Source organism: Chryseobacterium sp. 2P (genome assembly GCF_059579425.1).
Genome location: NZ_CM184194.1, coordinates 807,399 through 865,069 on the forward strand (window position 1 = coordinate 807,399; position 57,671 = coordinate 865,069).

Sequence of the window (57,671 nt, forward strand, 5' to 3'; positions counted from 1 at the left end):
CAGACCTTTAATTGTTGCAGATCCGATGTTGGCAACCGGAGCTTCTCTTATCGAAGCCATCAAAGATTTATTAACGCACGGAAAACCTACAGAACTGCATATTGTTGCAGCAATTGCTTCAAGACAGGGAGTTGAAACCATAGAAAAAGCGTATCCCGATGCTAAAATCTGGGTAGGAGCTATTGATGAAAACCTTACCTCAAAAGGCTACATCACTCCCGGATTGGGAGATGCAGGAGATTTAAGCTACGGCGAAAAACTACAGCGATAAAATTTCTCAGAGCAATTTTTTTCGGAATCATTTTTACATCTGAATTTCTTTTATTTTTACAGAAACTAAAAAAGCCGAAGGAAAAAATATTTTTTTTCGTCTAATAAAAAAAGTGACCGTAATGAAAACCGGAATATGAATTTCGAGTTTATCTTCCGTCAGCATCAGAAGATGGTGTATAATCTTGCTTTGCAGTATACCCAGAATACCGAAGATGCAGAAGAAATAACTCAGGATGTTTTTGTAAAAATATCACAAAAAATGGATGGCTTTAAAAACGAGTCATCCTTAAAAACATGGATTTACCGCATTGCGATTAACACCTCTTTAGATTTTCTTAAACATAAAAATTCCAGGAAAAGATTCTTTTTCGGTCTTTTCAGAGATTCGGATGCTGAAAACAGACAGAATGAACCGGTAGATTTCAATCATCCCGGTGTGGTTCTTGAGCAGAAAGAAGAAGTGATGAAAATTTTCAGCTTTATCAATATGCTTCCGAATGATCAGAAAACGGTGGTTATTTTAATGAAAATTGAAGGCAATTCTCAGCAGGAAACCGCTGAAATTATGGATCTCAGTCAGAAAGCAGTAGAGTCTCTTTTTCAACGTGCCAAAAAAAATCTTATCCAAAAACTAAATCAACAGAAGGAATATGAAAAATAAATCGTCTAAGTATGTAATGGAAGATCAGTTGCAGATATTAGAAAAAATTCAGAGCGTGGAGGCTCCTTCGGAATTGTACGGAAAGATTCTCAGTAAAATTGAGAATCAGAAGAAAGATATTGTTTCCCCAAAATGGATTTTCGCAGCGGCTGCAGTTATAATTATTCTGATCAGTTTTAACGTAAAAGTTATTCAAAACACTAAAGATAATTCAAAATCAGATTTTGATACCTTATTTATGATGAAATCACAAAATACTTTTTCGTATGACTAAAAACAGATTTTACATTTTTATCATCATCGGTCTGCTGATTTCCAATCTTTTATTGGTGATCTTCATGCTCACGCGAAAACCTCCGCATCATTCAGGTCCGCGAGATCTTATTATAGAAAGGCTGCATTTTGATGAAAAACAGATACAGCAATATGACGGGTTGATTCAGCAGCACAGAATGCAGATTAGAGAAAAAGAACACGAAATGATGGATGCGAAAACGCAATATTATTCATTATTAAAAAATAAAGATCAGAAAAACGGAGATTCTTTGGTACAGCAGATCGGGAAGATAAGCATGGAAACCGAGAAAATTAATTTTAAACATTTTCAGGACATCAGAAAAATATGCCGTCCCAACCAGTTGCAGGATTTTGATCATCTTATTGATGAATTTGAATCTCTTTTTGCTCCGGGACCGAAACCTCCACACGAGCGATGAAAAAAAATTATTTCGTTTTTATTTTCCTGACTTCGGTGAATTTTCTCTTTTCGCAGAACACCTTTACCGGAATACAGTTCAGTCCGGTTTGGGCTTCTGAAAAGCTGGAAATAGAAAAAAAATATACATTAAAAGATGATGTTGTTTCCATATCTAAATTAAAATTTTACGTTTCGGATGTCTGTCTTAAAAAATCAGGAAAAATCGTTTACAAAACACCGGAAAAATCTTATTTAATTGATTCTGAAAACAGATTGAAAATAGATTTTGATAAAAATATCACAGATGATTTTGATGAAATTCAATTCAGTATCGGAATAGACAGTCTTACCAATGTTTCCGGAGCAATGGGAGGCGACCTTGATCCCGTAAACGGAATGTACTGGTCTTGGCAAAGCGGATACATCAATTTTAAAGTAGAAGGAAATTCAGAAAAATCCGGCGCTGTTCATAAAGATTTTCAGTTTCATGTCGGAGGATATTTAAAACCTTTTGAAACATTGCAGACAGTTATTTTGCCCTTGAAAAGAAACCAAAATATAATTTTTGTAGATGTTTCACGGTTTTTATCGGAAATTGATCTTAAAAAAATACATTCTGTAATGTCACCCGGAGAAAAAGCAACGGCTCTTGCCCGTGTATTTCAGAAAATATTTTACACAGAATCTAAATAATTTTTCAGATAAAAGCATGATCATGAAAGATAAAGGTGAATCTCATCCGGTCATAAAAGGAATGCTGAAATACATTCCTGTTTTTTTATTTCTGGTTCCCTTATTGGCTTTTACCTTTAATGATCTTTATCCTCTTTACATCCCCGAATATTTTCCGAAACCCGTTTACGATTTTAAAAAAGAACCGTTAACCAGAGAAAAAGTGGAATTGGGAAGAGTTTTGTTTTATGACCCTGTTTTATCAAAAGACGGGACGGTTTCCTGTGCTTCCTGCCACACTTCATACAATGCTTTCGCACATACAGATCACGCTTTAAGTCACGGAATCGGAGATTCTATAGGAAAAAGAAATGCTCCGGCGCTGTTTAATCTGGCGTGGCAGAAAAATTTTATGTGGGATGGAGCAGTTAATCATATTGAAGTTCAGGCTTTAGCTCCGATAAGCGACAAAAAAGAAATGGGAGAATCGATAGAAAATGTCGTTAAAAAACTTCAGGCTAAAAAACTGTACAGAACCCTCTTTTATAAAGCTTTTTCAGACAGTACCATTACAGGACAGCATTTGCTGAAGGCTCTTGCTCAGTTTCAGCTTACCTTAATTTCTTCAGGCTCGAAATACGATCAGGTAAAAAAAGGGAAAGATAGTTTCACAGAGCAGGAACAGAAGGGCTATGAGGTTTTTAAAAGGAACTGCAATTCCTGTCATCAGGAGCCACTTTTTTCATCCTACAAATTTGCCGCTAACGGATTGCCGATGGATTCATACCTGAAAGATCAGGGACGATTTGGGATCACCAAACAGCCCAAAGACAGTCAGATGTTTAAAATTCCCTCATTAAGAAATCTGAGCTATTCCTATCCATATATGCATGATGGAAGATTCACAAGATTGAGTCAGGTAATTAACCATTACACCAACGGAATACAGCAGAATTCAAAAGTTTCAAAAGAGCTCAGAAATAAAATCATCCTTTCAGATAATGAAAAAGTTGATCTCATCGCATTTTTGCTTACACTTAACGATAGAGAATTTGTAAAGAATCAGGATTTTCAGTTTCCGAAAGAAATTTTACTGCCATCCGAAGGAAAGTAAAATAAATGTCGTCTAAGAAATTAATGAGACTTTAATATTTTAAAGTGAAAACCTCAAAATATCGGCATGAGAAAAAAAATTACATACTTATTTTTATCTTTATTGGGAGCTTTGGCTGATGCTCAGGGTCCCGCAGTAACTTCGTGGCTGCAGAATACAACGGCAACAGGAACTTACTATCCGAACGGAAACTCTACTCCGCAGGGGAACAGCATTCTGGTAAATTGTCAGGCGGTACAATATTCAGCAAGCAATGTTTACATTTCCACGAAAGGAATTCCGGCTTATCCTACAGGTCCTTTTCAGGATGGAAATCCCAATCAGGCGGGAAATCAGAATGCCATATTTAAATTTCCTTTGGCTCCGGTTCAGAATACAGGAACTCCAACGGCGACCGCACTTGGAAATATTGCTGTTTTTATCAATGGGGTCGCAGGTTTCGATCCTAAAGACGGGGTTTCATGGAAATCTTCCACAAACGCTTGGGCAGGAGGTCCAATCGGGGGAACCGGCGATGGAGTCTGGCAGCGCGATGCAATTGTTTATGAAAAGCTTGGCTTCGATTGTTCCAAAGGTCATCCTGCCGGTACAAATTATCATCATCATCAGAATCCTTCAGCTTTTAAATATGATCTGAATGTGATTTCTACGGTATGTAATCCTTACGATGCAAACGGATTGTATACCATTAACACTTCACAGCATTCTCCACTTATAGGTTTCGCCTACGACGGATATCCGATCTACGGAGCTTATGCCTACAAAAATGCAGACGGAACAGGAGGAATTACCCGAATGAAATCCGGTTATCAACTGAGAAATATTACAACTAGAAATACGATTAACGGAGTTTCTGTTACAGCGGGACCTCCCGTAAACTCAACATATCCTTTAGGGTCATGCATTCAGGATTATGAGTGGATTGCTCATACAGGGCAGGACGATTATCTCGATGAACACAACGGAAGATTCTGTAAAACTCCAGAATATCCCAACGGAACGTATTGCTATTTTGCAACGGTGGATGCCAATCACAATTCAGCTTATCCTTATTTGATAGGACCAACTTATTATGGTGTTTATGCAAACCGAAAAGTAACTTCAATAACGGAAACAACAACAACTTATACTTCAAATCTTGCCGTATCCGAAGCTGAATTTAAAAATATCAGTACAGTTTTGTATCCCAATCCGGTTAGCGATTTACTGCTTGTTCAGGTGGATCATTTACTGAAATATGATTTAGATATAGAGATGTATGATATGTCTGGAAAGTTACTCATGAAAACCCAGATGATCAAAGGAAGTACAATTGCTTATTTCGATACGCAGACTTTATACAACGGAACCTATATGGTTAAAATTTCCAACGGTAAAAATACAATCTCAAAGAAAGTAATTGTAAAGCATTAAAATAAAAATAAATCTTCACAAAAACTCACAGATATTTCTTAATCCGGAATTATCCTGTAAAAACTTTTAAACGAACTATTCTAAAAACCTCTTATGAAAAAAGTTAAATTACTGCTTATTCCCGCTTTCTTCGCAGCATTAGCTGTATACTCCTGTTCAGGCGGCGATGTTTATGAAGCCACTCCTGTTACACAAGACAGCTATCCCGGAATTTTGGCTGCTTTTGGTTCCAATATCAATTTGAGTAACCTCGAAAATTATGCAAATCAGTCCAAACCGGCTTATATTACAAGAGATAATACCGCCGGAAATCCTATTACAGATAAAGGGGCAACATTGGGAAGAATGTTGTTTTACGACAAAAATCTTTCAAAAAACAATACCATTTCATGTGCAAGCTGTCACAAACAGGAACTTGCTTTTGGAGATAATGCTGTTGCGAGTACCGGAGTAAACGGAACTACAGGAAGGCATGCCATGAGACTGGTGAATGCGAGATTCGGAAATGAAATGAAGTTTTTCTGGGACGAAAGAGCCGCTAATCTGGAAGCACAGACCACATTCCCGATTCAGGACCATAATGAAATGGGCTTTAGCGGAACAAATGGCGACGGCACACTTCAGGATTTGATTGCTAAACTTCAGAACATTAAATACTATCAGGAAATGTTCACTTTTGTTTATGGAGACGCTACGGTTACACAAACAAGAATTCAGAATGCACTGGCGCAGTTTATCAGAAGTATTCAGTCTTTTGATTCTAAATATGATGCAGGACGAGCCGCAAGTGCAAATGATCAGCAGCCGTTTGCAAATTTTACAGCACAGGAAAATCAGGGGAAAAATCTATTTCTGGCTCCTCCTGTTTTTGATGCAACAGGAAACCGTACCGGTGGCGGATTAGGTTGTGCAGCCTGTCACGCCGCTCCTGAATTTGATATTGATCCGAATTCCAAAAACAACGGAATTATCGGTAAGATCAGCGGAACCGGAATCGACATTACAAATACCAAAGCTCCAAGTTTAAGAAACATTACCAACAGCAGCGGAATAGAAAACGGACAGTTTATGCACAACGGAAATTTCACAACGCTTCAGCAGGTGATTGGTCATTACGGAAATATCAATATTGCACCGGGAAATACCAATCTCGATCCTCGTTTAGCGCCTAACGGAAACGGACAAAAGCTAAACCTTACATCAACCGAAGTAAATGCAGTAATCGCATTTCTGAAAACACTTTCCGGAACCGATGTGTATACCAATAAAAAATGGAGTAATCCTTTTAAATAATTACAATTTCTTAAAGCTGTTCTTTGTAGAGCAGCTTTTTTTATTCATCAATCGCCATAACGAGAACACTCACTTTATTATCTCCTGATTTCAGAATTTCCCACGCAATTGAAGCCAGCGTATTTCCCGTTGTAAAAACATCATCAATTAATAAAATATGTTTGCCTGAAATACCTTTAGTCATCGAAAATACATTTTCAGTTTTCAGCCGGTTCACTTTATCCTTTAAAGCCTGAGCTTTGGAATAATGATTTCTTTTCATCACTTCATGATCAAACGGAATAGCATAAAATTCTGAAAGCGTTTCTGCAAACAAATGCAATTGGTTATACCCTCTTTCTCTTAATTTTTTCGGATGAAGTGGAACCGTCACCAAAAGATCAGGCTTCTGATTTTTAAAATCAAGTCTTTCCGTCGTCCATTCAGCTAAAGTTTTTCCGATTTTCTCCCGACTCCGATACTTCAGTTCGTGAATTAATTTCCGGCTCACATTCTCTTTTTCAAACTGCATTAATGCAAAAGCATTTTCGATGGGAAAGAGCAGTCTGCATTTTTCTTTAACGAAATTATCTTCAGAATAATTGTTGTGGGTAAAGTGGATCTGATCAAAACAAAGATTACAGACCGGAAAATCAGCATCAATAATCCGGCTGCATCGAATACAGCGATTCGGAAATAAAATATCGAGCATCATTTGCGCATGAATAACTTAAGATGATTATTAATTTTTTATAGCAGGAATAGACAGACTTCTTATTTGATTGAAGTAAATATCTTCAAATAATTAATTTGTTTTTTTATATCCCTAACTGGAGTAAAAATAATCATTTCATCCGAAAATGAAGTGAATAATTAAAAAAATAGAAAAAATTATGATTGTCCGTAATTTGTCATAATTAGAAAACCTTTGAGTTCTCCGCTTTATGCTGAGCTTGTCGAAGCACCTTTGCGAACTTAAAAACAGTTGGTATATAAAAGAATCTTAGCGATTCTTTGCGTGAAAATTAAGCATTATGATCAATAACGGATAATCATAAAAAAATTACAAAATATCCTTCCTGATCTTTTCAATTGCGTTTTTCATACCGGAATTAAAATACTCCTTTTCCAGACGGATAGGCGGCGACTGCCTTACTTCACAGTCGGCAATGCTGCACGATTCGCAGGTTACTCCTACATTGATGGTTTTTAAAGTCGGAGATTTAATAAAATTGATTTTTTTGATTGTCTGTGAGTTCAGTAAAATTCCCAAACAGTAACTTCTGTTGCTGCCATCAGAGAAAGGATTTTTCTGTGAAGTGGAAATCACCAGATAACTGATTCCCTGATCTTTGTAATGTGAAATCTGGGCGTCCGTTAAGGTTTCGTTTTCTTTTAAATGATGAAGGTTTTTCACGGCAATCCATCTTCTGCAATAATGCTCGTTGGTTGCATTCGCATGAGGAGCCTGCTGATGATTGAGGTGTAGCTCTTTTAAGATCTGTATTTTATCTGAATTTTTCTTTTTGACTAAACATAAGTAAAACAAATCTTTTATTCCCAGTTCAGAAGAAAGAATATTGGTCAGTCGATAATAAAATGTTTCCGGAGAATTGGTGAAGTTTTCAATTAAATTTTCAAAATTCTGAGGATTCCATTCGTTTTGCAGGAAAAAATCTGAAGTTTTTTCAATCGTTTTCTGTTTTGAAATCAACAAAGCTCCCGCAAAATACGAAGCATAAAAATTATTTAAAATTTCTTCAAAACTTCCAAAATCCAGCCACGAATATGTATTCGGACGGTTTTTTAATTCCAGAACACAGAATCCTATTTCTTTGGCGAGAATAAAGGTTTTCTGATCTTTTTCTAATTTCCGGTTTAAAAGCAACAGCTTTTTTTCAGGGACAAACAATGAGCGTAAATTATCCAAAGTCCCGTACTTCTCAAAATCTTCCGACTGAATCTGATAATTAAATTTTTCATTCAGAATAGTCTCCAGAACATCAGACTGTAAATTTTTGTCGATCTGCAGTCCGTTTTCTTCAGCAAAGAGCTGGACTTTTTCTTCAATTTCAGGAAAATAATTATCATAAAGTTCCTGAAAAGAACGCAAAACCGCAAAGTAAAATCTTTCCTTTCCTAAATTATAGTTTTGTGAAATTTCAATCAGAGCATTGATAAAAGCAGTTACTTTTTTCGGAGCATCACTTATAATGCTGATCAGATTATTTTTATTGATCCCAAAAAGCTCCAGAGGAATTTCTTTAAAAAAATCAGACTGAAGAATCTCATTAAAAGGCGTAAGACTTTTGTCCAGCTTCGTGGAAACCAGATCGTCAAAAGTACAGTTCAGCGCTTCCGAAAGCTGAATGATCTTATCGTGTTTCGGATATTTTTTTCCGTTTTCAATTTCATTAAGGTAAGATTTGGATAAACCTGTTTTTACCGCAAGATCCTGCAAAGACCAGTTTTTCTTCTGTCTCTGCTGTTTCAGTTTCAGCCCGAAAACCGTTTTAATAAAGTCGCTGTCCGAATTCATAATTCAAAGATAATATTTAGAAGCGATTATTCGCATAATAATTTTTAAAATAATTTAGCGAACGTTCGCTATTTGTGAAAATTTTTGTTTATGTTTGCAATGTTGAATTACAAATTTAAAACGATATGGAAACTAAAATTCAATTGAGAATCAGCGGTGAACAAAACTTTCAGGAAGTTTTCACTACAGATTTAATCGATTTTTTGGTTGAACTTCATCAGAATTTTAATCCGAAAAGAATAAAACTTTTAGAAGACAGAAAAATCAGACAAAAAGAATTTGATGAGGGAATTCTTCCGAAATTTTTAGATGAGACAGAAGAAATAAGAAACGGAAAATGGATCTGCGCTCCGCTTCCGGAAGATTTACTGGATCGGAGAGTGGAAATTACAGGACCTGTAGACCGGAAAATGATTATTAACGCGCTAAATTCCGGAGCTTCCACTTTTATGGCTGATTTTGAGGACAGCAATTCTCCGACATGGAAAAACTGCATAGAAGGTCAGCTGAATCTTTCTGATGCTGTAAATCGAAGAATTGATTTTACGGCTGCGCAGGGAAAATCTTATCAGCTAAATGAAAAAACGGCTGTTTTATTGGTTCGTCCGCGAGGTTTGCATTTAAATGAAAAACATATTGAGATTAATGAGGAACAGGCTTCGGCGTCATTAATCGATTTCGGAATTTATTTTTTCAGAAATGCTAAACAATTACTGGAAAACGGCAGCGGTCCGTATTTTTATCTCCCGAAATTAGAGCATTATCAGGAAGCAAGATGGTGGAACGAAGTGTTTGTTTTTGCACAGAATTACTTAGAAATTCCGCAGGGAACCATTAAAGCAACAGTTTTAATAGAAACAATTACGGCTTCTTTTCAGATTGATGAAATTTTATTTGAATTAAAAGATCACAGCTCCGGACTCAACTGTGGAAGATGGGACTATATTTTTTCTTTCATTAAAAAATTCAGAAATCTTCCCCGGTTTATTGTTCCCGACAGAGATCAGGTAACCATGGCTTCTCCTTTTATGAGTGCCTATTCAAAACGCGTTATTGAAATCTGTCACAAAAGAAATGTTCACGCGATTGGAGGAATGGCAGCACAGATTCCGGTTAAAAACGATTATGAAGCGAACAGCATTGCTTTCGGAAAAGTAAGAAGTGATAAAGAACGTGAAGTAAAAAACGGACACGACGGAACCTGGGTAGCGCATCCTGCTTTAGTTTCTGTAGCAAAAGATGTTTTTGATAAATATATGCCTGCTAAAAATCAGATCGATAAAAAATTTGAATACCATATCACCGAAAAAGACCTGCTTGAAGTTCCGAAAGGTGAAATCACCGAAAAAGGTGTCCGAAAGAACATCAACGTCGGAATTCTTTACATAGAATCCTGGTTAATGGGAACGGGAGCAGCAGCCATTTATAATTTAATGGAAGATGCGGCAACCGCAGAAATCTCCAGAACCCAGATCTGGCAATGGCTGAAAAATGATGCGGTTTTAAATGACGACCGCACTTTAACCAGAGAAATGATCCTTCAGTGGGAATTTGAAGAACTGGAAAGAATTGAAAAGTATGTGGGTGAAGAACGTTTCCGTAAAGGGAAATTCAATCTTGCTAAAGAACTTTTTAATGAATTGATTTTCAGTGAGAAATTTGATGAATTTTTAACTCTGAAAGCGTATCCTTTTATTTAAGTAGAGAGCAATGAGAGTGAGAGAGTTTTAGGGTTTGAGCTTTTAATGTGATTGTAATTATCAATTATCAATTATCAGCTATTAATCATCAATTATCTATCAACCGTCAACAAACAACAATTAACTAAACAAAAAAATAGTATGAAAACAAAACAAGAACAAATTCAGGAGATCGAAAAAGACTGGCTGGAAAACCCACGCTGGAAAGGAGTAAAACGTCCTTACACAGCGGAAGATGTTTTAAAACTTCGCGGTTCTTACAAACTGGATTATACCATTGCAACGGAAATGTCTAAAAAATTCTGGAATTTACTCAACACTCAGGATTTCGTTGCAGGTCTTGGCGCGTTAACCGGAAATCAGGCGGTTCAGGAAGTGGATGCAGGCTTGCAGGCAATTTATCTTTCCGGATGGCAGGTAGCAGCAGATGCCAATTTATCAGGAGAAATGTATCCCGATCAGTCATTATACCCCGCCAATTCAGTTCCTTCTGTAGTAAAGAAAATTAACAATGCTTTATTGAGAGCAGATCAGATCCAGTCTGTGAACGGAGGCGGCGAAAAGGAATATCTTGTTCCGATTATTGCCGATGCAGAAGCAGGTTTTGGTGGAAATTTAAACGCGTATGAACTGATGAAACAAATGATTGAAGCCGGAGCTGCGGCAGTGCATTTTGAAGACCAGCTTTCTTCTGCTAAAAAATGCGGTCATTTGGGCGGAAAAGTTCTGGTTCCTACGCAGGAAGCCATCAATAAATTAATTTCTGCACGTCTGGCGGCGGATGTTTTGGGAGTTCCAAGTTTAATTATTGCAAGAACAGATGCAGATGCAGCAGATTTGCTGACTTCTGATATTGACGACAGAGATAAAAAATTTGTAACAGGTGAAAGAACTTCCGAAGGTTTTTATGTTGTAAAAAACGGAGTGGAGCAGGGAATCGACAGAGGTTTATCTTATGCGCCGTACGCTGATCTTATCTGGATGGAAACCTCTAATCCTGATCTGGAACAGGCAAGAAAATTTGCAGAAGGTATTCATGCGAAATTTCCGGATAAAATGTTGGCGTACAACTGTTCTCCATCCTTCAACTGGGCAGCAAGACTTTCTGTTGAAGAAATGCAGAATTTCCGTGAAGAACTGGCAAAATTAGGGTATAAATTCCAGTTTATTACTTTGGCAGGTTTCCACGCATTAAATACTGCGATGTTCGAGCTGGCTTTAGCTTATAAAGAAAAAGGAATGGCAGGATATTCTGAATTGCAGGAGCGTGAGTTTGCGTTGCAGCAAAAAGGTTTCAGAGCAGTAAAACATCAGTCGTTTGTAGGAACTGGCTATTTTGATGAGGTACAGAATATTGTTACCAACGGCTCTTCTGCAACAGTTGCTATGAAAGATTCTACCGAGACCGCACAATTTCACTAAAAAGTTTCGTTTTAATTAAATTTAATTGTTAGAACCTTCTCGATTTTGGGAAGGTTTTGTTTTTTATGTGTTAATTTTGAATTTATATTTGAAGGAGATGAGTTTGATTTTTGAAAAACAGATACAGGTTACAGAGCAGCATATTGATGGAAATAATCATGTAAATAACGTTCAGTATGTGCATTGGGTGGAAGAAATTGCAGCAGCGCACTGGGATTTTGTAAAACATAAAACAGAATATCCGAAAGATATCTGGATGCTTCTGGATCATCATATTCAATACAAAAAGCAGGTCTATCTTAATGATGTGATTACTGTTAGAACGTATCCAAAAGCTCCTGAAGGAATTCGTCAGCCTCGAAAAGTGGAGTTTTACTGTAACGATCAGTTGGTGGTGGATTCTGCCACATTGTGGGTTTTGGTAGATGTCGAAACGCAGAAAATCAAAAGGCTGGAAAATGACTGGCTGGAAAAGCTAAAATGATTCCTTTACAATTTTTTGCAGGATGTCAAATTTTGTTTCCTCGATAGTTCCTGTGATTTCCTGAATATTTCCGTTTTTGTCAACAATAAAAGTCATTGGATTTCTCAGGATTGTAAAATAGGATTTCAGCTCTTGTCCGGAATCCGTGATGTGTTGAAAATTGAATGATTTTTTGGTTAAAAATTGATCAACTTTTTCTTTGCTGTCATAGGTAATAGCTATAAAATTGACTTTTTCTCCTGAAAGTTCTTTCAGTTTATTAAGATAGGGAAGTTCTTCAAGACAGGGTTCACAGTGAGTTGACCAGAAATTGATAAAAGAGATTTTTCCCTTTAAATCATTGGAATTGAAATTTTTTCCTTCAGAATTTTTATAGTTTTCAATCGGGAAATGGGTTCCTATTTTATTTTCCAGATCGGGGTAGGCCCAAAACTGTCTCTTTTGAGCATTAAAGGTCATACTGAAAAAGATTAATAATAAGGTTATTGTTTTCATGATGAATTAACGGTTCGTCTTCAATATTATTTTTATGAAGATCATTTTCTTGTATTCAAAGAACATGAACGGAACAAACCAAATTCCTTATCTTTGCATTATGATACGTATTACAAAAATTTTTACATTCGAAACCGCTCACGTTTTATACAATTATGACGGGAAATGTAAAAATATGCACGGACATTCCTATAAGCTGTTTGTAACAGTGAAAGGAAAGCCTGTTAATGATTTGGAAAACCCTAAGAATGGGATGGTGGTGGATTTTGGTGATATTAAAAGTATCGTTAAGTCTGAAATTGTAGATGTTTGGGATCATGCCGTTCTCATCAACGGACTTTCGCCGCACAGAGAACTCGGGGAAGATCTTGAGGAAAAAGGGCATAAAGTAATCTACTGTACATTTCAGCCGACCTGCGAGAATATGTTATATGCCATCGCAGCAAAAATAAAATCGAAGCTTCCTGAAGGAATTTCTTTGGCTTATCTTAAACTTCATGAAACCGAAAACTCTTACGGAGAATGGTTTGCGGAAGATAATCAGTAATTTTTTTATTCAGAAAAACTCAGAACGGTGTTAAAAACAACCATTAATTTAGAACCCGGAAAAAAAGTATATTTCGCTTCAGACCAGCATTTCGGTGCGCCGAATCCAAAACAAAGTAAACTGCGCGAAGAGCGGTTTATCCGTTGGATGGACGAAATAAAACATGATGCACAGGTTCTTTTTTTAATGGGAGATCTGTTTGATTTCTGGCACGAGTGGAAGCACGTAATTCCAAAGGGATATGTTCGGGTTTTGGGAAAAATTGCCGAACTGAAAGACCGTGGAATCCACATTTACTTCTTTGTGGGAAACCATGACCTTTGGATGAAAGATTATCTTGAAGAAGAAATCGGATGCACGGTTTTCTATAAAAAGCAGTATTTTGAGATGGGCGGAAAGCAGTTTTTACTGGCTCATGGTGATGGATTAGGACCGGGAGATAAAGGATATAAAAGAATGAAAAAAGTCTTTACCAATCCTGTCGCGCAATGGTTCTTCAAATGGCTGCATCCCGATATTGCGATGAAGATTGCATTGTATATGTCCCAGAAAAATAAAATGATTTCGGGAGATGAGGATAAAGAATTTCTGGGAGAGGATAAAGAATTTCTGATCATTTATTCAAAAGAAAAGCTTAAAACTCAGCCAATCGATTATTTTATTTATGGACACCGTCATCTTCCGATGATTCTGGATCTTGAAGGAAAAGCAAAATACATCAATCTGGGAGACTGGATTTCTTATTTTACCTATGGTGTTTTTGAGCATGATTTTGAGCTGAAAACGTTTGAAGAAAGCACAAAAAAAATTACCCCAAAAACTGAGGTAATTTCCGAATGAACCGAAATTCATTCATGTTTTTAATCCATATTCCGCATTACCCATTGCAATAACCTGACCAATTTTTTAGTTTTCAGATTAAAAAATTATTAAAAATGATCTTTTTTATGGTAAGTGATTGTAAATGAGGTTGAGAATAAAAATATTTTTAGAAGTGAAAAATATATTCGGCATACAGACAGAGCAGGATTTTTTGGCTGCATCACTGGAAACCTTCCGTTATCAGTATGAAAATATTGAAGTTTACAGACGTTTTGTAGATTATCTCAACATCAAGCCTGATCATGTTGATGAACTGACAAAAATTCCTTTTCTGCCCATTGAAATGTTTAAAAACCATCAGGTTTTGGATAAAAATGTAACTGCGGATCTTTTTTTTCAAAGTTCCGGAACCACACAGATGAATTTATCAAAACATTTCATTGCCAATCCTCAACTGTACGAAGAAAGCATCTATAAAAGCTTTGAACAGTTTATCGGAAAACCGGAAGACTTCATTTTCCTCGGACTTTTGCCAAGTTATCTCGAAAGACAAAACTCTTCGCTGATTTATATGGTAGATTATCTGATGAAAAAATCCGGAAAACCTGAAAACGGATATTTCCTGTACAATCATGAAGATTTATTTACCCTTTTAAATGAATTGCAAAGTAAGAAAGTTATTCTGTTCGGTGTTTCTTTTGCACTGCTGGATTTTTTAGATTTCTGCGACAGCAACTCAAAAACGCTTCAATTCTCCGACTCATTAATGGTAATTGAAACCGGAGGAATGAAAGGCAGAAAAGAGGAAATGACCAAAGACGAACTGTTGAAAATTTTACAGGAAGGTTTTAAAACCGATAAAATTTATTCAGAATATTCGATGACAGAGCTTCTTTCACAGGCATATTCTTTAGGAAATAACGAATATCAATGTCCAAACTGGATGCGCATCATGATCAGAAATGCAGAAGATCCTTTTAATTATGAAAAGGAGGGAAGAACGGGAGCGATTAATATCATCGACTTGGCAAATGTACATTCCTGCGCATTCATCGCCACGCAGGATTTAGGTAAAATTATCGGGAATAAATTTCAGGTTTTAGGCAGAATCGATCATTCAGATATTCGTGGATGCAGTTTGCTTGTTAGCTAATTGATGTTGTTTAAACTTCAGCTATCATTTGCTTAGTGAAAATGCCCTTGCGAACGAACTATGCAGAGCAAATAATAAATAAAATCTTTGCGATCTTCGCGTTAAAAACAAAAAAACAAAAAGTGTTAAAAATAGAAGAATTGGTTCACGCATTTATTCATTCTCAATGTAATTTTGAGAAGGAAATTGTTTTGACCAATCATTTTCAGGCAGACTGGGAAGCCGATATTCTGATTGTTGATTCCGAAGGATACAGTCATGAGATTGAAATCAAGCTTTCTAAGAGCGATTTCAAAAATGATTTTAAAAAATCCTATACCAATTCAAGTACAGGCGAAAAATTCTTAAAACACGATAAAATTTCCTGTGGAGATTATGTCTGCAATGCGTTCAGCTTTCTGCTTCCGATGGGAATGGTAGATCATGAAATGATTCCGGAACATTGCGGGATTATAGAATTTTACCATAATGTAGATTCTTGGGAAACTGAATTCTATGTCATAAGAAAACCCAGAAAAGTACATGATGATTCTTACTGGAAACTGAATGATAAAGATCTTTTTATCAGGAAGATGGCTTTAAGCTTACTGTATAAGAAAATGGAAATCAAAGGAAAACACGAAGAGCTTATTTTTAAAAATCCTTTTGATATCAAAAAGTTAAAATAATTTACTTCAAATATTAAGCATAAAAAAATCCTGTCAGCTGACAGGATTTTGTGGTTAACTATCTAATTCTTCCGCGCCGTTTCGCTGCAGCAGGAATCTGTAAATTAATCCTCCTGTAATTCCTCCCAAAATCGGAGCAACCCAAAACAGCCAAAGCTGAGACATGGCATTTCCGCCTACGAAAATCGCCTGAGAAAGCGATCTTGCAGGATTCACGGAAGTATTTGTAATCGGAATAGAAATTAAATGGATTAACGTTAATCCTAAACCGATGGCAATACCTGCAAATTTTCCGTTGGCAAACTTATCTGTAGCACCCAGAATAATGATCAGGAAAAAAGCCGTCAGTAAAAATTCTGTTAAAAATGCAGCACTCATGGAATAGCTTTTTCCAAAATATACCGCTTCACCGTAGAAATTGGTGGCAAAAGCTCCCGGTCCCGAAAAATCCGGAGTTCCGGAACCGCTCAGGATAACGTACAAAGCGCCTGCGGCTCCAATTGCTCCTAAACATTGTGCCACAACATACGGAACAAGATCTTTGGCAGAGAATCTTCCACCTGCAAGAAGTCCTACGGAAACAGCAGGATTGAAATGTCCTCCGGAAATATGCCCTACTGCATAAGCCATTGTAAGAACAGTAAGCCCGAAAGCCAAAGATACTCCCAGAAGAAGAATCCCTAATTGTCCATTAGATGCAGCAGCAATCTGTGAGGCGAAGATTGCACTTCCGCAACCTCCGAAAACAAGCCAGAACGTACCGAAAAATTCGGCAAAAAGTTTTTTTATCATATTGTTTATTTTAATAAATTATCTCAAATTTATAATTAATATGTTAAATAAGAAAGATTAATTTTAAAATTGTTATGGTATAAATTTATTTTTTATTGTTGATTTAGTAATTTAAAATTAAATTAACGGTTAATTATTTTCACATATATGTTTATTGAAGTTTATATTTATTTCATAAATGATTATTTTAGTTTATAAATTTTAAAACATCTTTCATGAAAAAGTTTCTGTGTGTGGTTTTTGCTTACGTTCTTCATGGTACTTGTTACGCGCAGGCGGCTCAAAAAACATTGCCTTGCTATGATCTTACAGAAGTTTTAAGAGTAGAACCTACGCTGCTGTACAAACCGCATCTTGATGCTTCTAAAAGTTTTGGGGTTAAAATTCTGAAGGATTCTAAAACGGTACAGAAATACATCAGCAACGGAAAATTTCATAAAATAAAAAAATCAGGAACTGGGTATCGCGTTGAAAAGCTGGATTACAGTAGGGCTTACATGGTTTCTAAAGGCAAACTTACACTGGAAAAAATGGGTGCCCGTTTCAGTAAAGAAACCAAAGGAAATGTTTTTACGGTTTCTTCTATCACCAGAACACTGGAAGACCAATGCAGACTGAGAAGGGTGAATTCCAATGCCGCACTTGGAATCAGTTCCCATAATTACGGAAATTCGTTTGATATCTCTTACGTTCGCTTTAATGGTGTTCTGAAGCATAATCCGAAAATGGAAGCTGCTTTGGAAAAAGTTCTGAAATATTATTATGATCTCGGCAAAATCTACTATATCAAGGAAAAACAGCAAAGTTGTTACCATATTACGGTGAAGAATTATTAACTAATTTTCAATTATGCGTGAGATACTTGCATAGATAATTTAGTTTCTATAATTTTATGCCTTAGAAAAACCGTGAAAATATGAATACATTCAACAGAGAACAATGCGAGATAGCATTTGCAGCGTGGGATAACTGCCGTGGAAATTACAATGCCATTAAAGATCTGATTCCTACCAATTATGTTTTTGATTTTGATGCAGAACAGATCAACTGGATGAAGACCGAAAATAAATGTACTGAGTTTTGTGCTCAGATCGGTATTTACGAGAATAAGATGGTTGCTGTTCTTTGTCCGATGGATGAAGGAGGACATAAAAAAGAAGTACAGGATTATCCTTACAGCTTTTTAGCCGAACTGAAGGAAGACCTTAATCTGGTAGAAACGGAAGAATATACGCTTGTGAAAAATGCGGTCCTTTCCAAAGATCTTAAAACAGTCGATAACAGTTCGGATATGTTCTGGCCGATTGCCAATAAGCCGATGATGGAGCAGGATAAAGCAATCGAAGCAATTGAGTCGTGGAGAAACGATGCGATGATTTGGTTCTACAGAGAATGCACAGAATTTCAGGGAGCAAGAATTTTCAGGCAGTTTTATGTACCTGCAGAAAATCTTAATCCGCCGAAAGCCGGGCTTTCTCATATGGTTTGCTCATTCGGACTGAAGTTTTCTCAGGTGTATCAGAGAGTTTTGCCTACGCTTATTTTCATTTCTTTTTATACTACAGGTCTGGAAGGCAGTGAAAACGGAGTAAGCGTTGAAAAAATCTCCAATACATACGATTGGTCAAACGCATGCCCGCCTATCTGCCAGTTTACGTAATTTATAACTAAAATATATTGTGGATATTTACCAGGTAATACTTTATCTTAATAACAGTTTACTTGTTATTTGTGCTTTAATCGGGATTTTAAAGTACAAAACTCTTAGAAACACAGAAAAATGGTATGTATATTATATCATTTTTCTTTTTTTGATAGAAGCGGCAGGAAGAGTTTCTATCAGTCTCTTTCATGTAAAGGGTCTTGATTTTCTGTTTCCTTACTATGTGGCAGGAGAATTTCTCATCTTAGGAATTCTTTTCGTGAAAAAATTAGCATTGCCATGGTATTGTTATATTCCGGTAGGATTATTGGCGCTCTTCTTTTTGCTGGATACGGAAATGGTAACTAATGAAGTAAAGAAGGTGATTTCAAATATTATTGTGATCTGCTTTGCCGGTTATGCGCTGCTTATGGAAATTAAAAATACTCAGGTGAATGACCGCTTCATGGCTGCAGACAGCCTTATTTTCCTGTATTATGGATTGTCGGTTTTTTTATTTTTCCTTCTTCGCCAGCTTGCGGATTTTGGGGTAAAACAGGCAGGAATGATCTGGAGTATCAATAATATTCTCTGCAGCTTTTTATATATATCAATCATCTATACCTTTTTAAGATTAAAGAAATAACCTTAAATATCACTTTTTTTGTTGCACTGATTGCTGTTCTGGTAATCATTATGACTTTTATTCTGCTTGCGTACCGGAGTTTTATCCAGAGAATTATTAAAGAACAAAATGCACAGCATGAAGCGGAAGTCCGGCATCAGAAAAATCTGGCACTGGAAAACATAAAGGCGCAGGAATCTGAGCGAAAAAGAATTGCGGTAATGATTCATGACGATATCGGAAACCGTCTGAATATTCTTTCCTTATGGCTGAATAATTTAGACACCAAAGGAGATGAGCTGATTAAAAAAAATATCACCACTCAAATGTCTTCTCTGATAGATTCTGCAAGAAGCATCTCTCATTCATTATATCCCGTAAATCTGGAATCCGTAGGCCTGGTTCTGTATATTGAAGAACTGATAGCCAATTTAGCAGGAAGAATAAACATTTCACTGAACGTAAGTCCGAAATTTCAGAAAAAAGAAATTTTTATAGAAGTTCAGCTGTACAGGATTATTCAGGAGTTTACCACCAATGTTCTCAAACATTCGGAAGCATCAAGAATCTGGATCTATATTAAAGACAATAAAACAAGTCTTGCGGTTATTATTTCGGATAACGGACAAAGTTTTGAATATGATGAGGTGAAAAAAGGGATGGGTATCAAAAATATCGAATCCAGAATAAAATCTATGAACGCGGCGCACAAATGGAAAAATACTATTGGTAAAGGCAGCCGGTTAATTATAAAAATTCCATACAATGAACTCCCAGATCAAAATAGCGTTAATTGATGATGAACAGCTGATTCTCGAAGGCGTAAAAATGTTATTGTCTTCGGAACCCAATATTTCAGTAGGATCTACTTCTACCAACGGTCCGGATTTTCTGGAAACTTTAGAGAAAACCTCCGAAGAAGATTTCCCCGATATTGCATTGGTTGATGTACAGATGCAGCCCATGAACGGGTTTGAGCTGGTTGAGATTTTAAAAGAAAAATATCCCCATCTTAAAATCATTATTCTTTCTTCCCATTACAAAACAACCATTCTGGGATATATGGTGAAACTCGGTGTTTCAGCATTTCTGCCGAAAAATTCCAACAGGAATGCTTTTATCGAAGCCATTACAATGGTATACAAAAACGGAATTTTCTTCACTCCGGAAGATCATCAGATGATTTTTTCTTACATGAACAGTCCTACCAAAAAAAGAACGCTCTTTGAAATGGATGACGAACTTTCCGACCGCGAAAAAGATGTGGTGAGGCTGATCTGTCAGGAATGCACCAACAATGAAATTGCAGAAAAACTATATATCAGTCCAAGAACTGTCGAAAGCCACAGGCAGAGAATTGTAGAGAAAATCGGCGCTAAAAATACAGTAGGAATTGTAATTTATGCCATTATCAACAATATTCATCCTCTGGAAAGAATCTGATTCCGTAGAAATACGGAATTTTTTATTTGGTACTTTCTACTCTATTATCCCGGTTTTTTTCATCGTTACTTTGGAGTGTTCATATAATAAGTGCTTCATTTTTAATAATGAAGACAAGATAAAACCACAAAGTGTAATGGAAAACAACATCATCTCTGTCGGAATTTTCTTCGATGGAACAGGAAATAACGGGATGAATGCTACTTCTCATGAAAAACCACTTAAAAATAACGAAAGCTATTACGGTAATATTACCAATATCTATAAATTATTTAAGCTGTTTAATGGCGATGAGAAAAAATATGTAGAAGGAATCGGAACTGTTACAGGAAATGAAGACAGTGATTTTGCTATGGCAACATGTAAAAATCCGGTGGGATACGAAGGATATTCTTCAGATGATAAACTGCAGGAGGCTTTCTCCTTTATTAAAAGTACAATTGAGGACGATACCAGAGAATACCAGTTATACATCTATGGCTTCAGTCGTGGAGCTATGTTGGCAAGAACTTTTTGTAATAAAATAATACAGCATACTTCCGAATTTTCAGGAAAAAAAGTTAAAATTAAATTTCTTGGGATTTTTGATACCGTAGAATCTGCCGCTTTCAGCGATTATGATGTGGCGGTTTTGCCCGAAACGGAAAAAGTTCTTCATATCTGTGCGGTGAACGAATGCCGTTACTTTTTTCCTTTAACAGGCATTTTCGAAGAATCGAAAGAAAGAACAGATAAAAAATGGGAGAGTGGAGGCTCTGTCTGGAAAGAAATTTTTGTTCCGGGTGCGCATGCAGATGTTGGAGGAGGATATTTAGAAGGCTCTCAATCGGTGTATGTTTCCCCGAATTTTATTAAAAATACAGAGCTGTATTATTATGTGGAGAACATCAGAGGAACGGCTTTAGATTCAGAAAAAAAGAAAATATGGAGTCATATTTTGCAGGATTATAAAATTGATAAGGGCGAAGTTTTTTCTCAGGCATACGTTGCAAGAAATCTGGTGTACAGTGAGCTTTCAAAAGTGTATGGAAAACTGATGCTTATGGAAACAAATTCTCAGGAATCTGTATTTGATACGGATTTTGACGAGGACACATTTGCTGTTCATTCTGAAGAACATTCTTATCTGTCGGAACTTTCGGAGGCTTTGGGAAATTATGTTAAAAACCTTTCACCGGATCTTAAACCAGATTACAATTACGAAAAACTGGCAGATTATATCCATATTTCGGCTAATTTCGGCTTATATCATCCTGCTTTGATGATGGATTCCCAATCGGAAACCCATACGGAAATCATCAATAACGGACTGAATGTTCCGAGCCATTCGGATGATCAGTTCAATAAAAACCAATCCAGATTACAGTCTGAGATCCATCATATTGAAGATTCTGTGGTTGATTATGCCTACGGAACCAATATTCCGAATAATGATAATTGGAGCCGTACGATATTGATCAAAGAAAATTTTTATAATAAATGTTAGTACATTTTCAGTTTTAAATTTAGGTGTTGAGCTGTCTTTAGTGGACAGCTCAATTTTTTGTATCAGCTATATCATTAACGATTTCCGATTAACGTTAATTTCAGATCTCCCTTTTCTTTTATCAATAGAAATAAAAAGTAAGGAGCAAAAACCATAATTCCCACAATACTTGCTGTAATAGCAATGAAAATAGATTTCAAAGTAAAATTGTTTCGCCACATGATCCATAATCCTGAAAGCATAAGATAACAAGAAAAATCCAGATTAAATTGTCCGCTCCAGTCAATAGCCGCAATGTTATTAACGAAAACACTGAGCAAATCTGCGCCTTCCTTTTGAAAACAGAATATTGTGTACACAAACAGTGTTAAAGATTGAACAATTAAAAGAATTTTAAGAAAATTTGAATTTTTCATTGATGAATTTTTTGATAGAAATGGGTAAATATTTTAATTTTTAGCTTTTTTCCACAGAGGACCTGCAGCAATGAGTAAAACAATAATATTGACAAAAGCATTGCTTGAATTTCCGGATGTTACAGAACCTGCACTGTCTAGAAAAAACCAGGTTAAAAGTCCGGCTAAAACAGACCTTCGGACTTCATCGGGAGCTTTTGGATAAACCCATTTTTGCAGAAACCATATACAAATTCCCCAACCGAATAGAAAACCTCCTGTTAAAGCACTTAAAATCGCATGGTAGGATCATGAAAAGTCTGCAATCCGTCCAAGGGAAGACTCAGAAGATCCAAAGACCATCTTGCAGGTTCGGAAGTCTGTAACATGGTTCCCAAAAAGAAAACAGGACCAAATGAACCTATGACAATTGCTGTTACTTTTAAGTAGAAATGATGAAATTTTTGCGTCATGGAACGAATAATTTTTTGCAAAATTACTCACTTGATGATTTTAATGTTAGACGCTTCCGTACAATATAAAGGATTTATAAAAAGTATGTGCGAAGGATTTTTATTCAAAGTTTTTTGCAATTCTTTTTAAATTTTCAAAATAAGAAGTAAGCCATTCTTTAGTTATATTTTCAGGATTAATCTGTAGGAAAAAGTTTTCCAGAGCCAGTTCAAAAAGGCTTTCCAATTGTCGCTGAAAAAGTTTAAGCTGAAGATCTTCTGCCCAGATTTTTACAAACTCGTTTCCTACAATCTGGTTGGATTTTTCCAAAGTTTTCCGGAAATTTTGCTTCTGCTGATGAAAACGCAGTTGGCGGTTGAAAAGAAGGTCTATCTTGTGTTCAGCCAGAATTTCAATAAGTTCAGGATGTATATTTTGGGCATTTTTTTCTTTTTCTGCAATAATCTCAGATCTTTTTAAGTGAAAACGGAGTAATTCTTCCATAAATCCTTCTGTATCCGCAAAATGATGATAAAAGGAAGATTTACTTTTTCCGGTTTCTCTAGCAAGCTGCTCTATTTTTAATGCATTTTCACCAAGAATTGCAAAAGCTTCATAGCCTGTTTTTATCCAAAGGGATTGAGTATCTGTCATTATTGAAGTTTGTGTTTTGTTATATTCAGCAGTTTATGTTCTGAAACGGGAATATAATTTTCTTCAAATTTAAAAATTAAAATCAAGGTTCAGCTCTATTAAATTTTTAACAAGTTTACAATTGCTTTATTTTCCGTATTTTTGCACCCGAAAATTCATTATTCACTATTAATCATTATTTAACACATGCTTTCGGTTCAAGGTTTAGGATTACATCATTCAGGAACATATCTGTTTCAAAACGTGAATTTCACGATTAAAAAGGATGATAAAATTGGTTTGGTCGGTAAAAATGGAGCGGGGAAATCCACTTTATTGAAAATGCTTTCCGGAGAAATTAATTTCTACGAAGGAAACGTGGTTCCGGAAGGAAACATCACCATCGGTTTCTTAAAACAGGATCTTGATTTCGTAAAAGGAAGAACAGTATGGGCAGAAACCATGCAGGCTTTCGAACAGATCAACGCATGGAAAAATGAGCTTGAAGAGGTGAATCATCAGATGGCGACAAGAACTGACTATGAAAGCGATTCTTATACGGATCTGATTAATAAAATGACGGAACTGAACGACCTTTTGATGAACCACGACGCTTACAATCTGGAAGGCGACATGGAAAAAGTATTGTTCGGACTTGGTTTCAAGGCGGATGATTTCCAGAAAATCACCGATGAATTTTCCGGAGGCTGGAGAATGAGAATCGAGTTGGCAAAACTGCTTCTGCAAAAGAACGACATCATGCTTCTCGATGAGCCTACGAACCACCTGGATATGGAATCCATCATGTGGCTGGAAAACTTTTTGAAAGATTATCCCGGAGCAATTGTTCTGGTAAGTCACGATAAGCAGTTTATGACTGCGGTATGTAACCGTACTTTCGATATCAACAATAAAAAAGTTGACGATTATAAAGCAAATTATTCCAAATATCTTGTGATGCGCGAAGACCGCCGCGAAAAACTGATTCAGGCTAAAAAGAATCAGGATGCGGAGATCAAGCAGATGGAAGATAACATCAATAAGTTCCGTGCAAGTGCTACAAAAGCATCTTTTGCGCAGTCTTTGATTAAAAAATTAGACAAAATTGAACGTATTGAAGTAGATAATGAAGACGTTTCCAAATTCAATATCCGTTTCGTACAGTCGCAGGTTCCGGGGAAAATTATCTTCAAAGCTGAAAATCTAGGAAAAGCTTACGGAGAAAAACAGATTTTTGATGATGTGGATTTCATCGTTCAGCGAGGAGACAGAATTGCGCTTCTTGGACAAAACGGACAGGGAAAAACAACGTTGGCGAAAATTCTTGCAGGAGACATTAAAGATTACTCCGGAACATGGAATCTTGGACATAACGTAAACATCGGTTATTTTGCTCAGAATCAGGAGGAAGTTTTAACCCCGAATAAAACCGTTCAGGAAGAAGCGGAAGACGCTGCAACCGAAGAAACAAGACCAAGAGTCCGTGATTTGTTAGGATCTTTCCTTTTTCAGGGAGAGGCGGTGAACAAAAAAACGAAAGTGCTTTCCGGAGGAGAAAGAAACCGTCTTGCGCTTTGTAAATTGTTGCTTCGTCCTTTCAACACGCTTATTATGGACGAACCTACGAATCACTTGGATATTCAGTCTAAGGAAATCATCAAACTGGCGCTTCAGAAATTTGAAGGAACGTTAATTGTAATTTCGCACGACAGAGAATTCTTACAGGGACTTTGCGATAAGATCTACGAATTCCGTGATGGAAGAATGAAAGAATTCTTAGGAGATATCAACGAATATCTTGAATTCAGACAAAAAGAATCGATTCGCGAAATCTCTGCTGAAAAAGCAAAACTTCATGGAGAAGATACTAAGGTTGAAGTAAAGGCAAAAAAAGAGGAAAAGCCTGCAACAGAAACTCAACAATCAACCATTGTAAGCAAAGAGCAGAAAAATATTCAGAATAAACTGAAAAAAGTAGAAGAAAAAATTACTGAACTGGAAACAAAAGTTGAGGAATTTGAAGCTTCTTTCACTAAAGAAAATCCTTCGGAAGAAACACTGGAAAAATACAACAATACCAAAGAAGAACTGGATCTTGCTTTGCAGGAATGGGAATATTTGGGGACTCAGTTGGATTAATTTCTAAGAAATACATAAAATAAACCTTATAGGTTTTTAAAACCTATAAGGTTTGATTACAGTTTGTAACAAAATTTCATATCAGCTTACTTATCAATTAATATATTTTAATAAAACTTTAATCTCAGTTTTTAAATTATTTTTATAATTTTGACGAATGATTTTTAAAGAAAACAGAAATCTGAAGAATTTTATTTCCAAATTATTGTTTGGAATCTATTTTCTTGCGATGTTTTCCCAGAATTTCCACAGTCACAGTTCTGAAGAAGTTTTTAAAAACTTCAGCTTCAAAAAATCAGAAAATACACTTACCAAAAATACAGCGAAGGAAAAAGCAGCAGACTGTCTTGCCTGTCATTTCTTAGCTACCGGACATACTTTAGTTCCTGAAGAATTCAGTTTTTCTTTTGCACATTACACGCATGAAGTAAAGCAGATTATTACCGTTCAGGAAAAAATATGGTCTCAGACCAAATTTACCTTTCAGCTTCGCGGTCCGCCCGCAATTTCATAATTCATAGATTTTTTCGGATTTTTTGCCAGATAATTTTAAATACATGATGTATTTTAATTAAGCCAGCTGATGTTTTTTAAGTCATTAAGATGATTTAGAAATTAAGTTTCGTTAAGAAAAATCATATAGATTTTTTGTATCCCTTAAAAGCAAGGTTAAACTTAATGACTCTAAATTCTTAAAATAAATCTTAACGGTTCAAAATTGAGCATTGAGATTCATCGTCTGAAGCTAAAAAATCCAATTCAAATTTTAACGAAAAAGTACCCTGAAAAGTACACAATCAATCTATTTAACAATGAAATTGATCTATAGCTTTATGCTTATCCTTTGCGGATTTGCATTCACCAACGCACAGCAGGCTTATACGGTAGAAGGAACAGTTCAGGATTTTCACGATAAAACCATGCTGGAAAATGCATCCGTGAAAATTGGAGATTTTTCTGCAAAAACCGATAAAAACGGTAAGTTTTCAATCAATAAAATTCCTGCGGGAAAATATATACTCATTGCTAAACATCCTGATTGTAATGATTATACTGAAAATGTAGGAGTTACACAGGATTTGCATTTAACAATTACGCTTGAACATCATATTCAGGATATCGAAACGGTGACCATTCACGGAAACCATAAAAGCAACGGATCTTTAGTAATCAAAACACTTGATAAATCTGAAATTCAAAGAAATTCCACAGATAATTTAGGAAATTTACTGACGAAGATTTCGGGAGTCAGTGCTTTGAAAACAGGAAATAATATCTCAAAACCTATTATTCACGGGCTTTACGGAAGCAGAATCTCTATCTTAAACAATGGAGTGAGACTTGCCGAACAGGAGTGGGGAGTAGAACACGCTCCAAATGTGGATATTAATAATTTCCAGCATATCGACGTTATCAAAGGTGCTTCTGCATTGAAGTACGGAAGTGATGCGATTGGCGGAGTCGTGGTGATGGAACCTGAAATTTTCCCTAAAAAGGATACTTTAAAAGGTTCAGTCGGTCTTACCGGAATTTCAAACGGAAAAGGAATGGCTCTGGATGCGGATGTTGCGAAAATCTGGAAAAACGGATGGGCGGTAAAAACCGGAGGAAGCATCAAAAAACTGGGAGATCAGAATGCTCCAGATTATAACCTGATGAACACAGGAATGGATTTTTCTTCGTTTAATTTTACCGTTCAGAATAATACTTACGAGAGAGGAATTTCTTTTGATTATTATTTAACCAACCAGAATATAGGAATTTACAGAGGTTCTCACGTGGGAAACAATGAAGATTTTTACAACGCAACTACTACGAAAATTCCGGTTTACACAGGAACTTTCAGTTATGATATTGATAATCCGAGACAGGTAATCGAGCATCATATTGCGAAAGTTTCGGCTTTCAAAAGATTTGAAAATATCGGGAAAGTTTCTGCGACGTACAGTTATCAGTACAACCACAGACAGGAATATGACATCAGAAGAGGAGAACTGAAAGATACGCCTTCTCTGGATCTGGAACTGATGACGCATCAGTTTAATCTTAATGATTTGCTGGAAAGAGGGAAGTTTTCTCTGGAAACGGGAATTGATGCGAGTTTTCAGAACAATTATTCGGATCCGGCGACAAAAGCAAGACGTCTGATTCCGAACTATGATAAATATGCGGCAGGTTTTTATTCCGTTTTTAAATATAAAATCTCCGGCAATTTCAATGTGGAGGCAGGAGCGCGATACGATTTTACGCGTTATGATGTTACCAAATGGTACGATAAAAGCGATTGGGAGAAGAGATATGCAGATTCTTATCCTCAGTTTTATGTAAAAACGGATCAGAACAGGATTCTTACGCGTCCTCAACTTAATTATAACAATGTATCATTCAATGCAGGATTAGAATATCGTCCGAATTCATCTTTTGATCTGAAATTCAATTATGCAAAAGTGGGCAGAACACCGAATATTGCGGAACTATTTTCAGACGGACTGCACCATTCAGCCTCTGTGATCGAAATCGGAGATATGGGACTGAAAAATGAACAGGGACATCAGTTTAATCTTACGGTGGATTCAAAATTCAACGTTTTAAAAGGATTGAATGTTTCTGTAAATCCTTACTTTTTTATCACCAAAAATTTCATCAACGAAGTTCCTACAGGAGTTCAGAATACGATCAGAGGAGTATTTCCCGTGTGGTCTTATCAGCAGATCGATGCCAAAATGTATGGGGTAGATCTGGATGTTAATCTTAAACTTACGGATCATCTTACTTATGTAGGAAAGGGAAGTTATGTTTACGGACAGGACGACACAAACAATGTTCCGTTGATTTTAATGATGCCTCCGAATTTTTCCAATGCATTACAGTTTAAAAAGGAAAACTGGAATCAGTTCTATTTTACTTTAGAAAACCAGACTTTTCTTAAGCAGAACAGATTTCCGGTGTATAATGCAACCATACCTATATATATAGACGGAGATGAAGTGGAAAAAACGGTGGATCTGAGTACTCCGCCAAACGGTTATTCTCTCTGGAATATCCAGACAGGAATCAACATCAGCAAAAATCTTTCTGCGGGACTTATCGTGAACAATCTTTTCAATGTTTCGTACAGAGATTATCTGAACAGGATGAGATTTTTCTCGGATGAGGCAGGAAGAAACTTTATTCTCAACTTTAGATACAGATTCTAAAGATTTTTAAAACCATCAGACAAAATATCAACCTTAAAATTTAAAAAAATGAAATTATTCAATACTAAAAATATCATCAAATTATTAGCTGTTTTATTCATCGCCATTACCGTAGTTTCCTGTCAGAGAGACGGATCTGCAGCAGAAGACGATCTTCCTCAGGAAGACCTTACCAACATTATTTTGAATGTGAAAGATGTTGCGGCGGGAACTACCCAAACGTACAATTACAGCATGGGAGCGGGAGGAGCTCAAGCGATTAAATTAACCGACGGAAAAACCTATCAGGTAACTGCACAGTTTAAAAACGGAAACGAAGATGCCACTCAGGAAATTAAAGATGCAAAAGACGAACACTTTTTAATTTTCAATTTCCCGAATTCAGATATTACTTTAACGCGTACAGATGATGCTTCTTCTACAAGAGCAGACGGAAAACGGGTAGGTTTAAAAACAGAATGGGTGGTCAACAAAGCCGTTAAAAATCCTTCTGCAACAAGCCAGCTGATTTTCACTTTATATCATGAACCGGCAAGTGTAACTGAAGATTCCCAGACAACCACAAACGGCGTGATCTACGGAACTCAGGTAGGAGGAGAAACAGATGCACAGGCAAACTATACTATTACGAATTAAAATAACCTTTTAATATCTTTAATCTTGTTAGTAAAACCATCGGAAATTTTCCGGTGGTTTTTTAATTTAACAATATTTAGCTTTTAAGTTGATTTTAAATGAACGATTTTCATAAAATTTTTATATTTTTGCAACCTAAAATTTTAATCAATAATGAAGGTTACTGCAAAAAACCATGATGATGTAAGTGCATTGCTTACAGTGACATTGGAAAAATCTGACTATAAAGAAAAAGTTGATAAGCAATTGATTAATTATGCTAAAAATGCGCAAGTTCCTGGTTTCAGAAAAGGAAAAGTGCCTTTGAGTATGGTTAGAAAACAATATGAAGCAGGTATTGCTTTTGAAGAAATCAACAAGCAGGTTTCTGATGCTTTAAACAGCTACGTAAACGAAAACAAACTAAGATTAGTTGGTCAGCCGGTTCCACAGCCAGTAAACGAATTCGATTACAATGCGGATCAGCTTGAAGTTGCTTTTGAAGTAGGATTTGAGCCTGAATTCACTATTGACCTGGCTAAATATGAAGCTCCTCACTACAAAGTAGAGGCTTCTGAAAAAGAAATCAACAAAAGTATTGAGAACATGCAGAAGCGTTTCGCAGAGCAGGCTCCTCAAGAAAAAATCAATAAAGATTCTTACATCGCTTTAGAAATTTCTCAGGTTGTGGAAGAAGATGCTGAAGGAGAGCACCACCACCATCCGAAGAACGTTACCATTACTGCTGAAAACAAAGAAGCTTTCAAACTGGTAAAATCTTTGAAAATGGACGGTTCTGTAAAAGTTTCTAAAGAAACGCTTGCTGAAAACGAAGAACTGGCTAAAGAATTAGGATTCTCTAAAGAAGAAGTTGAGCATTTACACCACAACGAAGTGGAAGTAAAAGTAAAAGATTTCTACGGTCTTAACTTAGCTGAACTTAATCAGGAATTATTCGATAAAGTGTACGGAGAAGGAAACATCAAGTCTGAAGAAGAACTTAAGGAAAAAGTAAAGTCTGAATTAGACGAATACTTCCAGCAAAATGCTGATGTTCACTTTGTGAATAAAGTATTGGAGCAGGTTTCTGAAAAAGAAGAAGTAAAGCTTCCTGAAGCGTTCCTTGTAAAATGGTTAATGTTCTCTAACCAGAACATCCAGTCTGAAGAGCAGGCAAAAGAAATCCTTGAATCTGAGAAAAACCAGTTGAAATATCAGATCATCGAAGGAAAATTGATGAGTGATAACGACATCAAATTAGATTATGCTGATGTTTTAGGACAGGCTGAACAATTGGTAAGAAATCAATTAGCTATCTACGGAATCCACCATTTAGGAGACGAAGAGATCCAGAAATACGCTGTTGAAATGCTGAAAGATCAGGAGCAGGTAAGACAAATTTCTTCTGAAGTTGCGATGACGAAGCTGAAAGATGTAATCCTTGAAAAAGCAACGAAAAAAGAAACTGCAATTTCTCACGACGAGTTTTTGGAAGAGCTTAAAAAGTAATTTATTTTACTATAAATATTTGAAAACCACTGTTTTTACAGTGGTTTTTTTATTGATAAAACATCTGTATTTATTTGTTTAATATTCCTATATTTACGCTTATAAACTTAATTTATGAAAAAGATCATCATTCCGTTTTTTTGCGCTGTGCTTTTTTCTACTTCGGTAGCTGCACAAAATACTACTGCAGCTCCGGCTAAAACGGAAGCTGTAAAATCTAAGCTTACTCCAAAAGAAGTTATCGATAAATATCTTACAGCTCTTGGAGGAAAAGATAAACTTGAAGCGGTGAAATCAATTGTGATGGAAAATACAATTTCGGGGGCTGCGCTTCCGGGAGAAATCACAATGACGACCAAAAAAATGGGCAGCAAGTTTAAGTCTGAACAGTTTTTTATGGGACAGAAAGCGGCTTCTCAGTATTTTGACGGAGAAAAAGGGTATATGGAGCAGATGGGCAACAAAAGCGAAATTCCGGCAGATAAACTGGGAGATTTAAAGAAAGGAAAAATTATTGATGCTTTAGGATACGATTATACAAAGTTCAAGGATGTTACCACAGAAAAAATCGACGGAAAAGATTATAATGTATTAACTTCGGATAAAGGAAAATTCTATTTTGATGCTTCTACAGGTCTTTTATATAAAGCAGATGCAAAAGAAGGAACGGCCTTTACGAAAGATTATTTAACGGTAGACGGAATTAAATTCCCCTCATTAATTGAAGCACAGGGAGGAGGACAGACCATGACTATTAAAACAACAAAGGTTACTCTTAATGCAGGAGTTACAGATGCGGATTTTAAATAAAACAACTTTAATTTAACATAATAAAATCGGGTTTTGCCCGATTTTTTTGTTGATATACTATTTTTAACTAAAGTTTAACTAAAAAAAGAAATTCTTTACATTCTGAATTTATATTTTTGCGGTATTAAACACAAAAACATACTGATGAGAAAAGATGACATTACTTTGGCTTGGGCTTTCCCTTTTAAAGCTGTTCTCATTTTCTGAAATTCAAATCTTTTATCGGAAATTATTAACGATAATTAACTCAATTTTAACTTAAAATAATAATTTAAACATTTCCACGTTAAGTGAATAAATTATATTTTTGAACCATAAAAATTAATAATCGAAACAACTATGAAAAAAATGTTTTCGTCGCTTGCAGTTGTCTTTCTGATGTCTGCCAATGCATTTGCACAGAATATTCCTATGGATCCTTCTGTAAAGACCGGTACACTTCCGAATGGGATGAAGTACTACATCAAAAAAAATACATTGCCCGAAAAGAAAGTAGATTTCAGACTGGCAATTAATGCAGGATCTATTCTTGAGGATGAAAACCAAAGAGGGCTGGCTCATTTCATGGAGCACATGAACTTCAACGGAACAAAAAACTTTCCTGATAATAAACTTGTGGATTTTCTTCAGTCAATTGGAGTAAAATTCGGACAGCACTTAAACGCTTACACCAGCTTTGATGAAACGGTTTATATGCTTCCCGTTCCTTTAGACAAACCCGGAAATCTGGATGCAGGTCTTAAAGTGATGGAAGACTGGGCATTTAACGCCACGCTTTCTGATGAGCAGATCAATAAAGAAAGAGGGGTTGTTCTTGAAGAATTAAGACTTGGTTTGGGAGCAGACAAAAGAATGTCGGATAAATACCTTCCGAAATTATTGTACAACTCTCAGTACGCCAACAGACTTCCAATCGGGAAGAAAGACGTTTTGGAAAACTTCAAACCGGACGTCATCAGACAGTTTCATAAAGACTGGTACAGACCGGATCTGATGGCAATTGTAGTGGTGGGAGACATCAATGTGGACGAAGTTGAAAAGAAAATTAAAGATAATTTCAGCAAATATAAAAATCCCTCAAAACCAAGAGAAAGAAAGAGCTTCGATCTTCCGAACCATAAGGAAACTTTAGTGGCTGTGGAAACAGATCCGGATGCTACAAGATCTATGGTACAGTTCATCATGAAAGATTCTGAAGCATATCAGCCGGATGTTACGGTAGAGCAGTACAACCAGAGTCTTGTGGAGCAGCTTGCTTCCACCATGCTGAATAACAGATTAGGAGAGCTGGTAAACTCAAATAATCCTCCTTTCACGTATGGATATGTTTATCATGGCGGAACCTATGCAAGAAGCAAAGAAGCTTTTCAGGGAATGGCAATGGTGAAAGACGGAAACCAGCTTAATGCGTTAAAAGTTCTTCTGGAAGAAACGGAAAGAGCGAAAAGATTCGGGTTTACACAAACAGAATTAGACAGGGCAAAATCTCAGATAATGTCTAATATCGAAAGAACCTACAACAACAGAGATAAAACTGAAAGTGATATTCTTGTAGACGAATATGTAAGAAATTTCCTTGAGCAGGAACCAATGCCGGGAATTGCATGGGAATATGAAGATACTAAAAAATTCTTACCTTCCGTAACGCTGGCTCAGACTAATGAAGTCATTAAAAAACTGGTAAAAGACGACAGTAGAGTAGTGGTAATCACCGGTCCTAAAAAAGACAATGTTCAGATGCCAACGGAAGCCATGGTACTAAATACTTTTGAAGGAGTAAAAATGGCAGATCTTAAGCCATATCAGGAAAAAGCTACCATTAAAAATTTAGTAAAACCTTTCAAATCTGAAGGTACGATTGCTAAAACAGAAACTGATGCCAAATTAGGAACCACAACATGGACACTGAGCAATGGCGCAAAAGTTATTTTCAAGAAAACAGACTTTAAAGACGATGAAATTGTTTTTGCAGCGAGAAGTTTAGGAGGAAGTTCTGTAATTAATGATGCTGATTTTATTAAAACCCAGTTTGCTTTTCCTGCTTTATCGGAAGCTGGAGTTAATGGTTTCTCCAAAGCAGATCTTACCAATTATCTTGCAGGAAAGCAGGTAAATGTAAATCCGTCAATCGGAAATGTAACGGAAGGAGTTTCCGGAAGAACGACCAGAAAAGATCTGGGAACAGCAATGGAATTAATGTATGCTTATTTTACAGGTTTGAATTACAATCCTGATGCATTTAATGCTTACAAAACAAAGCAGTCTGCGATGATGGATAACCTGTTGTCCAATCCTCAGTTTTATTTCTCCAGTGAGCATGCGAAATTCATGAATCAGAAAAATCCGAGATTTGTAGGAATTATCCCGATGGAGAAAGACTGGGCAAATACAGATTATAAAAAAGCGTACGATATTTATAAAGAGAAATTCTCAAATGCCGGAAACTTCCAGTTTTATTTTGTAGGAAATATTGATGAGGCAATATTCAAAAATGAAGTGTTACAGTACATTGCAAGTCTTCCTTCAAGCGGAAAAACGTCTACTTTTAAAGATACAGGATACAGACAGATCACCGGAGATTATTCAAAGGTCTACAAAAAAGGAAAAGATCCTAAAAGTATGGTAACGATCTCCTATACCGGAGAAACGCCTTACAACGAAAAAGAAGCATTGGCATTAGAAGCTCTTGGAGAAGTGGCAACCATTAAAGTGATCGAAAAGCTGAGAGAAGATGAAAGCGGAATTTACGGAGGCGGAGCAAGAGGAGGAATGTACAAAGTTCCGTTCAGCAATTACAGTTTCAGCATCAATTTCCCTTGCGGACCTGAAAATGCTGAGAAGTTAACGAAAAGTGCAATTGCAGAGCTTCAGAAGTTAATTGATAAAGGACCTGAACAGAAAGACCTTGATAAATACAAGGAAGGGGAATACAATGATGATAAAACCAATATGAAAGACAATATGTATTGGATGAACGCGCTTACCAAAAATCAGCTTGACGGAAGCGATAAATATGAAATCCTTAACTATCAGGAAAAAGTAAAAGCTTTAACCGTAAAAGACCTTCAGGATGTAGCTAAGAAATATCTTACAAAAGGCAGAATCGTGGCAACTCTGATGCCGGAAGACGGTTGGGAAAAAGCCAAAAAAGAGGAAGCTAAAGCTGAAACAGCAGTTATAAAAGCCGGAGCAGCAAAATAATTTTCGATATAAAGTTCAATTAAAAACCGTTCTGTAGATTTTACAGAACGGTTTTGCTTTATTAATGTGAGATTGATTTAGATCACCAAATTATTGCATTTTGTCAATTACCTAAGTTTTAATCTGATTTAAAACCTACAAAAATCAGCTTAAGACATAATTGATGATTAGTTTTGGCTAAAGCCAATTCCTATTGATATATTTATCTTGTCCTTCTATCAAGTCCATCTTTACTGATAAGGCTGAATGCAATTCAGTTAAAGTTGAAAAAAATCTTAAAACCTAAAAACCTTACAACTCTAAACCCTCAGACTCTCAGACTCTCAAACTCTTAAACTCTCAAATCCTCAAACCCTATCACTCTTTAAGCCTTTTACCCAAAATTAAGATCCATACTCCTTCTTCCATTCATCTGCCACTTCGCTCAGAACCTCGTAAAATTCTTCACCGTATTTTCGGATCAAAGGCGTTTTCAGGAATTTATACACAGGAACCTGCAATTCTTTGCCTAAAGTACAGGCATCGCTGCAAATCTTCCAGACATCATAATTCAATGCTTTAAAGGTAGAATATTCTTTAATACGGATCGGATAAAGATGACAGGAGATCGGCTTCTGCCAGTCTACTGCACCGTCCTCATATGCTTTTTCAATACCACATTTTGTAATTCCTTTTTCATCAAAAGTTACGTATGCACATTCGCGGTTTTCTACCATCGGTGTTACATACATTCCATCCATCGGATCGGTTGTCCAGGTTCCTGTTTTTTCGATGGATTTAATACCTTCCTCAGTAAGATAAGGCTTCACTTTTTCAAAAATACCATCTAAAATTTCCAGTTCGTCCTTATCCAAAGGAGCACCTACATCTCCTTCCACACAACACGCACCTTTACATTTAGAAAGGTTACACACAAACTCTTCAGAAAAAATATCCTCAGAGATCAATTTATCGTCTATCTGAATCATAATCTTTAAAATAAATTAAAATAAGTTCCGGCTTTAAAACCGATTAAACTGAAAATAAGCAGCCACAAACCAACTTCCTGCATCCAGTATTTTGGCAGAAACCGAAGCATTCTGCTGATGATAATAGTAGACGGAAAGGCAAGAAGAAGTAAATATTCATAATTTTTATTCATGTAAAGAATAATCGTAATCAGCTGCGCCATCGAAAAAACGAGCAGGAAAGTATATTTATATCGGCTTATCGGGCTTTTTTTATTATAATTTCTGAAATGATCGTACACAGCGTAGATCAGCATACCAATTACCGGAATTAAAGGCAGAAGCTCTGTGTAATCTGTCATAGGTTTCATCTTTCCGAAAGGAAAATAATCCATGTTCCAGCTTTTAAAATCAATAAAAAACATTACCGAAAAATAGCTGAACACAATTAAGATAATCCCCAGCAAAAACCTGAAAATATTCAGACTGATTCTCTCGGAAGTAGCAATGACGTGAATAATCACAAAAACCGCCATAGGCCATGTCGTCGGAAGAAAAATAAAATTCAGCGCAACAATAGAACCTACCAGAACGTAAGATTTCTTTCTGATATCTTCGTTTGTACTGGTTAAAAGCAGTAAAAGAAAAGAGTTGGTAAGAAGAGCGACTGCGATTCCTATATCTAAATGTCCCGGATAAAGCCCGAAAACAAAAAAAGTATACAAAAATAACGGAAGGTGCGTCTGGTAATTGAGTGCAATACTGTGAAAACAGAAATATCCCAGAGCAATTCCCAGAAAAGTAATTCCGGCAATAATCCCCTCATAAGTGTTGAAATTCAATAAATTAAAAGTTATTACTATTAAAAGAAGAAAACCAATATAAACAGGAATTGAAAAAATATTGCTTTCTTTTGAAAGTAATTTAAACATTTTTTATAAATTTGTACAAAGTTAATTTAAAAAAGGAAAATAATGACGTCTTTCTTTCTATTCTTAAGCAAAGTTTTCAAATGGTCTTTCGGTTTCTTTGATGCTTTCGGTAATGTTTTGAACTGGATTCTGTTTATCGTTTGCTGCGCACTGTTCACTTACTGGTGCTACGTTTTGGTAGTTACTCTGGGAGGTGATAAAGATAAAGACTACTATTCTCCAACGGAAGGTAAGCATCCTTACTACGATCCGAAAATCTACAAAAATGAAGGTTAATTAATTGGTTATATAGTAAAAAGCCGATCAAATAATTTATTTGGTCGGCTTTTTTATTTAACGGTTAAAATTACTTTTTAGTCATGTATCGGAAGAACCAGAACAGGAACTTTAGAATCCTTCGTGATCCCTTTTGTTAAGCTTCCCACGAAAACATCATAAATCCCGCTTCTTCCGTGTGATCCCATCACGATAAAATCAGCTTTTTTATCTTCTGCATGTTCCAGAATAATATCTTTGGCGATTCCCTGTTTAAGAATATGTTCGCAGTCTACATCATGAGCCAGAATTCTTTGCTGAATCTTGTTCAGCTGAACAAGCTCTTCCCGGATCTCGTTTTCCTCAACTTCCGGAAAATACTGAAACCCCATATCTCCTATGGCAAAGCCAATATCCGATGGCGCAACGTGAATGATATAAATTCTGCCGTTAACCTGCTTAGCAAATTTTACGGCTCCTTCCAGAAGCTGTTCTGTTTTGTCCCCAAAATCTACGGGTAATACAATATTTACCATAACCTTTAATTTTGTTTACTAAAGATAGGAAAATTATGCCAGAAATTATGTTAAATTACTTATAATATTCGGATATCAAGAACTTTTTCTTCTTCCAGATAAGCTTCCAGAATATCATTTTCCTCCACTTTACCTACCCCTTTCGGAGTTCCGGTGAAAATAAGATCTCCCACTCTTAAAGGAAAATACTGTGATACAAAAGCAATAATATCATCAATGGTGAACATCATGTCTTTCGTATTTCCGTCCTGTACCTTTTCCTTGTTCTTCAGTAAAGAAAAATTCAGGGAATCCAGATTAAAATTTTCCTTTTTAAAGAAATTTCCCACCACTGCAGAACCGTCAAAACCTTTCGCTAGTTCCCAGGGCAGTCCTTTGGATTTTAATTCACTCTGAAGATCTCTTGCGGTAAAATCAATTCCCAGCCCGATTTCCTCATAATGTTTGTGTGCCGTTTCTTTCTGGATGTATTTTCCGCCTTTTGATATTTTCACAACAACCTCCAGTTCGTAATGTACATCCTCTGAAAACTCAGGAATGTAAAAATCATTTCCCTTCAAAACCGCTGTATCCGGCTTCATAAAAATAACCGGTCTTTCAGGGATTTCGTTGCCCAGTTCTTTTGCGTGTTCGCTGTAATTTCTTCCTATACAGATTATTTTCATACTCTTTTATTTTGTCTTTGCGAGAATCGAATGCGACGAAGCAACCTCAGTCTCACATTATTTAATAAATTTTTATTTTAATGATCGTATACTTCCATCCTCCATCTTCCAACTTCCTTCTTTTTTAGGAGCTTTTTCCCGCTTTCCGCTGTATCTTTTGTTCCGCTTTGCTTCACAAAAGGATGCCGCTGCAATCGAGGCTATGAGAAGGAAACGGTTAATTTTTACGAGTTAATCATGAATTTTCCAATATATAATATTTATTTGTAAAAGAAAATTCATTCCTCATCGATTATAAATCATCAATTATCAGTCATCACTTATCACTTATCACTTATCAATTATCAATTATAATTAAAGACCACCCCGTCAAAAATTCATTCGAATTTTTGCCACCCCTCCAAAGGAGGGGAATTGTTGCTGCTTTTTTTCAATATTATCCTTATGATATAATAACAATAACAAAGATACTGTCATTTGCTGAGTGAAACGCCTTTAGGAAAGGAAAATATACACAATATTTTATTGTTTTCTTTTTTTATTGATTTCTTGCTTTTCGCTGTATCTTTCAATCATCAATCATCAATCATCAATCATCAATCATCAATCATCAATCATCACTTATCACTTATCAACCATAATAAAAGACCACCCCGTCAAAAATTCATTTGAATTTTTGCCACCCCTCCAAAGGAGGGGAATTGTAACGGCTTTTTCAACATTATTGTGTCGTACAAATACGGAGAACAAATATACTGTCATTTGCTGAGTGAAAAGCCTTTAGGAAAGGAAAATGTACACAATATTTTATTGTTTTTTTTAATTGATTTCTTGCTTTTCACTGTATCTTTCAATCATCAATCATCAATCATCAATTATCACTTATCAATCATAGTTAAAGACCACCCCGTCAAAAATTCATTTGAATTTTTGCCACCCCTCCGGAGGAGGGGAATTGTTACGTCTTTTTCAACATTATTTTGTCGTACAAATACGGAGAACAAATATACTGTCATTTGCTGAGTGAAGCGCCCTTGCGAACGGAAAATATCCACAATACCTTCAAAAAAATATTGCGATCATTGCGTTAAAAAAACATTACGTCACTTTCTAAAACCATTAATGCGTAAACTCATTCCCGCAATAATAACAGACAAATTTATGACTCGCTAAAATCGAAATTCCGAAAAAACTCGTTGCGCTGTCGTCCCTGTAAATGTGATTGGAACCACATTTCGGACAAACGAAATCAAATTCAGGATCTGCAATGGTGTGTTCCACCTCCAGAGAAAATTCTTCGTTTTCCTTGTAATCTTTCAATGCCTGATTGGCTTTTTCAAGATCCACTTCAAAAACCTGAAGCTGAATTCCGCCAACCGCCTGAGAAAGCAGCCAGTCCGACTGGATCAGCTGTTCATTCGCGATAAAGCTGTTGATGCCGCTTTCCGCCAGAATCTGTTTGTCACGGTTCGCCTGAAGCGCCGTTTCGTAAAATTTGAATTTAACCAATTCACTCATCGTCTTTTTACTTTTTCCATGTTTTTTATAAATATAGTTATTTTTATTTTTTTAAGTGAATGAACTTACGTAATGTAAGCGCAACAGATTCAAATTTATTTTCTTATAAAACTTTAAACAAATCATTGTAAACCCAACCACCACCGTGGGCTGAGCGGAGCCGAAGTGCACATCATTTTCACCCCATTTTAAACAGATCATTGTCAATCACACCCGCCACCGTACGCTGAGCAGAGTCGAAGCGCACATCATCCTGAATTAACCATTCCAAAATTGTTTAAACCCGCAAAGGACGCAATATTTTTTAACACACTCTATCTGTTTAGGGCGCAAAGATTTTATCTCCGATAAAATTTTAATGAAGATATTTCTAAGGCAACCGTACGCTTCGGCTCCGCTCTGCGTACTTTTTGGTTGATTTGTTTGATTGACTGAATTTCTGAAAATCTGTTTTTTTTGCTTGTTTTTGAATGATGTTTTTTGATGAACGGAGTAAAATTACCAAAGAAATGTCCATTCTCCACCATCATAAAAAATTCTGACTGGTTTTGACTGCTTTTGACCGGTTTTGACCGGTTTTGACCGGTTTGAAAACCCATTTCTTCGGATCATGTTCGGGTCTTCTTCGGATTGGCTTCGGAAAAATGGGATTTTTTCCGAAGAAACACCGAACAACAGCCGAAGGATTCCGGAAGAATTTTATGAAAGTATTTCTGCTTTTGTACGCTTCGGCTCCGCTCAGCGTACTTCATTGCTACTCCATTTTAAACAAATCATTGTCAATCAACCCGCCACCGTACGCTTCGGCTCCGCTCAGCGTACTTCAATGATACTCCATTTTAACAAATCATTGTAACGCAAACCTGCCACCGTGGGCTGAGCGTAGCCGAAGCCTACGGTGTTGCAATTCCATTAAACGGATCATTGTACCCACACCCATTACCGTGCACTGAGCGGAGCCGAAGCACACATCATCCTGAATAACCCTCCCCAAAATTGTTTACAATCGCAAAGGCGCAAGATTTTTAACATCAAAGTTGTTTAAAGTAAAATGGCAGAAAACTCTATAGAGTTTTATCTGTGTAGACACCATATTCGCAAGGCGTTCTGCGTTCCGTAGGAACGCTATCTTTAGAAAATTTATCGTATTTAAGATATCAATCCTATGGATTGATTGACGGATTTATTCTTATTTCTACACAGATTCTGCTCCTAAAGGAGCAAACTCTTTACTTTAAACAACTTCATGCTCTATCTATTAAGGCGCAAAGATTTTATCTCCGATAAAATTTTAAGGCGGATATCTTTCGCTTCGACTCTGCAGAGCGTACATCAATGCAACTCCATTTAAACAGATCATTGTCAATCAACCCACCACCGTACGCTGAGCGGAGTCGAAGCGCACATCTTTGCCACACTATTTTAAACAAATCATTGTAACGCAAACCTGTCACTGTAGGCTGAGCGGAGTCGAAGCCTACGGTGCTGCAATTCCATTAAACAAATCATTGTCAATTACACTCACCATCGTGCGCTGAGCGGAGCCGAAGCGCACAATAAATAAATTTTGCGTTGAAAAATATTTTCTCTAATTTCGTTTCCAGATTATAACGGGAAAATGGGAAGCTCCACGCTTTCTTTTTTTTTCGATTAATTTCCAACCTTTTTAAAAATTTTTGCATCTTTAAAATAAAACGACACCTTTTGTCGTTACAGGGGTGTAACTTTGCAGAAGCTAAAAAGACTAAAAGCTTTTTACCATTCTGATTTTTAAAAAAACTAAAAACAGGCTGTCAAAAGCCGATAAAAAAACAAAAACCATGAATACAATAAATGATTTTCGAGCAGATTCTATCCGGGATAATTTTTTAAGAATGAGGGTTTCCTTATTTTTTTAACCCGTTCTATTCTTAATTTCACCTTTACAATAACGTTAAAATTACACTAAGTATGAAAAAACTCAGCATGAGTGTCTTCACTCTGTGCAGCATTCTGGGGGTATATGCCCAGGAAGTAGTCTGGCAGAAAGACATCCGGTCCTCTACGCAGGACTTTCTCTCACAGGTCACCACGACCATCGATCAGCAGTATTTAATTACCGGAAGCAGCATCCGTCCTGACAACCATCAGCCAGCATCCGGCAGCCAAAAGCAGAACAACGGTTACGATTTCCATGTGGTAAAACTCAACCAGCAGGGCGAAGAGGTATGGGAAAAATATTTCTCTGGGAAAAACCATGATTTTTTGTCGGCAACGGTTAATACGCAGGAAGGAGGATTTCTTCTGGCAGGTTCCAGCTATTCGGGGAGAGGGCTTGATAAAAAAGACGATTCCAAAGGCGGATCGGATTTCTGGCTGATCCGCATCAACGAATTCGGCGATGAATTATGGCAGAAAACCATAGGCAGTGCTGCGGATGAAGAAGTAAGGGCGGTGATTCAGACCACAGATATGGGATTCTTTGTCACTGGCAATGTGCAGAACCCACCGAAAGGCTACGGCTCCAAAGATGTTCTGGTAGTACGGCTGGATAAAAACGGGAAGGAACTATCCCAATTGGTATTAGGAGGTAAAGGTCTGGATGAAGTGGAAAAGATGATTCCTACCAAAGACGGGGGAGCCCTGTTAGGGATCTATTCGAGAAGCGGGGCTTTGGTAGGAAGCGGGAAGGCAGAAGCTGGAAGTAAAGCCAAGCAGACAGAAAATTTTGGCGAAGGCGATTACTGGATCGTGAAACTTTCGAAAGACGGAAAAGTGGAATGGGAAAAGAATTTCGGAGGAAAAGGCGATGATCATGTAAGAACACTGGCACTAACTTCAACAGGCTATCTGATCGGTGGGGAATCCAGATCGGAAAGATCGGGAAATAAATCCGTCGGTATTGAAGAGGGTACAGACCTCTGGTTGATCTCCATTGATGAAAGGGGCGAAGAACTCTGGCAGAAATCCTACAGCTTTAAAAACAGGGATGTTCTGATGGGAATGAGCGTCATTGCCGGAAAGCAGGAAGACGGAGGCGGGAAGTCTAAGGGAATTCTCTTGGGCGGTTACACACAGGCGGAAGGCAGGATTGAAAATGATGACGAGACTTTCTGGATGCTGTATCTGGACCAGAACGGAAACGAGCAGTGGAGAAAGCACGTAAAAGGAGAATCCCGAAAGAAAGAGGAACGGTTATCTGATATTAAGCTGAACCGTGACGGATCGATTGTTCTCGCAGGAACCAGCGCAGAGGAGTTGGGCAAAGAAAACTGGAAGATCGTAAAGCTGGGTGACAAACAGGTTGACCAGCTGATCGAAAAGCAGGATATCAGGATCTACCCGAACCCGGTAACGGATTATGTGTATGTGGAGCTTGGGTTTGAGGGCTTGAGAGAAGGCGCATTTGAGGCTGAGATTGCGGTGTATGATATGGGCGGAAGAAAGCTCGAAACGGTAAAAACAAAAAACAAGATCACCAAGATCAATACCCAGCCTCTGATTCAGGGGGCATATCTGGTGGTGGTGAAAACCAATGACAAAACGGCGAATGCCAAATTGATTAAAAAATAATACAAATGAGAAAATATTTAATAGGAATTGTCTTTTGTCCTGTAATACTTATTTCAGGACAGGAGTTAAGCTTTATTCCAAGTTCTCCCCAGTCTTTTCAGTTTACAAGAGAAAAAAGTGTCTCTGAAGATGAGCATACCGGAAAATTAAATATAAATATTCCGCTGCTCAGCTTAAATGGCAATAAAATTTCAACCGCTCTATCATTACAATATTTTGGTGCCGGGGTTAAGGTAGATGACCTTCCCAATGATACAGGAATGACATGGATGATAAATGCCGGAGGAATTATAAGCCGCACCGTAAATGGACTTCCCGATGAAAACACTGATAGATTAACTAAAAATTATAATGAAATTACTCAGAATGCCGCTTCTGACTGCGCAGCAGATGATATCTTAAGAAAAGTCTGCTATCAGCCTACGGCAATAGATTCGGAAAGAGATGTTTTTAATGTCAAAGTACATAATATTTCTGCATCTTTTTATTTGGACGAAAACTTTAACCCTTACTTTATGAAGAATGATTCTGATGTAAAGATTAAGACAATTAACGCTGATCCCAACTTAGGAAACAGAAGCTTTACAGGGTTTGAAATGACGGATACAAACGGGATAAGATACATTTTCGGAGGTTCACTGGATTACAGAGAAATGACGGGATCTAAGATGATGCCTGCTCCCGGCGGAATAAGCAATTATGCCGATACTTCTTATTTCTTAAAGGAAATTATCCATCCTAATAATGAAAAAATCTCTTTTACATATGAAAACTCCGATTTTGAAACCCATACGGTTTTCGAAAATGATATCTGCTATTTATTTTCAGGAAACAATTTAGATCCATCTAATAATCCTGTTTCTGTTCTTTCACCGGAGATAAAAAAATCTTTTCAGACATTATATGTATTAAACAAAAAAAGAATTAGCCAGATCACTTCAACCGAAAGCAATCGGATGATAAAGTTCAATTATGATACAAAGATCAATTCTGAATTCAAAACATATTTATCGTCCATTGAACTGAAAGAAAATAATACGGAAAAAGAGAAGATAGTATTTAATTATGTTTTTGACGGTGCCAAAAATAATAACAGATCCCAACGTTTCTTTCTTACCTCTGTTCAGCTGTATAAAAATAATGTCTTTGAAAAAAAATATAATTTTTCTTACAATGATCCTTTAGAACTCCCCAAGAGAATTTCTTACGAACAGGATATGTATGGCTATTATAATAACAAAACCTTGAATCAGTCTTTAATTGCTTCTTTTCATAATTATATGCTGCCGCTTTCACCGGCATATACCCCTGCTGTTTTAAATTCTTTCGGAGAAAGAACACCAGATTTTTTCTATGCTTCCAAAGGTCTGTTAACCGAAGTGAATTATCCTACAGGAGGTAAAACCACCATTGAATATGAAGCTCCTCCTATGAGAGATCTGCAGCAGATAAACGGAGGAGTAAATCTGCTCTTCAATAATAATGTTATGGAGCCTGACCGTTTATATGGTGAGTGGATCATAGAAAATATTTATCAGCCTCAAACAGTTAATATTAATTATTCAATGGGTTCTGATAATTATAACGGGAATCATACCCAACAGTTTTCATGGAAATTAATTGATCTTGACACGGGACAGACACTATTAACCGGCGGCCGTATATTAGGATACAGCAGCCAGATACAAACCCAAACATTTCAATTTTTACCCGACAAACATTATAAGCTGATTGCACAGGCAGGAGCCAATAATCCTCCTATATCTGTAAACAGTTATGTTATGGCTAACGTTGCATTAAGCTACACCCAACTTTCTGACAATTCTGTAGACGGCTATGGAATAAGGGTAAAATCTATAAAAGATACCGATCAGGGAGTGGTGAAAAGCTATAAAAGATTATATTATAATCCTGCCGAAATTTACGATCATCAAAGTTTACCTGTTTTAAAAACAATTCCTCAGATAAGCACTGTTTCTATAGGAGATCATCATGCTGCCGGTCCTGCTATAACGTATGCTTTGCATAGTTCAAATAATACGAGTGATATGTACAACAGCAATCTTCAGGAGCGTTATGAGTTTGTAACGACCAGTGTGGGGGGAGACCATTTTGAAAACGGTGGTTATGAAAAAATGTTCAGAAAAGATTATAACGAGCCTAATCAGGTTTTAACAATTGATCCGGGACCCGGATATTGGTCTTCAAGTGTATCTACAGGACTTAACTATAGTGCTTTTATACAGAACGTTATTACAAGCGCATTTTTCAGTGCAAAATCCAACCGTTTGACGTTCAGTGGTAATGTGTTGAGAACCAGGGATTTTGTAAAGGTAGGCAATAATATTTTCAGAAACAGACAAACCAATTATTCCTATAACTATCAGATTTTAAAAGCACAGCCTAATCTCATTGTGTTTAAAATGTATGATGAAAGCACATTGGCGCTTTGCAGCTATGGAGATGTTCAAAGAATTTCTAATTATCATTTGGGATTATACAATCATTACACGATAGATGCTAAGCTTCGCAAAGAGGAAGTGGTAGAGTATATAGATTATATGCCTTTAGAAACCTCTCTTTCTGACCTATCCTATGATGATTATCTCAACCCTAACTACCGTAAACTGATTACCACAAAAAATTATGACTACTCTTCAATGCACAGCCAGGTTACCAAACAAACCCTCACAACCCCTGAGAACAGCATCACAGAGACAAATTATCAATATGCCCACGAAAAAAGCAACCAGTTAATGATCTCTAAAAACATGATCGGCATTCCATTGGAAACCACCGTTACGCAAACTGTTGGCGGTGTTACCAAAACGTTGGGCAAAACAGAAACGGTGTATCCGGTTTCCCTTCCTACGCCTCAGGCAGGAAATCTCGTGCTTCCGTTATCCCAGAAATCGTACGATAAACTCAGCGGTACTTCATCCACTGATGTTACCTACGACAAATACGATGAAAAAGGAAACATCCTTCAGTACACCACCAAAGACGGAATTCCGGTAGCCATTGTCTGGGGATACCACAAAACCCAGCCCATTGCCAAGGTGGAGGGAATCACTTACGACCAGCTGACCTCCTCAGTTCCGGTTTCAGGGATTGTAACGGCTTCCGACAATGATGCTGCAGATCCTTCACAGGAAAACCTTCTTCTCGATGCCCTAAGCAGCTTCAGGAAACAGTCGGCTCTTTCAGGAAAGCTGATCTCCACCTACACCTATGATCCGCTGATCGGGGTAACCAGCATTACGCCACCATCCGGAGTAAGACAGACCTACACCTACGATTCGGCAAACAGGCTGAAAGAAACAGGAGTAAGAGGGAAAAACAGCGCGGGAAGCTATATCAACAAAAAAGTGTCTGAAAACAAGTACAACTACAAACCATAACACAAACATGAGAAAATACAGTACCACCAAAACATTCTCCCTGTTGGGGCTGAGCATTGCCGCGATGTCCTTCGCACAGTCCCAGAACGAGAACTACATACAGTCCCGGAGCTGTCTGAATGACGACTGCAGCCGGAAATCCGAGACCATCACTTATTTTGACGGTCTGGGAAGACCCAAGCAGATCATCAGTGTGAAAGCGACACCCGGCGGAAAAGACCTGGTAACCCCCGTTACCTATGACGGCTTCGGAAGACAGGTGAAAAACATCCTTCCCGTTCCTGCCGCCACCCAGAACTCCTCCATCCATACCGGAATTACCGATGAAACCGCTGCCAACTCCTATTACGGGGTTTCCAATGCATATTCTGAAAAGGAAATGGAAAACTCCCCGCTGGACAGGGTATTGCAGCAGGCAAGCCCGGGAGAGCCATGGAAGATGAGCTCGGGACACACCCAGAAGCTGAAGTACGAAACCAATCTGGGAACAGAGGTGAAGAAATTTATCACCAGTACAACGACCAGTACCGTGAACAATGTTTCCACTACGGTTTCCACGCTTTCGGTTTCTTCAGATAATTCGGGATATTATCCTGCCGCAACACTGTACAAAAATACCGTTACCGATGAGGACGGAAATCCTGTAACGGAATTTAAAAACGGACAGGGACAGACGATTCTGATCCGCAGAAATGACGGCACGCAGAATGTGGACACGTATTACGTGTACAACGAGTACAGCCAGCTGGCTTTCGTCCTTTCCCCGAAAGCGGTAAAACAGATTTCAGATAACAGTAACCTGATTACGGATGCGATTTTAAACGAGCTCTGCTACCAGTACCGGTACGACGGAAGAGACCGTCTGGTTGAAAAAAGACTGCCCGGAAAAGAATGGGAACTGATGGTCTACGACAAACAGGACCGTTTGGTGCTCACGCAGGATGCGATCCTGAGAACAGTAAACAATAACTTCGGAAGCAAAGGCTGGCTTTTTACCAAATATGATGAGTTCGGAAGAGTGGCATATACCGGTTTCTTCTCCAACACCGCATCGAGACAGGTAATGCAGAATGCCCTGAACAGCATGACCGCCAATCCTTACAATACCGAAAGAAGAACCTCCACCTCCTTTAATCTGCAGGGGCTGGACGTATACTACGACAAACAGGCATTTCCTACAGGAAGCATGATCCTGCTTTCGGTTAATTATTACGACACCTACCCTCCCGAAGCTCCGGCGGTTCCTGCAACGGTTCTCGGGCAGCATACGATGAAACAAACCCTGGGAAGCAGTGAAGATGCTTCCACGATGGGAATTTTAACCGCTGCCTACGTTAAAAACATCGAAGACAACAACTGGACGAAAACCTACAGCTATTATGATTCGATGGGAAGAGCAATTGCCACCAAAAGCACCAACCATCTCGGAGGGTACACCAACACCGAAACCGAGCTGGATTTTGCAGGAGTTCCTTTAAAAACCAATACCTATCACCTCAGAAAGCAGGGCGAAGTCGGGGTAACGGTACAGGAAAGATTTGAATACGATTCCCAAAACAGGTTGGTAAAACATTACCATCAGGTAGACAATAATCCTGAAGAACTGCTTGCCGAAAACACCTACAACGACCTGTCTCAGCTTGTGAACAAGAAAGTAGGCTCTACATCGGGTTCTGCACCCCTGCAAAGCATCGATTACGATTACAACATCCGCGGATGGATGACAGACATCAACAAAAACCAGATGGCGGCTACCGATCTTGGCGGAAAACTGTTTTCCTACAAAATAAAATATACCAGTCGCGAGGGGATCGAAAATCCGGATACAGCTCAGTTTTCAGGAAAGAATGTTGTCCCGAAATACAACGGGAATATTACAGAGGTAGACTGGAGAGCCGTAGAATCTATTGGGGCAAATCCATCAACAACCCCGAAAAGATACGGGTATGCCTATGATAAAATTAACAGGCTTACAGCCGGGTTTTACCAGAATCCACAGAATCCTTACAGCAAGGAAAATATGGAATCTCTGGTGTATGACCTGAATGGGAATATTTCCAGCCTTTACAGGACTTCGGTGATGGAAAACGGAAGCACTACAGCAACGGTAATTGATAATCTTACTTACGATTATACCGGAAACAGAGCAACTAAAATTAAAGACATCAGCGGAAACTCTACCGGATATGAAGGAACAGCGGGAAATACCATTGGGTATGATGTGAACGGAAACATGAAAAATATGATCGATAAAAGCATTACAGCCATCGGTTATAATTATATGAATCTGCCCAATTCGTTAACAATTAATCTGGGACAGCTAACCACCGATATTGCCACAAAATATAGAGCAGACGGAAGCAAGGTAAGAAAGGAAACTACGAAAACTTCGATAGGAATTATAGGGACAACTACCACTAAGGAAACAACAGATTATCTGGATGGTTTCCAGTATTTCAGTACAACAGGTGGAAATACAGGCGGTGGCGGAAGTACTGAAATGATGATGACTTCAAGAGCTTTTGAGCCGCAGGCTTTTAGCTTGGTTGATCTTACAGGCACCAATACACTGCTTACCATAAAGACTCCTGACTTACAATTCTTCCCGACGGCAGAAGGATTTTATGATTATGTAAAAAATCAATATATTTACCAGTACAAAGATCACTTGGGAAATACAAGGGTAAGTTTCGGAAGAAACAGCGCAGGAGTTCTAGAAATTGTGGATGTTAATGATTACTATCCTTTTGGAATGAATCACCTAAAAAGTGGAAATTCGTTCTTTGGGGCGAGTTCGTATAAAAATTACAAATATCAGTCACAGGAATTACAGGAGACTGGTTTTTATTCGTTTAAGTGGCGAAATTATATGCCGGATGTAGGAAGATTCTTTAATATTGATCCTTTAGCAGAATCCTTCCCATATAATTCTACTTATGCCTTTGCAGAAAACAGAGTTGTTGATGGTAGAGAATTGGAAGGTTTAGAATGGGTTGCAAGTAGAAATTTAGAAGATAAAACGGTCAATCTTCACCTTACTTATAAATTGACTAATAATACAATTAATGCTCTCACAAATCAGCAAGTAGCAACATTAGCAAAAGAACGAGAGCAACAAATTATTTCCTCTTTTGGGGGCAAGGATTCTGAAGGAAATCAAGTAAACATTACTTTCACTCAAAGCGATAAAGCATCTATTATCTGGGATTATAATATGGGATATGATTTAACAGGTGTAGAAGGAGCAGAGAATTTAAACGAAAATGATCGTACTAGAGTACTTGCAACTACAGATGGCTTGACAGATAAAATTGGAGATACACAATCAAATAGAACACAAATAGGTGTTGGAAGAACAACAGGAATAGAATGGACTAAAGACGGATATATTGATTTTACAAAAGATCGTTCAGCAGTTGCAGTTACAGGAGCTCATGAAGATGGTCATGTTTTAGGATTAAAACATAATGATAAAGAAACTGTAAAAAATCCAAAAAGTTTAATGCGAGAATCACAATCGCCAGGGGGTACTCAGATCAGTCCAACTCAAAGAACGCAAGTTATTAAATTAGTAGAAAAACAACAAAAAAAGACTAAATAATGAAAGTAAATAGTAAAATATTTTTGTTTTTAATTTTATTTTTAATAAGTTGTCAAGGTGTAAGATCAATTTATGAAAAGAGATTAAACGTCGATAAAAGCGATATTAATTCAGTTTCTTTACTTGAGAAAACAAAATTAAATAACAATCAGTCAATAATATATTTTTGCGAATCATTTGATAATAAACTTCAAATAGAAGTAAACGGTAAAATAGTATTCGATAGAAAGCTAAAAACAATTGAACAGTTAGGCTATGCAGGTTCTTGCATAGTAGAAAACGATAAAGATGTTTCAATTATAGTTGATAATAAAAAATATATCAAATTAAATTCTGAAAAATTGCCTAAATATAAATTTATATATGTTGCAAAAAATAAAAGGAATTATAAAATTGAATATACTAATAAAGCAAAATCTTTTCGATAGTATACCTGTTCTCGCGGATTTGTAATCTGTGAGCAACAAAAAGAACCCACCGCAATTCCGGTGGGTTTTGTTTCCGAAAAGATACGGCTATGCGTATGATAAAATTAACAGGTTAACGGCAGGGTTTTACCAGAATCCCCAAAACCCGAACAGTAAAGAGAATACGGAGTCTTTAGCGTATGATCTGAACGGGAATATCACCAGTCTGTACAGAACCTCGGTTCTGGAATATGGGAATACAACGCCGACCATGATTGATAACCTGCAATACATCTATGCTTCCGGCAATACCGGCAACAGGCTTACCAACATCAATGATCATGCACAGAATGCAACAGGATACGAAGGCGGCGACAAACCATCGGATATGATCTGAACGGAAACATGATCAGTATGCCGGATAAGGGAATCAGTGTGATCAAATACAATCATTTAAACCTTCCCCATCATCTGGAATACAGCAGGGACGGCATTGAAATGGTGAAACTGGACACAAAATACCGCGCTGACGGAACAAAGCTCCGTAAGGTAAACACCACAACGATTTCCGGAATTAATGGCTACACAACCTCTGTAAAGACCATCGATTACCTTGACGGCTTCCAGTATCAGAACATCACTAATTCAGGTGGCGGAGGCGGAGGAAGCTCGTCTTTTTCAGCATCCAATCTTGAGAGTTCACGAGCCATGGAAACGCAGGCATTCAGACTTGTGGACATCGGAGGTCTGGAACCTGTGGGAATGCTGAAGAATTCTGAACTGCAGTTTTTGCCGACTTCAGAAGGATTTTACGATTACATAAAAAATCAATATATTTACCAGTATAAAGATCACTTGGGAAATACAAGGGTAAGTTTTGGGAAAAACAGCGCAGGCGCTCTTGAAATTGTGGATGTTAATGATTATTATCCTTTTGGAATGAATCATTTGAAGAGTGGAAATTCGTTCTTTGGATCAAGTTCATATAAAAATTACAAGTACAATGGAAAGGAGTTGCAGGAAAGTGGCATGTATGATTATGGTGCGAGATTTTATATGGCGGACATCGGTAGATGGGGCGTCGTGGATCCGCTCGCGGAGAAAATGAGAAGACACTCTCCATATAATTATGCGTTCAACAACCCGATTATGTTTATTGACCCTGATGGGCGTGGACCTTTAAAAATTGGAAATCCTGAAAGTGCCGATGCAAAAAGATTACAAGGTGCTCTATCTAAATCAGAGGCTGGAAGACAAACTTGGCAGAAAATGGTTGACTCAGAAAGGACTATCTATATTCATTATGTAGGTGGTAATGATACAAAAACTGAAGCAGGCTATCTTTCCCGATCTGGAGCTAATGGAGAAACAATGACAGGAAAAATGTATAATGAAATGAAGAGTACTGGAAGTGTTTCTTCAAAATCAATGAATACAATAGGGACATTTAACAAAAATACGGGAGAATATGATAAAACGTCTGATTGGAATGAGACACATATTGTTTTAAGTGAAAAACAAATAGGTATAGCTAATGCTGTAGGAGAGATGACTGATGGAGAAAAAGGAAATAATATGGGAGATATAAAAACAGGGGGAGAAGAAGCTGTGCATTCTATTCAAAATTCAATGGATTTTACGGAAAAAATAAAAAATTCTGATACAGGGGAATATATAGAGAATCAAAATAGTAAACCTTACAATGAGAGACAGCACGAAATAGATGCTAAAAAAGAAGCACAGAAAATGTATAATCAATCAATTAATTAGATATGCAACTAAGATTATTTAAGGTTTTTCTCTTTTTATTAAGTGGCATTTTTTATTCACAAAGTAAACAACAACCTATGAAAGACTGTATTTGTTACACAAATGCAGATTCTACTTTATCCAAACCTTATTATAACCCAGCTCATTCACTTGTCATTAAATCTAAAAAACCTAAAGTTTTTTCATTATCAGGCGGAAGAGTTTCTAAAATAATAAAAGACAATAATTTATATACTATTATTATACAGAGCAATAATTTATTTTACATATATTCAAATCTTGCTTTTATTCCTAAAAAAATAAAAATGGATAAATATATTAGGAAAAATAAGTGGCTTGGGAATGGAAGTTTATTAAAAAATAATTATTCAATAGAATTACAAATTTACAATAAGACAAACATATTATCTGATATAAAAAAATATGTTAAATGTACTGAAGCCCCCCAATCTCGCTGATTTGTAGTCCTTGAGCAATAATAATAATAATAATAATAATAATAATAACCCACCGCAAAACGGTGGGTTTTGTGTTTTATAGCGTAGCTTTGTTTTAGCAAAAAACTCCTGACTTAGAGTTTTTCCCGACGGCAGAAGGATTTTATGATTACAAAAAAGATCAGTATATTTACCAGTATAAAGATCATTTGGGAAATACGAGGGTAAGCTTCGGAAGAAATAGCGCAGGAGCTCTTGAAATTATAGATGTAAATGATTATTACCCTTTTGGAATGAATCACCTAAAAAGTGGAAATTCTTTCTTTGGGGCGAGTTCGTATAAAAATTATAAATACAACGGAAAGGAATTGCAGGAGTCCGGTATGTATGATTATGGTGCAAGGTTTTATATGCCCGATATTGGACGTTGGGGTGTAATTGACCCACGAAGCCAATACACCCACGAAGCTTACAGTTATGTTTGGAACAATCCAATTAATTTTTGGGATCCTACAGGAATGGAGGGGGAAGATCCGGATCCTAAAAAAATATATGGTCCTAAAGGAGGTAAGCTTATTGAAGAAGTTGTAGTTACCGCATCAAAACCTCTACAAAAAAACACAGCAGGACTTTCTTTTACACATAAGGCTTTTGCGCCAGCAATACCTGTTGCGGCTTATCTTTTGGAAGCTGCTTATTATGCATTAGTAGGGTATGCGGCTTGGGATATTGCTGATAAAGCTTCCGATGTCATTAAAAATAGAGATTTGTCTGAACAAAATGATGCAGAAGAAACTGCCTCTGGTACACCTGATGTATTTCCTGATGCTGGAGAGGAAACAGATATTAATGGCGTTCCTGTTCCTGTTGACGATAGTGGTATTAAAAAACCTATAGACTTTTTGGCTTTTTCAAAGGTCGCGAGAGGAAACCAAAGAGATACAGGATTAATTGGATGGTCGGATGAAGATATTGCTACAGAATTAGCAGGTTTGAAAGGTAATTTGTCAAAGGAACAAAAAGCATTAAAGCAAAGACTTGTCAAAGAACAAAAAGCACGTACAACCCGTAATAAACAGAAAAAAAGTGGAGAAAAAGGTACAGGAACAGGCAGAAGATAATAACTTGAAAACTCATTTTGAAAGCAGATATTTAAGTGAAAGAATAGATTTTTTGCAAGAGTATGATTTTGTTAAGGATGAGAGTAATTTTGAATATTTCAAATCCTTTATATTTGATTTTGAACTCACAAAAAATGATTGGTATAATTCTCTCATAATTAATTTAGCTGATGAATTAAATATTGTTCATAATAGTTTTTATAAACGATATTTAAATTATTTAACCAATAGGAAGTATTATCTATTTAGACTTTCAATTTTAGATTACTTTGCAAACAACCATATATTTTACAAGAAGATTTATAGACAAAAAGATTTTGAAATAATTAAAAATAGTCGAAACCTTAAGCGGATAGTCAAGAACCAAGTAATTGTTAATGATTTAATATTTGATTTAAAAAATAAAAGAATATACATTGATGAACTTAAGAAAAGTTATAGGGTAACACAAGATTACAAAAGTCATATAAGACTTTATAATTATATTATGAATTTTGAACTTGACGAGATAATCAGCAAAACTGATTTAAATTATTTAGTTGAAACTACTCAAAATAAAAAATTAGGAAGAGCGGTGGATCTTAAGCTTTTAGAATTTGCAAATTATTTTAATGGAAAATAAAAATAAGCAACACAAAAGAGGCTGCCCGATTACCCCGCTCTCGCGGATTTGTAATCCGTGAGCAATAATAAATAACCCACCGCAAAGCGGTGGGTTTTGTGTTTTATAGTGTTGCTGCGTTTTTGGCAAAAAAATCTTTAAACTTTTTATTGGTAAGCATTTTTTCCACGAGGCGAAAAATGGTTTGCTTGTCTTCCTCCTCGAGCTGCTGTATTAATCTGATCTGTTCGAGTTCCGTTTTATCTTCAAAATTATCCGATGGAAGCCATGATGATGATGACTCCCCAAAGCAGGGCTATGGAGATGCAGGCATTTAGTCCTGATGACATCGGAGGGTTTCAGCCTGTAGGTGCGTTTAACGTAATGAAAAATCCTGACCTAGAGTTTTTCCCAACCGCAGAAGGATTTTATGATTACAAAAAAGATCAGTATATTTACCAGTACAAAGATCATTTGGGAAATACGAGGGTAAGTTTCGGAAGAAATAGCGCAGGCGCTCTTGAAATTATAGATGTAAATGATTATTACCCTTTCGGAATGAATCATTTGAAGAGTGGAAATTCTTTCTTTGGGGCGAGTTCGTATAAAAATTACAAGTATCAGGGACAGGAATTACAGGAGACTGGTTTTTACAGTTTTAAGTGGAGAAACTATATGCCGGATGTAGGAAGGTTCTTTAATATTGATCCTTTGGCAGAAAAATATACTTACAATTCTACGTATGCATTTCAGGAAAATAAAATGGGAATGGGAGTCGAGTTGGAAGGCTTGGAACTATTGAAAAATCATACTGGATTTTTTGCAATCCATGGTAATGCAATGAGAGTTGTCCGAGCACCAATATCACAGATAAGTAATGGATATGCAACCTTCACACCAGCGGATATTGGATTATCCACGCAAGGATATAATCCGGGTGCTGCAAGAATGTCTGATGGCTCCAGCGGTTTAAAATTAAAATCTTATGCTTATAGCGGTCCTACTCCAAACGGAGGAACTATGGAAAATGTAAAGGAAATGCCGGAAAGTGCTGACAGCCAAAAATTTAAGACCTATAGAAGGAATAAAGAAAGGGTAATTACTAACCCAAGGATTAAATTCTATGATAAATTAAGCGCAGGACTGGGAGGCGCACAAGAATTGTTAGGATTATTAGATCTGGCTGCTAATGTTCCTGATGCCATTAAAAGTACAAAAGCATATGTACAGGCTTCTAAAGATGTGAAACTTATTAATTCTCAAGCTAAAACAATGGATAGAGCTATAGATTTGGTAAATGAAAGTGGAATTGAAATGAACCAACAAACAAGAAATGATGTGATCAATTTTGTTTTTGATGGAACTGTACCAAATCCGGGAGCAGGATTGATGCCAAATTCATTAATCATCCAAAATGGAACGCAAATTCTAAGAAATAATAATTTGCCTGTGCAGCCTCTTAACGAGCAGTTGAACACCAATAAAAAAGTTTTACCATAATGAAAACAATTAAATATATTTCATTTATCTTAATATTATTAAGCATCAGTTGCTGTGTAAATCAGAAACAAAAAGATGAAGAGCAAATCAAAAATACTGTTCGAGAATATTGGACTGCTGTTAAGAATAATGATTTGCAATCATATAATGGTTTAATCTACGAATCTGAAAATTTTCCTGGTGTAACAGCAGGTGATTTGTATTTTTTACACAAGCATTACAAAGCTTTAAATATACAAGAAAAATTAAAAGATGAAATAAAAATTAAAGATACAATAGGTTTATCACCAGATATAAAGATGAAATATGTACAATATATATTTAAAAAAGAAGATTATAGTAACATGAAAAAACCTTTGACTGTAACATTAATTTTTTATAAGCCAATAGGTTTTAATAAAATATCAGATCCGGTAATTTTAGAAAATCACATAGGTTGGGATAAATAATCCCGATGACGCGGATTTTTAACCCCAATCTCGCGGATTTGTAATCCGTGAGCAATAATAAATAACCCACCGCAATTGCGGTGGATTTTGTGTTTTATAAAGTTGTTTCGTTTTGTCATACAAAACGAAACTATAGCGTAGCAATATTTTTCTGTAGATAATCTTTAAATCGTTTTTTAGAAACGAAAGTTTCGATTAGTTTTAGAAGAATGTTTTTTTCTTCGGCATCGAGTTCATTGATAAGTTTTAACTGTTTTGTTTTTTTCCATTGAAGAAAATAATATCATCTACGGAAATCCCGAAATGTTTAGCGACAAAAACCAATTTATCAACAGGAATACTCCGATGGAAGCCATGATGATGATGGCTCCCCAAAGCAGGGCTATGGAAATGCAGGCTTTCAATCTTGTTGATTTAGGAGGTGTGGAATGATTAAAACTCCTGACTTAGAGTTTTTCCCAACCGCAGAAGGATTTTATGATTACAAAAAAGATCAGTATATTTACCAATACAAAGATCATTTGGGAAATACGAGGGTAAGTTTCGGAAGAAACAGCGCAGGCGCTCTTGAAATTATAGATGTAAATGATTATTACCCTTTCGGAATGAATCATTTGAAGAGTGGAAATTCTTTCTTCGGAGCGGGTTCGTATAAAAATTATAAATACAATGGGAAGGAACTGCAGGAATCCGGCATGTATGATTACGGAGCAAGGTTTTATATGCCCGATATTGGACGTTGGGGTGTTCAAGATTTATTAAGTGAATTTTACTATTCACACTCACCATATAATTATGTTGGTAATAATCCCATTATCAGGACAGATCCTACAGGAGCAGATTGGTACACAGACAAAGATGGTAATTACCAATATAATTCCAAACTTAATAAAGATAACGCAGATCAGTTCTTTAAAGACAATAAAATTGAAGGGGCAAAATATTTCGCGGCTAGTGGTAAAGCTGTTTCTGGATATAATTTAGGAAAAGATAATCAAGAAATTACTTCAAGTTATAATTTAAATAGCGATGGCTCGGTAACTGATAATATTTTAGGTAAAAACATTGATGCTGGTTCAACAGGACAATTAGGAGAAACAGGTAAAT

General features: G+C 36.7%; 55 protein-coding genes (2 of these 55 cut by a window edge). 43 read left to right on the top strand and 12 right to left on the bottom strand.

Annotated elements, in window-relative coordinates:
* The 8 genes from upp to AC52CF_RS03580 all read left to right on the top strand — a co-directional run.
* Positions 1-271, top strand: partial view of a uracil phosphoribosyltransferase gene (gene upp, locus AC52CF_RS03545; RefSeq protein WP_496517857.1) — the 3' end only. 383 nt of this gene lie to the left of the window's left edge; 271 of the gene's 654 nt are visible here — the last part of the coding sequence; its start codon lies off the left edge, out of view; it ends in the stop codon at positions 269-271.
* A gap of 135 nt (positions 272-406) precedes the next feature.
* Positions 407-934 (top strand): RNA polymerase sigma factor, encoded by a 528-nt coding sequence (locus AC52CF_RS03550; protein WP_496517858.1) that lies wholly within the window; start codon positions 407-409, stop codon positions 932-934.
* Complete coding sequence (locus tag AC52CF_RS03555; protein ID WP_336688645.1) at positions 924-1,208, top strand: hypothetical protein; 285 nt, start codon at positions 924-926, stop codon at positions 1,206-1,208. The genes AC52CF_RS03550 and AC52CF_RS03555 overlap by 11 nt, the downstream gene beginning before the upstream one ends.
* On the top strand, positions 1,201-1,650 hold the full coding sequence (locus tag AC52CF_RS03560; protein WP_496517859.1) for a Spy/CpxP family protein refolding chaperone: 450 nt from the start codon (positions 1,201-1,203) through the stop codon (positions 1,648-1,650). Before AC52CF_RS03555 ends, AC52CF_RS03560 begins: the two co-directional genes overlap by 8 nt.
* On the top strand, positions 1,647-2,324 hold the full coding sequence (locus tag AC52CF_RS03565; RefSeq protein WP_496517860.1) for an MbnP family protein: 678 nt from the start codon (positions 1,647-1,649) through the stop codon (positions 2,322-2,324). The genes AC52CF_RS03560 and AC52CF_RS03565 overlap by 4 nt, the downstream gene beginning before the upstream one ends.
* A gap of 22 nt (positions 2,325-2,346) precedes the next feature.
* Positions 2,347-3,417, top strand: a complete 1,071-nt coding sequence (locus AC52CF_RS03570; protein ID WP_496517861.1) for a cytochrome-c peroxidase — start codon at positions 2,347-2,349, stop codon at positions 3,415-3,417.
* A 66-nt stretch (positions 3,418-3,483) separates the two neighbouring features.
* Positions 3,484-4,830, top strand: a complete 1,347-nt coding sequence (locus AC52CF_RS03575; RefSeq protein ID WP_496517862.1) for a T9SS type A sorting domain-containing protein — start codon at positions 3,484-3,486, stop codon at positions 4,828-4,830.
* Positions 4,831-4,923: 93 nt separating this feature from the next.
* Entirely contained in the window at positions 4,924-6,123 is a 1,200-nt protein-coding gene (locus tag AC52CF_RS03580; protein ID WP_496517863.1) for a cytochrome-c peroxidase, read from the top strand.
* Positions 6,124-6,163: 40 nt separating this feature from the next.
* On the opposite strand, the gene AC52CF_RS03585 is transcribed toward AC52CF_RS03580, so the two are convergent.
* Together AC52CF_RS03585 and AC52CF_RS03590 are read right to left on the bottom strand one after the other, a co-directional pair.
* Positions 6,164-6,817 (bottom strand): ComF family protein, encoded by a 654-nt coding sequence (locus tag AC52CF_RS03585; protein ID WP_336733809.1) that lies wholly within the window; start codon positions 6,815-6,817, stop codon positions 6,164-6,166.
* 348 nt (positions 6,818-7,165) lie between these two features.
* Complete coding sequence (locus tag AC52CF_RS03590; protein ID WP_235129746.1) at positions 7,166-8,641, bottom strand: helix-turn-helix domain-containing protein; 1,476 nt, start codon at positions 8,639-8,641, stop codon at positions 7,166-7,168.
* Positions 8,642-8,766: 125 nt separating this feature from the next.
* Between AC52CF_RS03590 and aceB the strand changes: the two genes are divergently transcribed.
* From aceB to AC52CF_RS03605, 3 genes are all read left to right on the top strand, one after another.
* Positions 8,767-10,341 carry a malate synthase A gene (gene aceB / locus AC52CF_RS03595; RefSeq protein WP_496517864.1) on the top strand — a complete coding sequence of 525 codons (1,575 nt, stop codon included), beginning with the start codon at positions 8,767-8,769 and terminating at the stop codon, positions 10,339-10,341.
* Between the two features lie 141 nt (positions 10,342-10,482).
* The gene (gene aceA / locus AC52CF_RS03600; RefSeq protein WP_116097536.1) at positions 10,483-11,763 is read left to right on the top strand and encodes an isocitrate lyase; all 1,281 of its coding nucleotides are present in this window, start codon (positions 10,483-10,485) and stop codon (positions 11,761-11,763) included.
* A gap of 97 nt (positions 11,764-11,860) precedes the next feature.
* Positions 11,861-12,247, top strand: a complete 387-nt coding sequence (locus AC52CF_RS03605; RefSeq protein WP_496517865.1) for an acyl-CoA thioesterase — start codon at positions 11,861-11,863, stop codon at positions 12,245-12,247.
* Here AC52CF_RS03605 and AC52CF_RS03610 read toward each other — a convergent pair.
* On the bottom strand, positions 12,239-12,742 hold the full coding sequence (locus AC52CF_RS03610; protein WP_496517866.1) for a TlpA family protein disulfide reductase: 504 nt from the start codon (positions 12,740-12,742) through the stop codon (positions 12,239-12,241). The genes AC52CF_RS03605 and AC52CF_RS03610 overlap by 9 nt on opposite strands.
* Positions 12,743-12,842: 100 nt before the next feature.
* Between AC52CF_RS03610 and AC52CF_RS03615 the strand changes: the two genes are divergently transcribed.
* The 4 genes from AC52CF_RS03615 (at position 12,843) to AC52CF_RS03630 (ending at position 15,932) form a co-directional block, all read left to right on the top strand.
* Positions 12,843-13,289 (top strand): 6-pyruvoyl trahydropterin synthase family protein, encoded by a 447-nt coding sequence (locus tag AC52CF_RS03615; RefSeq protein ID WP_087706037.1) that lies wholly within the window; start codon positions 12,843-12,845, stop codon positions 13,287-13,289.
* Between the two features lie 27 nt (positions 13,290-13,316).
* A complete protein-coding gene (locus tag AC52CF_RS03620) occupies positions 13,317-14,129 on the top strand; it encodes a UDP-2,3-diacylglucosamine diphosphatase (RefSeq protein ID WP_214590744.1) in 813 nt (270 codons plus the stop codon).
* 154 nt (positions 14,130-14,283) lie between these two features.
* On the top strand, positions 14,284-15,264 hold the full coding sequence (locus AC52CF_RS03625; RefSeq protein ID WP_214590743.1) for a LuxE/PaaK family acyltransferase: 981 nt from the start codon (positions 14,284-14,286) through the stop codon (positions 15,262-15,264).
* Positions 15,265-15,386: 122 nt separating this feature from the next.
* On the top strand, positions 15,387-15,932 hold the full coding sequence (locus AC52CF_RS03630) for a hypothetical protein (protein WP_375182156.1): 546 nt from the start codon (positions 15,387-15,389) through the stop codon (positions 15,930-15,932).
* A gap of 54 nt (positions 15,933-15,986) precedes the next feature.
* Here AC52CF_RS03630 and aqpZ read toward each other — a convergent pair whose 3' ends face one another.
* Complete coding sequence (gene aqpZ, locus AC52CF_RS03635) at positions 15,987-16,721, bottom strand: aquaporin Z (protein ID WP_214591129.1); 735 nt, start codon at positions 16,719-16,721, stop codon at positions 15,987-15,989.
* A gap of 218 nt (positions 16,722-16,939) precedes the next feature.
* Here aqpZ and AC52CF_RS03640 point away from each other — a divergent pair, with 218 nt between their 5' ends.
* From AC52CF_RS03640 to AC52CF_RS03665, 6 genes are all read left to right on the top strand, one after another.
* Positions 16,940-17,560 (top strand): DUF5715 family protein, encoded by a 621-nt coding sequence (locus AC52CF_RS03640; protein WP_214590741.1) that lies wholly within the window; start codon positions 16,940-16,942, stop codon positions 17,558-17,560.
* An 80-nt stretch (positions 17,561-17,640) separates the two neighbouring features.
* A complete protein-coding gene (locus AC52CF_RS03645) occupies positions 17,641-18,384 on the top strand; it encodes a hypothetical protein (protein ID WP_336732886.1) in 744 nt (247 codons plus the stop codon).
* A 19-nt stretch (positions 18,385-18,403) separates the two neighbouring features.
* The gene (locus tag AC52CF_RS03650; protein ID WP_496517867.1) at positions 18,404-19,012 is read left to right on the top strand and encodes a hypothetical protein; all 609 of its coding nucleotides are present in this window, start codon (positions 18,404-18,406) and stop codon (positions 19,010-19,012) included.
* 50 nt (positions 19,013-19,062) lie between these two features.
* The gene (locus AC52CF_RS03655) at positions 19,063-19,788 is read left to right on the top strand and encodes a sensor histidine kinase (RefSeq protein WP_496517868.1); all 726 of its coding nucleotides are present in this window, start codon (positions 19,063-19,065) and stop codon (positions 19,786-19,788) included.
* Positions 19,757-20,434: a response regulator transcription factor gene (locus AC52CF_RS03660; protein ID WP_214590737.1), complete on the top strand. Its 678-nt coding sequence runs from the start codon at positions 19,757-19,759 to the stop codon at positions 20,432-20,434. Before AC52CF_RS03655 ends, AC52CF_RS03660 begins: the two co-directional genes overlap by 32 nt.
* Positions 20,435-20,570: 136 nt before the next feature.
* Positions 20,571-21,920: a T6SS phospholipase effector Tle1-like catalytic domain-containing protein gene (locus AC52CF_RS03665; protein WP_496517869.1), complete on the top strand. Its 1,350-nt coding sequence runs from the start codon at positions 20,571-20,573 to the stop codon at positions 21,918-21,920.
* A 74-nt stretch (positions 21,921-21,994) separates the two neighbouring features.
* Here AC52CF_RS03665 and AC52CF_RS03670 read toward each other — a convergent pair whose 3' ends face one another.
* Complete coding sequence (locus AC52CF_RS03670) at positions 21,995-22,336, bottom strand: hypothetical protein (RefSeq protein WP_496517870.1); 342 nt, start codon at positions 22,334-22,336, stop codon at positions 21,995-21,997.
* Between the two features lie 70 nt (positions 22,337-22,406).
* Here AC52CF_RS03670 and AC52CF_RS03675 point away from each other — a divergent pair, with 70 nt between their 5' ends.
* Positions 22,407-22,541 carry a hypothetical protein gene (locus AC52CF_RS03675; protein WP_496517871.1) on the top strand — a complete coding sequence of 45 codons (135 nt, stop codon included), beginning with the start codon at positions 22,407-22,409 and terminating at the stop codon, positions 22,539-22,541.
* A gap of 64 nt (positions 22,542-22,605) precedes the next feature.
* Here AC52CF_RS03675 and AC52CF_RS03680 read toward each other — a convergent pair whose 3' ends face one another.
* Positions 22,606-22,788 carry a hypothetical protein gene (locus tag AC52CF_RS03680; RefSeq protein ID WP_496517872.1) on the bottom strand — a complete coding sequence of 61 codons (183 nt, stop codon included), beginning with the start codon at positions 22,786-22,788 and terminating at the stop codon, positions 22,606-22,608.
* Between the two features lie 100 nt (positions 22,789-22,888).
* Positions 22,889-23,422: a TetR/AcrR family transcriptional regulator gene (locus AC52CF_RS03685; RefSeq protein WP_496517873.1), complete on the bottom strand. Its 534-nt coding sequence runs from the start codon at positions 23,420-23,422 to the stop codon at positions 22,889-22,891.
* Positions 23,423-23,608: 186 nt separating this feature from the next.
* On the opposite strand from AC52CF_RS03685, the gene AC52CF_RS03690 reads away from it, so the two are divergent.
* The 7 genes from AC52CF_RS03690 (at position 23,609) to AC52CF_RS03720 (ending at position 34,872) form a co-directional block, all read left to right on the top strand.
* Entirely contained in the window at positions 23,609-25,540 is a 1,932-nt protein-coding gene (locus tag AC52CF_RS03690; RefSeq protein WP_496517874.1) for an ABC-F family ATP-binding cassette domain-containing protein, read from the top strand.
* Positions 25,541-25,697: 157 nt separating this feature from the next.
* Positions 25,698-26,054, top strand: a complete 357-nt coding sequence (locus AC52CF_RS03695; RefSeq protein WP_214590731.1) for a hypothetical protein — start codon at positions 25,698-25,700, stop codon at positions 26,052-26,054.
* Positions 26,055-26,352: 298 nt separating this feature from the next.
* Positions 26,353-28,737, top strand: coding sequence for a TonB-dependent receptor (locus AC52CF_RS03700; RefSeq protein ID WP_496517875.1), 2,385 nt, complete (start codon positions 26,353-26,355; stop codon positions 28,735-28,737).
* Positions 28,738-28,785: 48 nt separating this feature from the next.
* A complete protein-coding gene (locus tag AC52CF_RS03705; RefSeq protein WP_116097566.1) occupies positions 28,786-29,373 on the top strand; it encodes a hypothetical protein in 588 nt (195 codons plus the stop codon).
* A gap of 153 nt (positions 29,374-29,526) precedes the next feature.
* Entirely contained in the window at positions 29,527-30,861 is a 1,335-nt protein-coding gene (locus AC52CF_RS03710; protein ID WP_235129765.1) for a trigger factor, read from the top strand.
* Between the two features lie 114 nt (positions 30,862-30,975).
* The gene (locus AC52CF_RS03715) at positions 30,976-31,671 is read left to right on the top strand and encodes a hypothetical protein (RefSeq protein ID WP_496517876.1); all 696 of its coding nucleotides are present in this window, start codon (positions 30,976-30,978) and stop codon (positions 31,669-31,671) included.
* 339 nt (positions 31,672-32,010) lie between these two features.
* Positions 32,011-34,872 carry a M16 family metallopeptidase gene (locus AC52CF_RS03720; RefSeq protein WP_496517877.1) on the top strand — a complete coding sequence of 954 codons (2,862 nt, stop codon included), beginning with the start codon at positions 32,011-32,013 and terminating at the stop codon, positions 34,870-34,872.
* 383 nt (positions 34,873-35,255) lie between these two features.
* Here the strand turns inward: AC52CF_RS03720 and AC52CF_RS03725 are convergent, their stop codons facing one another.
* Together AC52CF_RS03725 and AC52CF_RS03730 are read right to left on the bottom strand one after the other, a co-directional pair.
* Positions 35,256-35,840 carry a DUF3109 family protein gene (locus AC52CF_RS03725; protein ID WP_214590726.1) on the bottom strand — a complete coding sequence of 195 codons (585 nt, stop codon included), beginning with the start codon at positions 35,838-35,840 and terminating at the stop codon, positions 35,256-35,258.
* 5 nt (positions 35,841-35,845) lie between these two features.
* The gene (locus tag AC52CF_RS03730) at positions 35,846-36,751 is read right to left on the bottom strand and encodes a DUF6427 family protein (protein ID WP_214590725.1); all 906 of its coding nucleotides are present in this window, start codon (positions 36,749-36,751) and stop codon (positions 35,846-35,848) included.
* Positions 36,752-36,793: 42 nt separating this feature from the next.
* Here AC52CF_RS03730 and AC52CF_RS03735 point away from each other — a divergent pair, with 42 nt between their 5' ends.
* Positions 36,794-37,027 (top strand): DUF6341 family protein, encoded by a 234-nt coding sequence (locus AC52CF_RS03735; RefSeq protein WP_214590724.1) that lies wholly within the window; start codon positions 36,794-36,796, stop codon positions 37,025-37,027.
* 77 nt (positions 37,028-37,104) lie between these two features.
* Here AC52CF_RS03735 and AC52CF_RS03740 read toward each other — a convergent pair whose 3' ends face one another.
* The 3 genes from AC52CF_RS03740 to AC52CF_RS03750 all read right to left on the bottom strand — a co-directional run bounded on the left by AC52CF_RS03740 (position 37,105) and on the right by AC52CF_RS03750 (position 39,725).
* Positions 37,105-37,542, bottom strand: coding sequence for a universal stress protein (locus tag AC52CF_RS03740; RefSeq protein ID WP_214590723.1), 438 nt, complete (start codon positions 37,540-37,542; stop codon positions 37,105-37,107).
* 59 nt (positions 37,543-37,601) lie between these two features.
* A complete protein-coding gene (locus AC52CF_RS03745) occupies positions 37,602-38,207 on the bottom strand; it encodes a fumarylacetoacetate hydrolase family protein (protein WP_496517878.1) in 606 nt (201 codons plus the stop codon).
* Positions 38,208-39,326: 1,119 nt separating this feature from the next.
* Positions 39,327-39,725, bottom strand: coding sequence for a putative signal transducing protein (locus AC52CF_RS03750; RefSeq protein ID WP_214590721.1), 399 nt, complete (start codon positions 39,723-39,725; stop codon positions 39,327-39,329).
* Positions 39,726-41,675: 1,950 nt separating this feature from the next.
* Between AC52CF_RS03750 and AC52CF_RS03755 the strand changes: the two genes are divergently transcribed.
* From AC52CF_RS03755 to AC52CF_RS03815, 13 genes are all read left to right on the top strand, one after another.
* On the top strand, positions 41,676-43,277 hold the full coding sequence (locus AC52CF_RS03755) for a T9SS type A sorting domain-containing protein (RefSeq protein WP_214590720.1): 1,602 nt from the start codon (positions 41,676-41,678) through the stop codon (positions 43,275-43,277).
* 5 nt (positions 43,278-43,282) lie between these two features.
* Complete coding sequence (locus tag AC52CF_RS03760) at positions 43,283-46,678, top strand: RHS repeat domain-containing protein (RefSeq protein ID WP_290264972.1); 3,396 nt, start codon at positions 43,283-43,285, stop codon at positions 46,676-46,678.
* Positions 46,679-46,685: 7 nt separating this feature from the next.
* Positions 46,686-50,279, top strand: coding sequence for a DUF6443 domain-containing protein (locus tag AC52CF_RS03765; protein ID WP_290264975.1), 3,594 nt, complete (start codon positions 46,686-46,688; stop codon positions 50,277-50,279).
* Positions 50,279-50,707 (top strand): hypothetical protein, encoded by a 429-nt coding sequence (locus AC52CF_RS03770; protein WP_214590715.1) that lies wholly within the window; start codon positions 50,279-50,281, stop codon positions 50,705-50,707. Before AC52CF_RS03765 ends, AC52CF_RS03770 begins: the two co-directional genes overlap by 1 nt.
* A gap of 28 nt (positions 50,708-50,735) precedes the next feature.
* Positions 50,736-51,083: a hypothetical protein gene (locus tag AC52CF_RS03775; protein ID WP_375191093.1), complete on the top strand. Its 348-nt coding sequence runs from the start codon at positions 50,736-50,738 to the stop codon at positions 51,081-51,083.
* A 17-nt stretch (positions 51,084-51,100) separates the two neighbouring features.
* Positions 51,101-52,456, top strand: a complete 1,356-nt coding sequence (locus tag AC52CF_RS03780) for an RHS repeat domain-containing protein (RefSeq protein WP_496517879.1) — start codon at positions 51,101-51,103, stop codon at positions 52,454-52,456.
* Positions 52,457-52,458: 2 nt separating this feature from the next.
* Complete coding sequence (locus AC52CF_RS03785) at positions 52,459-52,914, top strand: hypothetical protein (RefSeq protein ID WP_290266244.1); 456 nt, start codon at positions 52,459-52,461, stop codon at positions 52,912-52,914.
* 188 nt (positions 52,915-53,102) lie between these two features.
* Complete coding sequence (locus AC52CF_RS03790; RefSeq protein WP_250902185.1) at positions 53,103-54,014, top strand: RHS repeat-associated core domain-containing protein; 912 nt, start codon at positions 53,103-53,105, stop codon at positions 54,012-54,014.
* Positions 53,980-54,636 (top strand): hypothetical protein, encoded by a 657-nt coding sequence (locus AC52CF_RS03795; RefSeq protein WP_214590713.1) that lies wholly within the window; start codon positions 53,980-53,982, stop codon positions 54,634-54,636. The genes AC52CF_RS03790 and AC52CF_RS03795 overlap by 35 nt, the downstream gene beginning before the upstream one ends.
* 258 nt (positions 54,637-54,894) lie before the next feature.
* The gene (locus AC52CF_RS03800; protein WP_214590712.1) at positions 54,895-56,115 is read left to right on the top strand and encodes an RHS repeat domain-containing protein; all 1,221 of its coding nucleotides are present in this window, start codon (positions 54,895-54,897) and stop codon (positions 56,113-56,115) included.
* Positions 56,115-56,564: a hypothetical protein gene (locus tag AC52CF_RS03805; protein WP_214590711.1), complete on the top strand. Its 450-nt coding sequence runs from the start codon at positions 56,115-56,117 to the stop codon at positions 56,562-56,564. The genes AC52CF_RS03800 and AC52CF_RS03805 overlap by 1 nt, the downstream gene beginning before the upstream one ends.
* Positions 56,565-56,819: 255 nt before the next feature.
* Positions 56,820-56,996, top strand: a complete 177-nt coding sequence (locus AC52CF_RS03810) for a hypothetical protein (RefSeq protein WP_214590710.1) — start codon at positions 56,820-56,822, stop codon at positions 56,994-56,996.
* A protein-coding gene (locus tag AC52CF_RS03815) for an RHS repeat-associated core domain-containing protein (RefSeq protein ID WP_214590709.1) crosses the window boundary here: on the top strand, positions 56,993-57,671 show its 5' portion. The gene runs 437 nt beyond the window's last position; only the first 679 of its 1,116 coding nucleotides appear in the window; it begins with the start codon at positions 56,993-56,995; the stop codon falls past the right edge of the window. Before AC52CF_RS03810 ends, AC52CF_RS03815 begins: the two co-directional genes overlap by 4 nt.

Bases quoted from the DNA above. Each gene is read 5' to 3' on its own strand.
- AC52CF_RS03550 (WP_496517858.1), top strand. From the start codon at position 407: ATGAATTTCGAGTTTATCTTCCGTCAGCATCAGAAGATGGTGTATAAT.
- AC52CF_RS03555 (WP_336688645.1), top strand. From the start codon at position 924: ATGAAAAATAAATCGTCTAAGTATGTAATGGAAGATCAGTTGCAGATA.
- AC52CF_RS03560 (WP_496517859.1), top strand. From the start codon at position 1,201: ATGACTAAAAACAGATTTTACATTTTTATCATCATCGGTCTGCTGATT.
- AC52CF_RS03565 (WP_496517860.1), top strand. From the start codon at position 1,647: ATGAAAAAAAATTATTTCGTTTTTATTTTCCTGACTTCGGTGAATTTT.
- AC52CF_RS03570 (WP_496517861.1), top strand. From the start codon at position 2,347: ATGAAAGATAAAGGTGAATCTCATCCGGTCATAAAAGGAATGCTGAAA.
- AC52CF_RS03575 (WP_496517862.1), top strand. From the start codon at position 3,484: ATGAGAAAAAAAATTACATACTTATTTTTATCTTTATTGGGAGCTTTG.
- AC52CF_RS03580 (WP_496517863.1), top strand. From the start codon at position 4,924: ATGAAAAAAGTTAAATTACTGCTTATTCCCGCTTTCTTCGCAGCATTA.
- AC52CF_RS03585 (WP_336733809.1), bottom strand. From the start codon at position 6,817: ATGATGCTCGATATTTTATTTCCGAATCGCTGTATTCGATGCAGCCGG.
- AC52CF_RS03590 (WP_235129746.1), bottom strand. From the start codon at position 8,641: ATGAATTCGGACAGCGACTTTATTAAAACGGTTTTCGGGCTGAAACTG.
- aceB (WP_496517864.1), top strand. From the start codon at position 8,767: ATGGAAACTAAAATTCAATTGAGAATCAGCGGTGAACAAAACTTTCAG.
- aceA (WP_116097536.1), top strand. From the start codon at position 10,483: ATGAAAACAAAACAAGAACAAATTCAGGAGATCGAAAAAGACTGGCTG.
- AC52CF_RS03605 (WP_496517865.1), top strand. From the start codon at position 11,861: ATGAGTTTGATTTTTGAAAAACAGATACAGGTTACAGAGCAGCATATT.
- AC52CF_RS03610 (WP_496517866.1), bottom strand. From the start codon at position 12,742: ATGAAAACAATAACCTTATTATTAATCTTTTTCAGTATGACCTTTAAT.
- AC52CF_RS03615 (WP_087706037.1), top strand. From the start codon at position 12,843: ATGATACGTATTACAAAAATTTTTACATTCGAAACCGCTCACGTTTTA.
- AC52CF_RS03640 (WP_214590741.1), top strand. From the start codon at position 16,940: ATGAAAAAGTTTCTGTGTGTGGTTTTTGCTTACGTTCTTCATGGTACT.
- AC52CF_RS03645 (WP_336732886.1), top strand. From the start codon at position 17,641: ATGAATACATTCAACAGAGAACAATGCGAGATAGCATTTGCAGCGTGG.
- AC52CF_RS03655 (WP_496517868.1), top strand. From the start codon at position 19,063: ATGACTTTTATTCTGCTTGCGTACCGGAGTTTTATCCAGAGAATTATT.
- AC52CF_RS03660 (WP_214590737.1), top strand. From the start codon at position 19,757: ATGAACTCCCAGATCAAAATAGCGTTAATTGATGATGAACAGCTGATT.
- AC52CF_RS03665 (WP_496517869.1), top strand. From the start codon at position 20,571: ATGGAAAACAACATCATCTCTGTCGGAATTTTCTTCGATGGAACAGGA.
- AC52CF_RS03670 (WP_496517870.1), bottom strand. From the start codon at position 22,336: ATGAAAAATTCAAATTTTCTTAAAATTCTTTTAATTGTTCAATCTTTA.
- AC52CF_RS03675 (WP_496517871.1), top strand. From the start codon at position 22,407: ATGAGTAAAACAATAATATTGACAAAAGCATTGCTTGAATTTCCGGAT.
- AC52CF_RS03680 (WP_496517872.1), bottom strand. From the start codon at position 22,788: ATGACGCAAAAATTTCATCATTTCTACTTAAAAGTAACAGCAATTGTC.
- AC52CF_RS03685 (WP_496517873.1), bottom strand. From the start codon at position 23,422: ATGACAGATACTCAATCCCTTTGGATAAAAACAGGCTATGAAGCTTTT.
- AC52CF_RS03690 (WP_496517874.1), top strand. From the start codon at position 23,609: ATGCTTTCGGTTCAAGGTTTAGGATTACATCATTCAGGAACATATCTG.
- AC52CF_RS03695 (WP_214590731.1), top strand. From the start codon at position 25,698: ATGATTTTTAAAGAAAACAGAAATCTGAAGAATTTTATTTCCAAATTA.
- AC52CF_RS03700 (WP_496517875.1), top strand. From the start codon at position 26,353: ATGAAATTGATCTATAGCTTTATGCTTATCCTTTGCGGATTTGCATTC.
- AC52CF_RS03705 (WP_116097566.1), top strand. From the start codon at position 28,786: ATGAAATTATTCAATACTAAAAATATCATCAAATTATTAGCTGTTTTA.
- AC52CF_RS03710 (WP_235129765.1), top strand. From the start codon at position 29,527: ATGAAGGTTACTGCAAAAAACCATGATGATGTAAGTGCATTGCTTACA.
- AC52CF_RS03715 (WP_496517876.1), top strand. From the start codon at position 30,976: ATGAAAAAGATCATCATTCCGTTTTTTTGCGCTGTGCTTTTTTCTACT.
- AC52CF_RS03720 (WP_496517877.1), top strand. From the start codon at position 32,011: ATGAAAAAAATGTTTTCGTCGCTTGCAGTTGTCTTTCTGATGTCTGCC.
- AC52CF_RS03725 (WP_214590726.1), bottom strand. From the start codon at position 35,840: ATGATTCAGATAGACGATAAATTGATCTCTGAGGATATTTTTTCTGAA.
- AC52CF_RS03730 (WP_214590725.1), bottom strand. From the start codon at position 36,751: ATGTTTAAATTACTTTCAAAAGAAAGCAATATTTTTTCAATTCCTGTT.
- AC52CF_RS03735 (WP_214590724.1), top strand. From the start codon at position 36,794: ATGACGTCTTTCTTTCTATTCTTAAGCAAAGTTTTCAAATGGTCTTTC.
- AC52CF_RS03740 (WP_214590723.1), bottom strand. From the start codon at position 37,542: ATGGTAAATATTGTATTACCCGTAGATTTTGGGGACAAAACAGAACAG.
- AC52CF_RS03745 (WP_496517878.1), bottom strand. From the start codon at position 38,207: ATGAAAATAATCTGTATAGGAAGAAATTACAGCGAACACGCAAAAGAA.
- AC52CF_RS03750 (WP_214590721.1), bottom strand. From the start codon at position 39,725: ATGAGTGAATTGGTTAAATTCAAATTTTACGAAACGGCGCTTCAGGCG.
- AC52CF_RS03755 (WP_214590720.1), top strand. From the start codon at position 41,676: ATGAAAAAACTCAGCATGAGTGTCTTCACTCTGTGCAGCATTCTGGGG.
- AC52CF_RS03760 (WP_290264972.1), top strand. From the start codon at position 43,283: ATGAGAAAATATTTAATAGGAATTGTCTTTTGTCCTGTAATACTTATT.
- AC52CF_RS03765 (WP_290264975.1), top strand. From the start codon at position 46,686: ATGAGAAAATACAGTACCACCAAAACATTCTCCCTGTTGGGGCTGAGC.
- AC52CF_RS03770 (WP_214590715.1), top strand. From the start codon at position 50,279: ATGAAAGTAAATAGTAAAATATTTTTGTTTTTAATTTTATTTTTAATA.
- AC52CF_RS03780 (WP_496517879.1), top strand. From the start codon at position 51,101: ATGCCGGATAAGGGAATCAGTGTGATCAAATACAATCATTTAAACCTT.
- AC52CF_RS03785 (WP_290266244.1), top strand. From the start codon at position 52,459: ATGCAACTAAGATTATTTAAGGTTTTTCTCTTTTTATTAAGTGGCATT.
- AC52CF_RS03800 (WP_214590712.1), top strand. From the start codon at position 54,895: ATGGAAGCCATGATGATGATGACTCCCCAAAGCAGGGCTATGGAGATG.
- AC52CF_RS03805 (WP_214590711.1), top strand. From the start codon at position 56,115: ATGAAAACAATTAAATATATTTCATTTATCTTAATATTATTAAGCATC.